The sequence below is a fragment of the Pseudomonas uvaldensis genome, from assembly GCF_021271205.1.
Taxonomy (GTDB): Bacteria; Pseudomonadota; Gammaproteobacteria; order Pseudomonadales; family Pseudomonadaceae; genus Aquipseudomonas; species Aquipseudomonas uvaldensis.
Window position 1 is genome coordinate 1 of sequence record NZ_JAIWKS010000016.1, and the last position, 56,778, is coordinate 56,778.

General features: G+C 60.7%; 52 protein-coding genes and 4 tRNA genes (1 of these 56 only partly in view). 29 read left to right on the plus strand and 27 right to left on the minus strand.

Annotation, left to right across the window (positions count from 1 at the left end; all coding sequences use genetic code 11):
• Positions 1-96: 96 nt before the first annotated feature.
• The 6 genes from msrQ to LCU97_RS25005 form a co-directional block, all read right to left on the minus strand.
• Positions 97-717 carry a protein-methionine-sulfoxide reductase heme-binding subunit MsrQ gene (msrQ, locus tag LCU97_RS24980; protein WP_232778037.1) on the minus strand — a complete coding sequence of 207 codons (621 nt, stop codon included), beginning with the start codon at positions 715-717 and terminating at the stop codon, positions 97-99.
• Positions 717-1,733 (minus strand): protein-methionine-sulfoxide reductase catalytic subunit MsrP, encoded by a 1,017-nt coding sequence (gene msrP / locus LCU97_RS24985; protein WP_232778038.1) that lies wholly within the window; start codon positions 1,731-1,733, stop codon positions 717-719. The genes msrQ and msrP overlap by 1 nt, the downstream gene beginning before the upstream one ends.
• Before the next feature lie 75 nt (positions 1,734-1,808).
• Entirely contained in the window at positions 1,809-2,654 is an 846-nt protein-coding gene (gene pssA / locus LCU97_RS24990) for a CDP-diacylglycerol--serine O-phosphatidyltransferase (protein ID WP_232778039.1), read from the minus strand.
• A gap of 144 nt (positions 2,655-2,798) precedes the next feature.
• Entirely contained in the window at positions 2,799-3,815 is a 1,017-nt protein-coding gene (gene ilvC, locus LCU97_RS24995) for a ketol-acid reductoisomerase (RefSeq protein WP_022641000.1), read from the minus strand.
• A 45-nt stretch (positions 3,816-3,860) separates the two neighbouring features.
• Positions 3,861-4,352, minus strand: a complete 492-nt coding sequence (gene ilvN, locus LCU97_RS25000) for an acetolactate synthase small subunit (protein WP_003205610.1) — start codon at positions 4,350-4,352, stop codon at positions 3,861-3,863.
• Between the two features lie 2 nt (positions 4,353-4,354).
• On the minus strand, positions 4,355-6,079 hold the full coding sequence (locus LCU97_RS25005) for an acetolactate synthase 3 large subunit (RefSeq protein ID WP_053155330.1): 1,725 nt from the start codon (positions 6,077-6,079) through the stop codon (positions 4,355-4,357).
• A gap of 401 nt (positions 6,080-6,480) precedes the next feature.
• On the opposite strand from LCU97_RS25005, the gene LCU97_RS25010 reads away from it, so the two are divergent.
• Positions 6,481-6,906 carry a DUF4124 domain-containing protein gene (locus tag LCU97_RS25010; protein ID WP_053153456.1) on the plus strand — a complete coding sequence of 142 codons (426 nt, stop codon included), beginning with the start codon at positions 6,481-6,483 and terminating at the stop codon, positions 6,904-6,906.
• 6 nt (positions 6,907-6,912) lie between these two features.
• On the opposite strand, the gene LCU97_RS25015 is transcribed toward LCU97_RS25010, so the two are convergent.
• The 3 genes from LCU97_RS25015 to mrcB are packed head-to-tail and all read right to left on the minus strand — an operon-like array spanning position 6,913 to position 10,311.
• Positions 6,913-7,242 carry a YqcC family protein gene (locus LCU97_RS25015; RefSeq protein WP_053153459.1) on the minus strand — a complete coding sequence of 110 codons (330 nt, stop codon included), beginning with the start codon at positions 7,240-7,242 and terminating at the stop codon, positions 6,913-6,915.
• Positions 7,242-7,976: a tetratricopeptide repeat protein gene (locus tag LCU97_RS25020; protein WP_232778040.1), complete on the minus strand. Its 735-nt coding sequence runs from the start codon at positions 7,974-7,976 to the stop codon at positions 7,242-7,244. The genes LCU97_RS25015 and LCU97_RS25020 overlap by 1 nt, the downstream gene beginning before the upstream one ends.
• A gap of 16 nt (positions 7,977-7,992) precedes the next feature.
• Positions 7,993-10,311 (minus strand): penicillin-binding protein 1B, encoded by a 2,319-nt coding sequence (gene mrcB, locus LCU97_RS25025; RefSeq protein ID WP_053153464.1) that lies wholly within the window; start codon positions 10,309-10,311, stop codon positions 7,993-7,995.
• A gap of 149 nt (positions 10,312-10,460) precedes the next feature.
• Between mrcB and LCU97_RS25030 the strand changes: the two genes are divergently transcribed.
• The 3 genes from LCU97_RS25030 to LCU97_RS25040 all read left to right on the plus strand — a co-directional run bounded on the left by LCU97_RS25030 (position 10,461) and on the right by LCU97_RS25040 (position 12,940).
• Positions 10,461-12,017, plus strand: a complete 1,557-nt coding sequence (locus LCU97_RS25030) for a bifunctional aminoglycoside phosphotransferase/ATP-binding protein (RefSeq protein WP_232778041.1) — start codon at positions 10,461-10,463, stop codon at positions 12,015-12,017.
• A gap of 90 nt (positions 12,018-12,107) precedes the next feature.
• The gene (locus LCU97_RS25035; RefSeq protein ID WP_053153470.1) at positions 12,108-12,449 is read left to right on the plus strand and encodes a pentapeptide repeat-containing protein; all 342 of its coding nucleotides are present in this window, start codon (positions 12,108-12,110) and stop codon (positions 12,447-12,449) included.
• Positions 12,450-12,667: 218 nt separating this feature from the next.
• Positions 12,668-12,940: a TfoX/Sxy family protein gene (locus LCU97_RS25040; protein ID WP_053153473.1), complete on the plus strand. Its 273-nt coding sequence runs from the start codon at positions 12,668-12,670 to the stop codon at positions 12,938-12,940.
• Positions 12,941-13,176: 236 nt separating this feature from the next.
• On the opposite strand, the gene LCU97_RS25045 is transcribed toward LCU97_RS25040, so the two are convergent.
• From LCU97_RS25045 to LCU97_RS25060, 4 genes are read right to left on the minus strand one after another with little or no spacing between them, the layout of a single operon-like run.
• The gene (locus LCU97_RS25045) at positions 13,177-14,016 is read right to left on the minus strand and encodes a ChaN family lipoprotein (RefSeq protein WP_232778042.1); all 840 of its coding nucleotides are present in this window, start codon (positions 14,014-14,016) and stop codon (positions 13,177-13,179) included.
• A gap of 22 nt (positions 14,017-14,038) precedes the next feature.
• Positions 14,039-14,806, minus strand: coding sequence for a heme ABC transporter ATP-binding protein (locus LCU97_RS25050; RefSeq protein ID WP_053153478.1), 768 nt, complete (start codon positions 14,804-14,806; stop codon positions 14,039-14,041).
• Positions 14,806-15,789, minus strand: coding sequence for a FecCD family ABC transporter permease (locus LCU97_RS25055; RefSeq protein WP_232778067.1), 984 nt, complete (start codon positions 15,787-15,789; stop codon positions 14,806-14,808). Before LCU97_RS25055 ends, LCU97_RS25050 begins: the two co-directional genes overlap by 1 nt.
• Positions 15,790-15,839: 50 nt before the next feature.
• Positions 15,840-16,718, minus strand: coding sequence for a heme/hemin ABC transporter substrate-binding protein (locus LCU97_RS25060; protein WP_232778043.1), 879 nt, complete (start codon positions 16,716-16,718; stop codon positions 15,840-15,842).
• A gap of 189 nt (positions 16,719-16,907) precedes the next feature.
• Here LCU97_RS25060 and LCU97_RS25065 point away from each other — a divergent pair, with 189 nt between their 5' ends.
• A complete protein-coding gene (locus LCU97_RS25065) occupies positions 16,908-17,225 on the plus strand; it encodes a Rieske (2Fe-2S) protein (protein ID WP_053153487.1) in 318 nt (105 codons plus the stop codon).
• Here LCU97_RS25065 and sfsA read toward each other — a convergent pair.
• Positions 17,181-17,936 carry a DNA/RNA nuclease SfsA gene (gene sfsA, locus LCU97_RS25070; protein ID WP_053153490.1) on the minus strand — a complete coding sequence of 252 codons (756 nt, stop codon included), beginning with the start codon at positions 17,934-17,936 and terminating at the stop codon, positions 17,181-17,183. The genes LCU97_RS25065 and sfsA overlap by 45 nt on opposite strands.
• Positions 17,936-19,108 (minus strand): pyridoxal phosphate-dependent aminotransferase, encoded by a 1,173-nt coding sequence (locus LCU97_RS25075; protein ID WP_232778044.1) that lies wholly within the window; start codon positions 19,106-19,108, stop codon positions 17,936-17,938. Before LCU97_RS25075 ends, sfsA begins: the two co-directional genes overlap by 1 nt.
• 338 nt (positions 19,109-19,446) lie before the next feature.
• Here LCU97_RS25075 and dksA point away from each other — a divergent pair, with 338 nt between their 5' ends.
• The 15 genes from dksA (at position 19,447) to LCU97_RS25150 (ending at position 39,236) form a co-directional block, all read left to right on the plus strand.
• A complete protein-coding gene (gene dksA, locus LCU97_RS25080) occupies positions 19,447-19,890 on the plus strand; it encodes an RNA polymerase-binding protein DksA (RefSeq protein ID WP_047698275.1) in 444 nt (147 codons plus the stop codon).
• Between the two features lie 214 nt (positions 19,891-20,104).
• Positions 20,105-20,995: a tRNA glutamyl-Q(34) synthetase GluQRS gene (gluQRS, locus tag LCU97_RS25085; protein ID WP_053153497.1), complete on the plus strand. Its 891-nt coding sequence runs from the start codon at positions 20,105-20,107 to the stop codon at positions 20,993-20,995.
• 78 nt (positions 20,996-21,073) lie between these two features.
• Positions 21,074-21,250, plus strand: coding sequence for a hypothetical protein (locus LCU97_RS25090; RefSeq protein WP_003176118.1), 177 nt, complete (start codon positions 21,074-21,076; stop codon positions 21,248-21,250).
• The gene (locus LCU97_RS25095; RefSeq protein ID WP_232778045.1) at positions 21,234-24,188 is read left to right on the plus strand and encodes a sensor histidine kinase; all 2,955 of its coding nucleotides are present in this window, start codon (positions 21,234-21,236) and stop codon (positions 24,186-24,188) included. The genes LCU97_RS25090 and LCU97_RS25095 overlap by 17 nt, the downstream gene beginning before the upstream one ends.
• Before the next feature lie 22 nt (positions 24,189-24,210).
• Positions 24,211-25,647, plus strand: coding sequence for a sigma-54-dependent transcriptional regulator (locus LCU97_RS25100; RefSeq protein WP_053153503.1), 1,437 nt, complete (start codon positions 24,211-24,213; stop codon positions 25,645-25,647).
• 746 nt (positions 25,648-26,393) lie between these two features.
• Positions 26,394-27,782 (plus strand): polynucleotide adenylyltransferase PcnB, encoded by a 1,389-nt coding sequence (locus tag LCU97_RS25105; RefSeq protein WP_232778046.1) that lies wholly within the window; start codon positions 26,394-26,396, stop codon positions 27,780-27,782.
• A 3-nt stretch (positions 27,783-27,785) separates the two neighbouring features.
• A complete protein-coding gene (gene folK, locus LCU97_RS25110) occupies positions 27,786-28,268 on the plus strand; it encodes a 2-amino-4-hydroxy-6-hydroxymethyldihydropteridine diphosphokinase (RefSeq protein ID WP_232778047.1) in 483 nt (160 codons plus the stop codon).
• Positions 28,269-28,507: 239 nt separating this feature from the next.
• A complete protein-coding gene (gene panB / locus LCU97_RS25115) occupies positions 28,508-29,308 on the plus strand; it encodes a 3-methyl-2-oxobutanoate hydroxymethyltransferase (RefSeq protein WP_053153512.1) in 801 nt (266 codons plus the stop codon).
• Entirely contained in the window at positions 29,305-30,165 is an 861-nt protein-coding gene (panC, locus tag LCU97_RS25120) for a pantoate--beta-alanine ligase (RefSeq protein ID WP_232778048.1), read from the plus strand. The genes panB and panC overlap by 4 nt, the downstream gene beginning before the upstream one ends.
• A 137-nt stretch (positions 30,166-30,302) precedes the next feature.
• On the plus strand, positions 30,303-30,683 hold the full coding sequence (panD, locus tag LCU97_RS25125) for an aspartate 1-decarboxylase (protein WP_053153519.1): 381 nt from the start codon (positions 30,303-30,305) through the stop codon (positions 30,681-30,683).
• Positions 30,684-30,938: 255 nt separating this feature from the next.
• On the plus strand, positions 30,939-32,603 hold the full coding sequence (gene pgi / locus LCU97_RS25130; RefSeq protein ID WP_232778049.1) for a glucose-6-phosphate isomerase: 1,665 nt from the start codon (positions 30,939-30,941) through the stop codon (positions 32,601-32,603).
• Positions 32,604-32,819: 216 nt separating this feature from the next.
• Positions 32,820-34,757, plus strand: a complete 1,938-nt coding sequence (gene acs / locus LCU97_RS25135; protein ID WP_053153525.1) for an acetate--CoA ligase — start codon at positions 32,820-32,822, stop codon at positions 34,755-34,757.
• Positions 34,758-34,872: 115 nt separating this feature from the next.
• A complete protein-coding gene (locus LCU97_RS25140; protein ID WP_232778050.1) occupies positions 34,873-35,889 on the plus strand; it encodes a class I SAM-dependent rRNA methyltransferase in 1,017 nt (338 codons plus the stop codon).
• A 118-nt stretch (positions 35,890-36,007) separates the two neighbouring features.
• Positions 36,008-38,938 (plus strand): DUF748 domain-containing protein, encoded by a 2,931-nt coding sequence (locus LCU97_RS25145; RefSeq protein WP_232778051.1) that lies wholly within the window; start codon positions 36,008-36,010, stop codon positions 38,936-38,938.
• A gap of 1 nt (position 38,939) precedes the next feature.
• Positions 38,940-39,236, plus strand: coding sequence for a DUF2845 domain-containing protein (locus LCU97_RS25150; RefSeq protein WP_053153534.1), 297 nt, complete (start codon positions 38,940-38,942; stop codon positions 39,234-39,236).
• Between the two features lie 211 nt (positions 39,237-39,447).
• Here LCU97_RS25150 and LCU97_RS25155 read toward each other — a convergent pair whose 3' ends face one another.
• Positions 39,448-39,804 carry a BON domain-containing protein gene (locus LCU97_RS25155; RefSeq protein ID WP_053153537.1) on the minus strand — a complete coding sequence of 119 codons (357 nt, stop codon included), beginning with the start codon at positions 39,802-39,804 and terminating at the stop codon, positions 39,448-39,450.
• A 286-nt stretch (positions 39,805-40,090) separates the two neighbouring features.
• A complete protein-coding gene (locus tag LCU97_RS25160; RefSeq protein WP_053153540.1) occupies positions 40,091-40,513 on the minus strand; it encodes a pilin in 423 nt (140 codons plus the stop codon).
• Between the two features lie 223 nt (positions 40,514-40,736).
• Between LCU97_RS25160 and pilB the strand changes: the two genes are divergently transcribed.
• From pilB to yacG, 5 genes are read left to right on the plus strand one after another with little or no spacing between them, the layout of a single operon-like run.
• Positions 40,737-42,437 (plus strand): type IV-A pilus assembly ATPase PilB, encoded by a 1,701-nt coding sequence (pilB, locus tag LCU97_RS25165; protein ID WP_053153543.1) that lies wholly within the window; start codon positions 40,737-40,739, stop codon positions 42,435-42,437.
• A 2-nt stretch (positions 42,438-42,439) separates the two neighbouring features.
• Positions 42,440-43,657 (plus strand): type II secretion system F family protein, encoded by a 1,218-nt coding sequence (locus LCU97_RS25170; protein WP_053153546.1) that lies wholly within the window; start codon positions 42,440-42,442, stop codon positions 43,655-43,657.
• A 1-nt stretch (position 43,658) separates the two neighbouring features.
• Positions 43,659-44,528 carry a prepilin peptidase gene (locus LCU97_RS25175; RefSeq protein WP_232778052.1) on the plus strand — a complete coding sequence of 290 codons (870 nt, stop codon included), beginning with the start codon at positions 43,659-43,661 and terminating at the stop codon, positions 44,526-44,528.
• On the plus strand, positions 44,528-45,151 hold the full coding sequence (coaE, locus tag LCU97_RS25180) for a dephospho-CoA kinase (protein WP_053153551.1): 624 nt from the start codon (positions 44,528-44,530) through the stop codon (positions 45,149-45,151). The genes LCU97_RS25175 and coaE overlap by 1 nt, the downstream gene beginning before the upstream one ends.
• On the plus strand, positions 45,148-45,354 hold the full coding sequence (gene yacG, locus LCU97_RS25185; protein WP_053153554.1) for a DNA gyrase inhibitor YacG: 207 nt from the start codon (positions 45,148-45,150) through the stop codon (positions 45,352-45,354). The genes coaE and yacG overlap by 4 nt, the downstream gene beginning before the upstream one ends.
• On the opposite strand, the gene LCU97_RS25190 is transcribed toward yacG, so the two are convergent.
• The gene (locus LCU97_RS25190) at positions 45,351-45,566 is read right to left on the minus strand and encodes a hypothetical protein (RefSeq protein WP_232778053.1); all 216 of its coding nucleotides are present in this window, start codon (positions 45,564-45,566) and stop codon (positions 45,351-45,353) included. The genes yacG and LCU97_RS25190 overlap by 4 nt on opposite strands.
• A 63-nt stretch (positions 45,567-45,629) precedes the next feature.
• A complete protein-coding gene (locus tag LCU97_RS25195) occupies positions 45,630-46,316 on the minus strand; it encodes an energy-coupling factor ABC transporter permease (protein ID WP_232778054.1) in 687 nt (228 codons plus the stop codon).
• 126 nt (positions 46,317-46,442) lie between these two features.
• Here LCU97_RS25195 and LCU97_RS25200 point away from each other — a divergent pair, with 126 nt between their 5' ends.
• The 3 genes from LCU97_RS25200 (at position 46,443) to LCU97_RS25210 (ending at position 48,705) form a co-directional block, all read left to right on the plus strand.
• Positions 46,443-47,069 (plus strand): DUF1780 domain-containing protein, encoded by a 627-nt coding sequence (locus tag LCU97_RS25200; protein WP_003185538.1) that lies wholly within the window; start codon positions 46,443-46,445, stop codon positions 47,067-47,069.
• A 68-nt stretch (positions 47,070-47,137) separates the two neighbouring features.
• Positions 47,138-47,311: a DUF3094 family protein gene (locus LCU97_RS25205; RefSeq protein WP_053153560.1), complete on the plus strand. Its 174-nt coding sequence runs from the start codon at positions 47,138-47,140 to the stop codon at positions 47,309-47,311.
• A 95-nt stretch (positions 47,312-47,406) separates the two neighbouring features.
• Complete coding sequence (locus LCU97_RS25210) at positions 47,407-48,705, plus strand: NAD(P)/FAD-dependent oxidoreductase (RefSeq protein ID WP_232778055.1); 1,299 nt, start codon at positions 47,407-47,409, stop codon at positions 48,703-48,705.
• Between the two features lie 137 nt (positions 48,706-48,842).
• Here the strand turns inward: LCU97_RS25210 and LCU97_RS26990 are convergent, their stop codons facing one another.
• The 8 genes from LCU97_RS26990 to rluD form a co-directional block, all read right to left on the minus strand.
• Entirely contained in the window at positions 48,843-50,468 is a 1,626-nt protein-coding gene (locus LCU97_RS26990) for a methyl-accepting chemotaxis protein (protein ID WP_053153566.1), read from the minus strand.
• A gap of 146 nt (positions 50,469-50,614) precedes the next feature.
• Positions 50,615-50,691 (minus strand) — tRNA-Pro (locus LCU97_RS25220).
• 94 nt (positions 50,692-50,785) lie between these two features.
• Positions 50,786-50,861: transfer RNA gene (locus LCU97_RS25225), tRNA-Lys, on the minus strand.
• A gap of 5 nt (positions 50,862-50,866) precedes the next feature.
• Positions 50,867-50,943: transfer RNA gene (locus LCU97_RS25230), tRNA-Pro, on the minus strand.
• A 7-nt stretch (positions 50,944-50,950) separates the two neighbouring features.
• Positions 50,951-51,026: transfer RNA gene (locus LCU97_RS25235), tRNA-Asn, on the minus strand.
• A 307-nt stretch (positions 51,027-51,333) separates the two neighbouring features.
• A complete protein-coding gene (gene clpB / locus LCU97_RS25240; RefSeq protein ID WP_053153569.1) occupies positions 51,334-53,898 on the minus strand; it encodes an ATP-dependent chaperone ClpB in 2,565 nt (854 codons plus the stop codon).
• 131 nt (positions 53,899-54,029) lie between these two features.
• Complete coding sequence (gene pgeF, locus LCU97_RS25245; protein WP_232778056.1) at positions 54,030-54,755, minus strand: peptidoglycan editing factor PgeF; 726 nt, start codon at positions 54,753-54,755, stop codon at positions 54,030-54,032.
• Complete coding sequence (gene rluD / locus LCU97_RS25250) at positions 54,752-55,714, minus strand: 23S rRNA pseudouridine(1911/1915/1917) synthase RluD (protein ID WP_053153575.1); 963 nt, start codon at positions 55,712-55,714, stop codon at positions 54,752-54,754. The genes pgeF and rluD overlap by 4 nt, the downstream gene beginning before the upstream one ends.
• A gap of 151 nt (positions 55,715-55,865) precedes the next feature.
• Between rluD and LCU97_RS25255 the strand changes: the two genes are divergently transcribed.
• Positions 55,866-56,778 carry the 5' portion of an outer membrane protein assembly factor BamD gene (locus LCU97_RS25255; protein WP_053153578.1) on the plus strand. The gene runs 104 nt beyond the window's last position, so only the first 913 of its 1,017 coding nucleotides appear in the window; it begins with the start codon at positions 55,866-55,868; its stop codon lies off the right edge, out of view.

Here is a 56,778-nt window from a genome sequence, read left to right on the forward strand (position 1 = left end):
CCTACTTAACTCATTGAATTTCAAGGAGTTTTCCGTTTCGACTGCGCCGGAAGTGGGGCGAATTATAGAGACTCAGAATCTGCCGTCAACCCTTAATTATGCTTTTGTTGAAAAAGGAACCTTGCGCCCCATTAGACGCGGGATCCGACGCATCACCGGCGGAACTCTCAGCACGAGCAGCGAGACGCCTATGCCAGCATAGAGGCTCCACTCCTGAAGGTCCGCCCGTACGATCCACAGCATATGCAGCAACCCAAGCCCCAGGATTGGATAGACCAAACGATGCAACTTTTTCCAGCGTGCGCCCAATCGCCGTTGACTATAGCGGTTGGACGTAAGCGCCAAGGGCAACAAACCGAGAAAGCCAAGCACACCGACGATGATGTAAGGCCGCTTGCTCAACTCGATCCCCAACTGCGACCAGTCGAAACCCAGGATGAAAGCCAGATAGCTGGACAGGTGCAACACCACATAGGCAAAGCACCACAAGCCAAGTTGACGCCGGACCGAGATCCACCCTGCCCACCTCGTCAACTTCTGCAGCGGCGTCATGCTCAAGGTAAGCAGCAAAAGAATAAGCGCCCCCAAACCAAGCCTGTCCACCAACACCTTGCCAGGGTCAGGCCCCAACGCATTGGTCAGCGCCTGATAAAGCCAGAACAGCGGCCAGACGGCCGCTGCCACGAAAACGCCGATTCGCCAAAGTGGAAAACGCATCAGTAGTCCTTCCTCAAGTCCATCCCCGCATAAAGAGAAGCGACCTCGTCCTGATAACCGTTGAACATCAAGGTATCGCGCACGTTGGGACTGAATAGCCCGCTCGGCAAACGACGTTCATGGGCTTGCGTCCAGCGCGGATGATCCACTGTCGGATTGACGTTGGCATAGAAGCCGTACTCATCTGGCGCGATGCTTTGCCATGTCGTTTTGGGCTGTTCGCTGACCAGGCTGATGCGCACAATGGATTTCACACTTTTGAAACCGTATTTCCATGGCACCACCAACCGCAATGGCGCGCCGTTCTGGTTCGGCAACTCGCGTCCATACATACCAACCGCGAGGATGGCCAGCGGATTCATTGCCTCGTCCAGCCGCAGCCCCTCGACATAGGGCCAGTCGATCAAGGCAAAGCCCGAACGCTGCCCGGGCATGACCTTGGGATCCTGCAATGTTTCAAAACGTATGTACCTGGCCTTGGAGGTCGGCTCAACCTGCTTGAGCAAGGCCGAGATGGGGAAACCGATCCAGGGAATGACCATCGACCACGCCTCGACACAGCGCAAGCGATAAATCCGCTCCTCCAGTTGGTAAGGTTTCATGAAGTCTTCCAGAGCATAACGCCCCGGCTTACCCACCTCGCCGTCCACCACAACGCTCCAGGGCTCGGTTTTCAAGGAGCCCGCATTGGCAGCCGGATCCCCCTTGTCGGTCCCGAACTCATAGAAGTTGTTGTAATGGGTCGCGTCCTTGAACGGCGTCACCGACTCATCTTTGACGACGACCGCCCCCCACTGGATAGAGGGCAGTTTATCGGCGAACCAGGACGGCGCCTTGCCGGGCTGTACATCGGGATAACGTGCGGCGTCGGCAGCATATGCCCAGCGTGGCAGGCCACCCATGGCAAGGCCAGCCACCATGGTTGCCCCCAACATTTGACGACGGGACAGATAGTGGGATTCAGGGGTGACATCCGATTCACGGCAATCGGACGACTTGGGGATCTTGATCAACATGACGACTCCGCAGCATTGGAGGGCAGATGTACCAATAGACTGCGGAGTATGGGGGAAATTACATTAAGGCAACGTTTAGCGTCGGCGAAGGCGCAGCAGGTACTGCACCGGCCCGGAAGCGGCATACGCGAGAAACACCAACAGCAGAATCCGTGGCGGATCACTGAAAACCACCGCGAAGACCAGTACCACCGCCAGAATCGCAACGAATGGCACGCGCCCCTTCAGATCCAGCTCCTTGAAACTGTTGTACTTGATGTTGCTGACCATCAGCATACCGGCTGCTGCTACGAGCAACGCCACCAGGAAGGACATTTTCGACCCCTGGATGCCATAGTCGCTGAACGCCCAGACAACCCCAGCCACAACACCTGCCGCAGCCGGACTGGCCAGGCCGATGAAATAGCGTTTGTCAGCCTTGCCAACCTGGGTATTGAAACGCGCCAGACGCAACGCGGCGCCCGCCACATAAATGAAGGCGACCATCCAGCCAACCTTGCCCATGTCTCCCAGCGCCCAACCAAACGCCAGCAATGCCGGGGCCACGCCAAAGGCAACCATGTCGGACAGCGAATCATACTCGGCGCCGAACGCGCTCTGGGTATTGGTCATGCGCGCCACCCGCCCGTCCAGGCCGTCGAGCACCATAGCCACAAAGATAGCAATGGCGGCAAAGGCAAAATAACGACTCGCCCCGGCACTGTCGCCAGCGCTCAATGCAGCCTGGGCGCTCATGGAACTGATGATGGAATAAAAACCGGCGAACAGGTTTGCGGTGGTGAACAGATTCGGCAGCAGATAAATGCCACGATGCCGGACCTTGCGGCCTTCAGCGTCATGACCTTCTTCGACGTGCTCATCGATGGGCAGCATGCTTTCGGCGTCAGAAGCCTGGTTTGGCTCGTCGGGACGTTCGCTCATGGACAGTACCTTGCAACGGTGTGAAAAAATTCGACAGGTGTCTGGGACGACGGTTCGGCCGCAAACGATGCAGCTTTATACCAGAAGCCGTCGCTCAAACGAAAAAACGCGGCCGAGGCCGCGTTTTCCGATCAAGCTCGCGACTCAGTTCTTGGTTTTGTCGACGATCTTGTTGGCGCTGATCCAAGGCATCATCGAGCGCAGTTGCTCGCCGATGATTTCGATACCGTGGGCAGCGTTGTTGCGACGCTTGGCAGTCATCGAAGGATAGCCGGTGGCGCCTTCGCTGATGAACATCTTGGCGTACTCGCCGTCCTGAATACGTTTCAGGGCGTTGCGCATGGCCTGGCGGGACTCGGCGTTGATCACTTCCGGACCGGTCACGTACTCGCCGTACTCGGCGTTGTTGGAGATCGAGTAGTTCATGTTCGCGATGCCGCCTTCGTACATGAGGTCAACGATCAGCTTCAGCTCGTGCAGGCACTCGAAGTAGGCCATTTCTGGAGCATAGCCCGCTTCCACCAGGGTTTCGAAACCGGCCTTGACCAGCTCGACGGTACCGCCGCACAGAACGGCTTGCTCACCGAACAGGTCGGTTTCAGTCTCGTCCTTGAAGGTGGTTTCGATGATGCCGGTACGACCACCGCCGACGCCGGCAGCGTAGGACAGGGCCACGTTCTTGGCGTTGCCCGAAGCGTCCTGGTAGATAGCGATCAGGTCAGGAATACCACCGCCCTTGACGAACTCGGAACGTACGGTGTGGCCCGGAGCTTTCGGCGCGATCATGATCACGTCGAGGTCCGCACGTGGCACAACCTGGTTGTAGTGGATCGAGAAGCCGTGGGAAAAGGCCAGGGTAGCGCCCTTCTTGATGTTCGGTTCGATTTCGTTCTTGTACAGCGCGCCCTGGAACTCGTCCGGGGTCAGGATCATGACGAGGTCGGCGGCGGCAACGGCAGTCGCCACGTCAGCCACTTTCAGGCCATGGGCTTCTGCCTTGGCGACGGTAGCCGAACCTTTGCGCAGACCGACGGTTACGTCGACGCCGGAGTCTTTCAGGTTGCACGCCTGGGCGTGACCCTGGGAACCGTAACCGATGATGGCGACTTTCTTGCCCTGGATGATCGACAGGTCGCAATCTTTATCGTAGAAAACTTTCATGAATTTCCTCTCTATCCGGCCGTTCAGGCCATTCGCTAATTTGGTTTAGATGCTCAGCACTTTGTCGCCACGGGCAATCCCGGTGACGCCACTGCGTACGGTTTCCAGAATCGAGGCAGTGCCAATCGACTGAATGAAGCTGTCGAGCTTGTCGCTGGTACCGGTCAACTGAACGGTATAGACGCTGGCGCTGACATCGACGATCTGCCCACGATAAATATCGGTGGTGCGTTTGATCTCGGCGCGCTGCGCGCCGGTGGCCTTGACCTTGACCAGCATCAGTTCGCGCTCGATGTGAGCACTTTCCGACAGGTCCACGAGCTTGACCACCTCGATCAGCTTGTTCAGGTTCTTGGTGATCTGCTCGATGATTTCATCGTGGCCCACGGTGGTCAGCGTCAGACGCGACAGGGTCGGGTCCTCGGTTGGCGCCACGGTCAGGCTTTCGATGTTGTAGTTGCGCTGCGAGAACAGGCCCACTACACGAGACAGAGCACCCGGTTCGTTTTCCAGAAGCAGGGAAATAATATGTCGCATGATTAGGTACGCTCCGTCTTGCTCAGCCACATATCGCGCATGGAACCGTCTTTGATCTGCATCGGATAGACGTGTTCGCTGGTGTCCACCTGGATATCGAGGAACACCAGGCGGTCCTTCATGGCGAAGGCTTCTTCAAGCCCGGACTTCAAGTCCTTCAGGTCGGTGATGCGGATCCCCACGTGACCATAGGCTTCGACCAATTTGACGAAGTCCGGCAGCGATTCCATGTAGGAATGCGAGTGACGGCTGCCGTAGCTCATGTCCTGCCATTGACGAACCATACCCAGCACGCCGTTGTTCAGGTTGACGATCTTCACCGGCAAACCGTACTGCATACAGGTGGACAGCTCCTGGATATTCATCTGGATACTGCCTTCGCCCGTGACGCAGGCGACGTCGCTATCCGGGAAGCTCAGCTTCACGCCCATGGCCGCCGGAAAACCGAAGCCCATGGTGCCCAGGCCGCCGGAGTTGATCCAGCGGTTGGGTTTGTTGAACTTGTAGTACTGCGCGGCGAACATCTGGTGCTGGCCCACGTCGGAGGTCACGAAGGCGTCGCCCCTGGTCACTTCGCACAGGGTCTCGATCACGGTCTGCGGCTTGATCACGCTGCCATCGCCCTTGTCATAAGGGAACAGGCCACGGTCGCCACGCCATTCGTCAACCTGCTTCCACCAGCTGGCAACGGCCTCCTTGTTCGGGGTCTCGCCGATTTCCTTGAGGATGGCGACCATTTCGGTCAATACGCTTTCCACTGGCCCAACGATCGGCACGTCTGCCTTGATGGTCTTGGAAATGGACGCCGGGTCGATGTCGATATGGATGATCTTCGCGTTCGGGCAGAATTTCGCCGGACCGTTGATGACCCGGTCGTCAAAACGCGCGCCAACGGCCAGGATCACATCCGCATGGTGCATCGCCAGGTTGGCGGTGTAGCTGCCATGCATGCCGAGCATGCCAATGAACTGACGATCGGTGCCCGGGAATGCACCCAGGCCCATCAGCGTATTGGTAACCGGCAGGTTAAGCATCTTCGCCAGTTCGGTCAGCGGCGCGGAGCCACCACCGAGGATCACGCCGCCACCGGAATACAGCACGGGACGTTTGGCCGCCAGCAGCATTTCGGCCGCCTTGCGGATTTGCCCGGAGTGGCCGCGTACGGCCGGGCTGTAGGAACGCAGCTTGGCTTTTTTAGGGAAGACGTATTCGAATTTCTCGGCCGGGTTGGTCATGTCTTTCGGGACATCGACCACCACCGGGCCCGGACGACCGGACTCGGCCAGATAGAAAGCCTTCTTCATGACTTCCGGGATTTCCGAAGCGTGCTTGATCATGAAACTGTGCTTCACGATCGGCCGGGAGATACCGATCATGTCGGTTTCCTGGAACGCATCGGTACCGACCATGGTGCTGGGCACCTGACCGGAGATGATCACCATCGGAATGGAGTCCATGTAGGCAGTAGCGATACCGGTGATGGCGTTCGTGGCGCCAGGGCCGGAAGTCACCAGTACCACGCCGGCCTTGCCGGTGGCACGGGCATAGCCGTCAGCCATGTGGGTTGCCGCTTGCTCGTGACGAACCAGGACGTGGGTCACTTCCGGTTCTTTGAACAGGGCATCGTAGACATGAAGAAGAGCACCACCCGGGTACCCGTAGATATATTTGACGCCTTCGTCACGCAGGAAGCGGACGAGCATCTCACCGCCAGATAAAAGCTCCACGTTGTTCACCTCTAAAACGCCAGAATACCGACCCTCAGGAAAGGGGACGGGTCTTAATAGGTTTACTTCTCGGCAGAGCATGAGCGACGGTGGTCGCCGACTACGTCAGCACTGACTGAGCAAGTATTGGGATCGTCCCAAGTGTTGCGGGCCTTTCCCACCCAGCGCGAGGTAACGCGTTGCGGGTGTAACAGGTCGACGCGGATATGCGCCTCATGATCTGCCGAGTGGGTCTGCTTCTGGCAGTCCCTCTACAGCGGACTTTGGATTCTTCTGTTTCGCCTTCTGCAAGTCAAGTCGTCTATGTGCTTTATTCAAGTAAGCGCATGAGAACGCAAGAAAAAACCTTTAAACGGCAACTGTGTTAGCTTCAATTGCGCAACCCAAGACAAGGAAACAGCATGCGAACGTTATTGTTGACCGCCGGCCTGCTGGTCGGCATGAGCCCGATGTGCATGGCCGGCCAGGTCTACAAGTGGGTGGACGCCCAAGGTGTCACTCACTTCGGCTCTCAGCCCCCTCAAGGCACGGAAGCCACCACCGTGATCAAATCCGCTGCGCCGCCCGCTGGCAAACCGCCAGCGCCCCCTTCCGGCGGCACCATTGGCGATCAGAAGGCCATCGACCAGGACGTGAAGAAACAGGTCGCCGAGCAGGAAGCCCAGCTCAAGGTCTTCTGCGAACAGGCCCGGACCAATCTGGCGCAGCTGCAGAACAATCCCAGGCTGCGCGAAGAGGTGGAAGGGGAAATGCGCCGCCTTACGGACGAAGAACGGAGCCAGCGTATCGACGAAACGCGCAAGCAGATCGAAGAACACTGCCAGTGATGGCGATCAGCTGACCTCTGCGATCAATTGGTCGAACTGCGCCAGCAACCGCTGCAGTTCGATGCCCTGCCCTGGCCGCTGGGCATAGACCATCTCGGCCATGGCCAGGATGCCCGAGGCATTGGGCAATGGCAGGTCGTTTTCCAGGATGGCTTTCATGCGAGGCAGGAAAATCCACTGCAGCCACTGCTCGAAATCCAGGGTGTCGACCGCGAACGGCTCGACGCTGGCCAGCGCTTCGTCCGAAGGCGAAACGCTGCTCCACCACCCCTGAACCCGTAGCTCTCGCTCGATCAGCAGCAACTGATCGGCGATCCGAGGGAAGCGAACGTCCATCAGAGCGAAACCTTGGCCTTCTGACGGGCCAGCGCCGCGCCAGCGGAATCGCCCTGCTTCTCGCGAGCCTGGGCGATCAATTCCCACAGGCTGGCCTGAAGTGCCGGACGGCCACTGGTGAATGTCAGGCCACGACGGGCCAGTTGCTCGGCTTGTGGCGCATCGCCCTGGGCCAGACGCACCTGGGCCAGGCGATAAAGAACCTGGGGTTCACGAGGCGCAACGCGTTGCGCACGCTCCAGGCTCGACGAAGCACCGTTGAGGTCGCCACCGGCCTGTTGTTGCTGGGCCGTGGTCAGGAGGGCCAATACCGGTCCGTCCAGTTGTTCATCCGCGGACAAACCGCCGCTGCTGGACGGAGCAATGCTGCCGGGCGTCGACGGCATGCTGTAGCTGCCCTGGTCGATTGGCGAACCACTGACAGGTCCGGGTGTAATCGGACCCGACGTGACCGGCCCCGGCGTGATCGGCTGGCTACTGATCGGAGCCGAAGTGGCGGCGCCGCCACCCGGTACCATGACCACGACGCCGGAATCCCCCTGAGGAATCGCCTGGGCCTGCCCCTGCACCGGGCGTTTTATCGTCGTCTGCCGGAAACCGCCACTGGCGGAGACTCGCTCGCTATTGGAAACCGCCGTGCCGGCATCCACCACCGGAATCGAACCACGTTGTACGGTGGAGCAACCACTGAGCAAAGCCACGGCAGTCAACGCTGGAATCAACCACTTATTCACTTGAAACCCTCTTTGCTTAATTCATCCAGTCCTTGACCCAATCCATCACCGATTCGGCGGGATTCGTACTGCCACAGGCGGCACCGGGTGGCGGTTCGCTGCCGCGAATATACGGCATCTGCACCGCTCCCGGACAATTGGCGTCAGAGCCCTGTCCGGTACGGGAATCTACCCAGGCCTGAACGATGTTGTCCGGTTGCGGCATGTCCAGCGGCAACGGGTCGGCCTTGCGCATGAAACTGGTCCAGACTTGCAACGCGCCGGTGGCACCGGTGAATGGCGTCTTGCCGTTGTCATCACGGCCAAGCCAGACCACAGCCAGCAGGTCCTGGCTGAAACCTGCGAACCAGCTATCGCGCGAGTCATTACTGGTACCGGTCTTGCCTGCCAACGACAGAGTCCGGGGCAACACGTTATAAACCGAACTGCCGGTGCCTTCACGCATGACACGTTGCATGGCGTTCTGGATCAGATAAATGGAAGCCGGATCGAAGCGCTGCTGGATCTGGAACGGGTAACGCTTGAGTGGCTCGCCGTCCGCGGTAAGCACGCTGCGAATGCCGCGCATCGGCGTATTGAAGCCGCCGTTGGCCAGCGTCTGGTACATGGCCGCCACTTCAATTGGCGTGAGGCCGCCGGCGCCCAGCAACATTGATGGGAAGGCCGGCAGTTCGCGATTGACACCCAGGCGAGCCAGGGTCTTGAGCACGTTCGGCACACCGACTTCCATTCCCAGGCGCGCGGTCGACAGGTTGTAGGAATGCGCCAGCCCCTGGTACAGAAACACCGTGCCATGAGTACGGCGGTCATAGTTTTGCGGTTTCCAGACCTGGCCGTCTGCCCCTTTTACCGAGAACGCCTCGTCGGACAGCCAACTGGTCAAGGTGTACTGGCTCGGTTTTTCCAGAGCCGTGAGGTATACCGCCGGCTTGATCAGCGAACCAATCGGACGCACCGCATCCAGCGCCCGGTTGAATCCGGCAAAGCTGGCCTGGCGACTGCCGATCATGGCCTGCACCTCCCCCGTTTCGGGGTTGGTCACTACCATCGCGGCCTCGACCTCGTCCGCGCCCTTGCGGCCACCCAATCGCTTGAAGGTATCTTCGACCGACGCTTCGGCCTTCATCTGCAGGATCGGGTCGAAACTGGTGAAGATACGCAGGCCTTCTTCGGTCAGGTCTTCATCGCGGTAGTCCTCACGCAACTGACGTTTGACCAGATCAAGGAAACCGGGAAACGAGCTATCCGCCAGGCTGCCGCGCTTGGTCACGCCCAATGGCATTTTCTTGGCCGCCTCGACTTGCTCGGCCGTCGCCACGCCCTGTTGCTGCAACAGATCGAGCACCAGGTTGCGCCGTTCCAGGGCACGCTCGGGGTTGCGGCGCGGGTTATAGGAAGAAGGTCCCTTGACCATGCCCACCAGCAATGCCACCTGGTGCAGCTTGAGCTCGGACAGGGGCTGGCTGAAGAAGAACTGGCTGGCGAGACCGAAACCGTGCACCGCCCGCTGGCCATCCTGGCCGATGAACACCTCATTGAGGTACGCCTCGAGGATCTCCTGCTTGTCGTAATGCAACTCCAACAGCAACGCCATCATGGCTTCAGTGAGCTTGCGAGTGAGGCTGCGCTCGTTGGTCAGGTAGAAATTCTTGACCAGCTGTTGGGTCAGGGTACTGCCGCCCTGGCGCATGTGGCCTGACGATGTGTTGACCCAGACAGCCCGGGCAATCGACTTGGGCGAAACGCCAAAGTGGTGATAGAAATCGCGGTCCTCTACGGCGATCAGCGTGTCGATCAGGAACGGTGGCACCTGGTCGAGCTTGATCAGGATCCGGTCTTCCAGATTCTTGGGGTACAGGCCACCAATCAGCAGGGGCTCGAGGCGCACCACCGAGAGATTCGCATTCTTGGCGCCGGTCAGCGCAGCCACATAATCGCCGGAAAAACGCACGCGCACCGATTGCGCCTGCTCCATGCCTTCATAGAACTGGAAGCCACGGGTATTGAGATCGACGGTATTGCCGTTGACGGAGGCCGCGCCCGGCCCGTTGGCCACGCTCTCGCGGCGGTAGCCCAAGGCATCGAGCTCGGTGAGGAAATCGTCACGGCTCAGTTTCTGGCCGACGAACAGCTCCAGGGGGCGTGCATAGACCTTGGCCGGAATCATCCAGCGTTTGCCGGAGAATTTTTCCTGGACAATGGCATCGAGGTAGACGGCAAAACCGACGAGCACGACAAGGCCCACCAGGCTCAGTTTAAGGGCCCAGCCCAACCAGGGCCGCAGGCGGCTGGCGGGTGGTTTCTTTGGGGTACGGGGGGATCGGGTACGAGTCATGGCGGCGGATTATACGCACTTTGCGACGGTTCAACATGAGCCTGCAAAACGGCCTGACAGAACGGAGCGTCCAGCCTCTGCGGTTTGCGTTAGCGCCGCTTGCAGCCATAATGACGGCCTTGAATTTTCCAGACTCTGAAGGATCGCCTGTGAGCCAGTCCCTGATCGCTGCCCTGCAAAACCCGGCCCTCTTCCCCCACCCCGTCGAAGGGTTCCAGGTCATCGAAACCCACATTTCCTGGGTCTTGCTCACCGGCCCTTACGCCTACAAATTCAAAAAGCCGGTCAACTTCGGTTTCCTCGACTTCACCGACCTCGAGGCCCGCAAGCATTTCTGCGGTGAAGAACTACGCCTGAACCAGCGCCTGACCCAGGATCTTTATCTGGAAGTGCTGCCGGTGACCGGCAGCATCGACGCCCCACAATTGGGCGGTGATGGCCCGGCCATCGAATACGCCCTGAAGATGCGCCAGTTCCCGCAGAGCCAACTGCTCAGCACCTTGCAGGCCAATGGCGAACTGACTACGGCCCACATTGACGAGATGGCCGAGCAGATTGCCCGCTTCCACCTTTCTACGCCCAAGGTCCCCGCCGAGAACGAGGCCGGCACTCCCGACAGCGTGATGGCACCGGTTCGGCAGAACTTCGAACAGATCCGCCCGTTTCTCAGTGACAAAGCTGACCTGGCTCAGCTCGAAGCATTGCAAGCGTGGGCCGAAAGCAGCTTCGAACGCCTCAAGCCACTGTTCACCCAACGCAAGGCCGAAGGTTTCATCCGTGAATGCCACGGTGACATCCACCTGGGCAACGCCACCGTGATCGACGGCAAAGTGGTGATTTTCGACTGCATCGAATTCAACGAGCCGTTCCGCTTCACCGACGTTTACGCCGACACAGGGTTCCTGGCCATGGACCTGGAGGACCGCGGCCTCAAATCATTGGCCCGGCGCTTCGTCAGCCAGTACCTGGAGCTGACCGGCGATTACCAGGGCCTGGAACTGCTGAACTTCTATAAGGCCTACCGTGCCCTGGTCCGAGCCAAGATCGCGCTGTTCAGCATGCCGGCCGAAGCCGACCCTGTGCAGCGAGCCACTACCCTGCGCCAATACCGCAACTATGCCAACCTGGCCGAAAGCTACAGCACCATTCCTTCACCGTTCCTGGCCATTACCCATGGTGTTTCGGCGGTGGGCAAAAGCCATGTCGCGATGCGCCTGGTGGAGGCGCTGGGCGCGATTCGCCTGCGTTCGGATGTAGAGCGCAAGCGTCTGTTCGGCGAGCAACAGGTGCCGAACGACCCACAGGCCGGCATTTATAGCAGCAACGCCAGCAGCGCCACGTATGCACGCCTGCATGAAATCGCCGGCGCCATCCTGCGCGCAGGGTTTGCGGTGGTCATCGATGCCACCTACCTCAAACATGACCAGCGCGACGCGGCCGCGAAAATCGCCGAAGCGACAGGCGCCCCGTTCCTGATTCTGGCCTGTGAAGCACCGCAAGCGGTCATCGAAAGCCGCCTGGCGCAGCGTCAGGCAGACCGTAAAGACCCGTCCGACGCAAACCTGGCCGTGATCGCCACCCAACAGGCCAGCCGCGAGCCTCTGACGCCGGAGGAAATCCTGTGCAGCAAGCCGGTCCAGACCAATGAAAGCGAGACACTCGACGAGGTCGTCGCGCAGATTCGCCAGCGCCTCCCTGGCCTGTAAACCACTATCAGGCCGTGAAGCGACGCCCGGCTTCACGGCCAACAACTGGTGGCACTATACTGGCGTCATAAAACCAACAGGTGCTATGACATGAGCCATCCCAAGCTTCTCAATACCCCGCTTTATGCCTTGCTGCGCAAAGACGACATCGCGGGCTTCAACAGCGAACGCCCCCAAGGCCCGGTCGACATGCGTGGCGGCGACTTTCGTGGCCTGGATCTGCGGGAGCTGAACGTGGACGACGTCGACTTTACTGACGCGTACTTCCGCTCCGCCGACTTGCGCGGCGTCGATTTTCGCAAATCCAAACTGGAAGGCGCGAGTCTGGCCCACGCGCAGATATCCGGCGCTTATTTCCCGCCGGAACTGTCCGCCGACGAGATCCTCATGTCGATGAACTTCGGCACCCGGTTGCGTTACCGCACCCGCTGATGGCCCCGCTGATGGCGTAAGTACGACTGAGCACCACTGTCTCCAGCGCCCCCGCTCGCGCTGGACACAGGCATGCCGATGCGTGCCGCGCCATGTCGTGCGTTGTGCCTTAGAAGCTTTTGCGACGATTGCGACCAAAGAATCACGCTTTTCCTACTGAGCGCTACACTCCTGAAAAGCTTGCCCACTGCAACAGTCGGCCGTCGCAAGGAGGCTCGATGAATGATGAATTGCAACATCTGAAAAACCTGGGCAAGACATCGGCCCAGTGGCTACACGCCGTAGGCATCCACAGTGCTTCCGATCTGCGTCGGCTCGGAGCGGTCGACGCCTACCGCGCCGTGCGTACTCGTGGATTCCGGGCATCGAAAGTATTGTTATACGCCATCGAAGGCGCCTTGATGGATGTGCACTGGAACGACATCCCCGCCGAACGCAAGGAAGCCCTGAATCAACAGTTGGATGCCATTTCCACGCGCAACAAAGCCTGACAACACCCGTTACCTGACGATGCGTGACAACCGCCTTGGAGTATTTCAAGGTTTCGTTAAAAGAAAGTTTGACTTGGTAATGAGAATCGCTATGATTACCACATCCGGTCGCGAGACTGGCCGATATTTGAACAGCCCTTGGTTCGGACTCTCAGATATCTCCTCATCAGGCTAATCACGGTTATTCGACCCGGCTTTTGCCGGGTCTTTTTTTGCCCGCAGGACCGGCGCTCACCCTACCCCCCACGCATCTGAGCGCAATAATCCACCGCTGGCTTGGCTGGCGTGTACCACACGTAATCCGCCATGGCCGACGTTACCTCGCTGCCCTCCTCCGCCAGCATCAGGACTCGTGGCGCTTCTGACGCACCGAGATCCAATGTGTGCAGCGGCACGCCAACGTCCTTGCGTCCATGCCAGGCGCCAGCCAATAACAAGGCGGGCTTCGGCGCCTCCAGCAATCGCTCGGCCATACGCCGGTCACGCTGTTGCTGGACAGCCAGCATGGCCGGCATTTTCGACGCTGGCAGCAGACCGCAATGCGAGTCCCTGATCTGCCCCAGCAGTTGATCCTTCACGGTCGCCGCATTGGAGCGAGCCCCCGTGAGGCCCGATGACTGCCGGTAAAATCGCTGGATCTCGACGGTATCCAGGTTGGCAGCCAGGAGCGGATAGGGTTGTACCAGGGCAAATGTGATAACCGGCCCATACAGGGTCCAGTCCCAACCCGGCGACCAACCCAGCGCGGCAGGCAGATCCTGCGGCAAGACCGGCAACCGGCGGACCGCGTCGACCCGAGGTTGCTGCTCCGGCGTCAGCATTTCCAGCAACAGACTGCCTTGGCTCCGTTGCTCTTCCAGGGCCTGGAGCAACCACAATTGCAAGGCGTGATGATCCTGATTGTCGTGTTGTTCGCCCACGATCAGCCGCGGAGCCTTTGCCAACTGCTCGACCAGCGCCTGGGGCGTGACGGCCCTGCCGGTGTGCAAATCGCGAATACGCCCGGTGATCGGGGGCGGCGAGAAGCTCTGGCAAGCGGTCAGTAGGCTCAGGAACAAGATCAGGATCAGGCGCACAGCGTCATCCTCATTGAGCCCTTCAACGGGCGATGATCAATGGGTGTCCGCGCTCCGGATGGGGTTGCACCAGCACTTCAAGACCGAACACCGCCTTGAGCGGTTCCGGGCGCAGCACGTGTTGCGGTGTGTCCAGCGCCACCGGCCGGCCGGACGCAAGCAGCAACAGGCGATCACAGTAGCGTGCCGCCAGGTTCAGGTCATGCAGAATCACCAGCACGGCGCCGCCTCGATCTGCAAAATCACGCACCGCTTGCAGGATCGTATGTTGATGCAACGGATCGAGCATTGAAGTCGGTTCGTCCAGTAGCAAAGTCTGTCCTGCTTCCCCCGGCCATAATTGCGCAAGTACCCGCGCCAAGTGAACTCTCTGACGCTCGCCCCCCGACAACGCCAGGTAACTGCGACCCTGCAGATGCGCAGCGTCTGCGGCTTGCAGGGCCGAGGCCACGATTTGCTCATCTCGCGCACGACCGCTTTGATGCGGCAGACGCCCCATGCCGACGACTTCTTCCACGCGAAACGCAAAATCCAGGGTCGAGGATTGTGGCAACACCGCGAGGCGACGGGCGCGTTGGGCGCCGTCCCACTGGGCCAGCGGCCTCTCATCGAGCCATACCTGTCCCTGGGTTGGGCGCAACTCACCACACAGGCCCGCCAGCAAGGTGCTTTTGCCGGCACCATTGGGTCCAAGCACACCGAGCACTTCGCCGGAATTGAGCGCCAGATCAACGTCCGCCAGCACCGTTTTCCGACCACGGTGAATGTGCAGGCTCTGCGCTCGCAACATCAGGCACGCCCTCGCAGCAATAAATAAAGAAAGAACGGCGCTCCGATGAACGCCGTGACAATGCCGATCGGCAGCTCCGCCGGGGCCAGTGCCAGCCGCGCCACCAGATCGGCGAACAGCAGCAGGCTTCCCCCCGCCAGCACGGAGGCTGGCAGCAGGACGCGGTGGTCGGGACCGGCCATCAGCCTTACCAGGTGGGGCACCACCAGCCCGACAAAGCCGATCATGCCCGCCGCCGCTACCGCAGCGCCGACGCCCAGGGCGGTGCAAAACACCAGTTCACGCTTGAGCTGTTCGACATCGACACCCAAGTGCGCGGCCTCGGACTCACCCAGCAACAGCGCGTTGAGGGCCCGGGCCCGCCGTGGCAGCCACAGCGACACACCAGCGCTGACCAGCAGCAACGGCCATAAGCGCGCATAACTGGCACCGTTGAGACTGCCCAGGTTCCAGAACGTCAGCGTGCGCAGGGTTGCGTCATCTGCCAGATAGGTGAACAGCCCGACCGCGGCCCCGGACAATGCAGTGAGGGCTATACCGGCCAGGAGCATGGTGGCGACATGGGTCTGACCGTTGCGTCGTCCCAGGCGATAGACCAATGCCGTGACCCCGAGCCCACCAAGGAATGCACACAGCGACAGCAGGTAAGGGCCGAACCCTTCGGGCAGCCCGCCCAACGCGGTCCCGCCGACGATGGCGAACGCCGCGCCCAGTGCAGCGCCGCTGGAAACGCCCACCAGGCCCGGGTCCGCCAGCGGGTTGCGGAACAGGCCTTGCATCGCCACGCCGGACAACGCCAACACGCCGCCTGTCGCCAGGCCCAACAGCGTGCGCGGCAAACGTATCTGGCCAAGGATCAGTTCGGCCTGTTCCAGATTGTCGGCGGCCACCGGCAAGCCCGACAGGCGTAACGCCGCGCGTGCAGTATCGAGCAAAGGCAGGCTCACCGGGCCCAGGGCCAGGGACAACCAGATCGCCAACAGACACAGCAGCCCCAGGCCGATAAACAACGTGCGCGGCTTGACCAAGGGCGTCATGGCGCACTGACCGTCTCATTCGGGTAAAACCGGGCCGTCAGGGCCGCCAGGCTTTGGGGCAAGCGAGGCCCCAGACCGCCCACCAGCAAGGTTGGATCAAGTTCCACGACACGCCCGTCCCGGGCGGCTCTGGTCGAGGCCAGAATCGGGTTTTCCTTGAACAGTGCCGCACGGGCCGCTTTGCCACTCAAGGCGCGGTCGGCGAATACCAGCACTTCGGGATCCAGTCCGGCCAGGGCTTCCATGGAAAAAGGTTTGTAACCGCTGTGGGACGCCAGATTGCGGCCACCGGCCTGTTGCAGCAGCCAATCGGCGGCCGTGTCTTTGCCTGCGATCAGCGGCTTGCCGCCCGCGTTCCCCAGCACCAGCAACACGCCGGGCGCCTGTCGCTTCAACTGGGCTTGCGCCACTCGCGCCTTTTGCCGGACGAGCTGCTGTTGGAAATGCTCGAACAACTGCGCGGCCTTCGCGTCAGCCCCCAGCAAGCGGCCCAGGTGCGCTAGATTGTCTTGAAGCGTTGATAAGTCGGGCGTGGCCGAGAACAGTTCCACCTGTACCCCGGCACTGCGAATCTGCGATAACACCGGCGGCGGCCCCATTTCTTCAGTGCCCACCAGGATCTGTGGACGCAGGCTCAGCACACCTTCCGCCGACAGTTGTCGCTGATAGCCGATACTGGGCAAGGCCCGAAGGGATTCAGGATGCTGGCTGGTGGAGTCAACCCCTACCAGCTTCGATTCCCCACCCAGGGCGCTGACCCACTCCGACAATGCCCCACCGGCACTGACCCAGCGTTGCGGCAATTCGGTCGAGCCGGCCTCCTGGCTGGCCAGCAATGCGACACAAAGTGCGACAACGCGGATATTCAGGCGCATCAGGCAGCTTCCTCATACGATGTTGTTCACAGGAGCGGGCATTGACCCGCCATGCCAAGTATCCTCGACGACCTGCGAAGGAGGCGCCATTTGATAATTGTTTTCATTTGACCGTCAAGCGTGGACATTCAGAACCTATATGCAAGCTGGCTCCCTACAGCCTGCTGCGTCGGGCTATTGAGGATCTACATGAAATTTCTGTGTACCAATACAGATTTGCCTGACAACGGCAGTCGTGGTTTCGACATCGAGGGGCGCAAGGTGCTGGCCGTGCGTCGTGCGGGTCAGGTGTATGCCTATCTCAACCGCTGCCCTCATCGCGGCGTGCCGCTGGAATGGCAACCGGACCAGTTCCTCGACGCCAGCGCCAGCCTGATCCAATGCGCAACCCATGGCGCGCTGTTCCTCATCGAAAGCGGCGAGTGCGTGGCCGGCCCCTGTTCCGGTCAGTTCCTGGCCGCCCTAGAGAGCCGGGAGGACGAGCGAGGCATCTGGGTTGAGCTGTAGCGGCTCAAGCAGAACCGGCAGCGCGCGGTCCACCCACATCTGCTGGGGCGTCAACGTGACACCATAGGCCAGCACTTCCACGCCTGCCGCCACCGCCTCGCGTAACGCGGCCGCATAGAACGGATCGATTTCCTCGGCGGGACGCACGGCGTCGATGCCACTCAGGTTGACGCAATACAGCTGTACCGCACGCACGCCTTGTCGAGCCAGACAGGCCAGCTCCCTCAGGTGCCTGGCGCCGCGCTGGGTCACGGCATCGGGAAACGCGGCGACATTCGTCCCCTCGAAGCCCAGCGTGACGCTCTTGACCTCGACCCAGGCCGAGCCGTGATCGTAATCCAGGCGAAAATCGATACGGCTGTTCTCCACACCATAGGCCACCTCACGCTTCAAGCCGGTGAAGCCGTTCAGCTCAGTGATCACCCCGGCGCGCAACGCCTCTTCGATCAAGGTATTGGCCCGCGCCGTATTGATGCAGGCCAGCCGTCCGTGAGGCGTCTCGCCTATTTCCCAAGTGCCGGGCAGCTTGCGCTTGGGGTCGCTGGAGCGACTGAACCAGACGCGCGCGCCTTCGGCCATGCAATTGAGCATCGAACCCGTGTTCGGGCAGTGAATGGTCAGGTGCTCGCCATCGACGGTTTCGATATCGGCGAGAAAACGCTTGTAGCGCCGGATCAGTCGACCTGCTTCCAACTCAGGAGAAAATCGCATCAGCCTTGCCAGCTCCGCAGCCCGCGGGCAATGCGCTCCACCGCTTCCTGGAGCCGTGGCAGGCTCTGGGTATAGGCGAAACGCACATGATGCCCGGCCTGATGACGCCCGAAGTCCAGCCCTGGCGTGAACGCCACGTGTTCGGTTTCCAGGAAATGCTGGCAGAAGGCAAACGCATCGCCGCCGAACGCACGGATATCAGCGTACAGATAAAACGCACCTTGCGGCTCGACCGCAATGCCGAAACCCAGCTCACGCAAGGCCGGCAGCAGGAAGTCGCGGCGCAATGCGAACTCGGCCCGACGCTGCTCGAAAATCTCGATAGTGGCCGGCTCGAAGCAGGCCAGCGCCGCATGCTGAGCCATGCTGGGTGCACTGATGTAAAGGTTCTGCGCCAGCTTTTCCAGCTCACCGACCGCAGCCGAAGGGGCCACCAGCCAGCCCAGCCGCCAACCGGTCATGCCGAAATACTTGGAAAAACTGTTCAGGACAAAGGCCTCGTCATCGACTTCCAGCACGCTGGCGGCATCGGTGCCGTAGGTCAGGCCGTGGTAGATCTCGTCCACCACCAGATGGCCATTGTGCCCCTTGATGGCCGTGGACAGCCCGGCGAGCTCGTCCCGGGTGAGGATCGTCCCGGTAGGGTTGGCCGGCGAAGCCACCAATGCGCCAACGCTACCCTGGTCCCAGTGACGGTTCACCAGGTCCGGTGTCAGCTGGTAACGCACCTCCGGGCCTACCGGCACCAGCTGCGCCGCGCCCTCCACCAACCGCAGGAAGTGACGATTGCAAGGGTAACCAGGGTCGGCCAACAGCCAGTGCTTGCCCGGATCCACCAACAAGGCACTGGCCAGCAACAACGCACCGGACCCGCCCGGAGTGACCAGGATGCGCCGGGGATCGATCTCGACCCCATAGCGCTGCCCATAGAACCGGGCGATGGCCTCGCGCAGCTCGGGAATTCCGCGGGCTGCGGTGTAGCGGGTCTTGCCCGCCGCCAGCGCGGCCTGACCGGCTTGGATGATCGGCGCAGCCGTGGTGAAGTCCGGCTCGCCGATCTCCAAGTGGATGACATCGTGTCCGGCGGCCTGCAGCTCGTTGGCGCGGGCCAGCAGCGCCATGACATGGAAAGGTTCGATGGCGCGGCTGCGCGCACTGTAGGGCTGGGCCATGGGCCTTCCTTCGCGTAAAAAGAACCGATTCTACCCAACTCGTAAACGCGTGCGGGAACGAGCATCGATTCAAAAGGGTCTGAGCCGTTGGATTGCAGGAAATGACTCCGGCGATTGACCCAGGCTTGACTAGAATCAAGCATTGAGCAGGATGACAGTTCCACCGGAGCGAACCCGAGCGTGCCTCACAAAGCCCCGCCCGCCGCAGGCTCGACAACCGGGAGTAGCGCGGCCCGATTCGATCTGGTAAGTTCGCCCGCTTGCAGCCGCAGGGCCGGCAGGTGTCGGTGATGGAGCAATCCTGCGTAGTGGATTACAAGAGTAGAGGCGGTCCATTCATGCCCACCCAAGCAAAGCAGAATCAAAACCAGTCGCTCAGCGGGTTTGAGCCTTATGTCCCCAAAGAGGGCGAAGAGTACATGGGCGCCCCCATGCGCGCTCACTTCACCAAGATCCTGAACAAGTGGAAGCAGGACTTGATGCAGGAAGTCGACCGCACCGTGGACCATATGAAAGACGAAGCGGCCAACTTCCCCGATCCGGCCGACCGTGCCAGCCAGGAAGAAGAATTCAGCCTCGAACTGCGTGCCCGTGACCGTGAACGCAAGTTGATCAAGAAGATCGACAAGACGTTGCAACTGATCGAAGACGAAGAATACGGCTGGTGCGAATCCTGCGGCATCGAAATCGGTATCCGCCGACTGGAAGCCCGACCGACCGCCGACCTGTGCATCGACTGCAAGACACTGGCGGAAATCAAGGAAAAACAAGTCGGCAAATAATCGCCGGGCTGTAATAAAAAACGGAGCGTCCACACGCTCCGTTTTTTGTTTGCGAAACTGTCCCCCTGTAGGAGCGAGCCTGCTCGCGATAGCGCCAGATCAGCCACCATTGATGTGACAGGCATACCGCCATCGCGAGCAGGCTCGCTCCCACAGGGGATATGCTTCGTCAGCAAGACCTATATTCTTACTAAGATTCAGCAATCCACCCCCCATGACCGTTACCTCCTCCTACATCGGCCGCTTCGCCCCCACCCCCAGCGGCCACCTGCATTTCGGCTCGCTGGTCGCTGCGCTGGCTTCGTACCTGGATGCCCGGTCCGTGGGTGGACGCTGGCTGTTGCGCATGGAAGACCTCGACCCGCCAAGGGAAGAGCCTGGCGCGCAGGCGGCGATTCTCAAGGCCCTGGAGGCCTACGGTTTCGAATGGGACGGCGAGATGGTTCGCCAGAGCGATCGTCATGACGCCTACAATCAGGTCATCAACCGGCTGTTCAGCCAGGGCCTGGCCTATGCCTGTACTTGCTCGCGCAAACAGCTGGAGGCCTACCACGGCGTTTATCCGGGGCTGTGCCGCAACGCCGGACACGATATGCAGGGCGCTGCCATCCGTCTGCGTGTGCCCGAACTCGAGTACCATTTCACCGACCGGGTACAGGGCCCATTCCGCCAGCACCTGGGTCGCGAGGTTGGCGACTTCGTGATCCGTCGTCGCGACGGGCTCCATGCCTATCAACTGGCCGTGGTGCTGGACGACGCCTGGCAAGGGGTGACCGATATCGTGCGTGGCGCCGACCTGCTGGACTCCACCCCGCGCCAGCTTTACCTGCAGGAGCTGCTCGGCTTGCCGCAACCACGTTATTTGCACGTGCCGCTGATCACTCAACCGGATGGGCATAAGCTCGGCAAGTCCTACCGTTCGCCGCCGCTGGACGCCGACCAGGCGACCCCGCTTCTGCTACGGGCGTTGCGGGCGCTGGGCCAGCGGCCGGGGCCCGAGCTGGTCGATACCAGCCCCCGTGAACTGTTGGATTGGGGCATCCGGCACTGGGATGTAGCCAGCATTCCACGCACACTGACCCTGCCCGAAGCGCAAATACGCTGACGGCCCTTGCAGCTTGGCGCCCATCCGTTACCATCGCCGCACGTTTTTCGGGCACGCGCTTAAAAAAGAGAGGCCGGGATGTACATCTATCGCTTGGTCCTGCTCCTGGTAGTGGGGATTTATCTGTTCTCCCCAGCCATCATGGATTGGTGGATCGACGCCACGGGTGCCTGGTATCGGCCTTATCTGCTCTGGCTGATCCTGATCGTCGTGACCTTCATCCTGCAGAGCCAAAAAGATGCCGATGAGCTTTAGCCTGACCCAGATGATCCTGATCAGCGCCGTCTACCTGGCGGTACTGTTCGGCGTGGCCTGGATCAGCGAGCGGGGCATGATCCCACGGGCGATCATTCGCCATCCGCTGACCTACACCCTGTCGCTGGGCGTTTACGCCAGCGCGTGGGCGTTCTACGGTACGGTCGGCCTGGCCTACCAGTACGGCTATGGTTTCCTGTCCAGTTACCTCGGTGTGTCAGGAGCATTCCTGCTGGCGCCGGTGCTGCTGTACCCGATCCTGAAAATCACCCGTACCTACCAGCTCTCTTCGCTGGCCGACCTGTTCGCCTTTCGTTTCCGCAGCACTTGGGCCGGGGCGCTGACTACGATCTTCATGCTGGTGGGCGTGCTGCCATTGCTGGCCTTGCAGATGCAGGCAGTGGCCGACTCCATCAGCATCCTGACCCATGAGCCAGTGCAACACCGGGTGGCGCTGAGTTTCTGCGTCCTGATCATCCTGTTCACCATCTTCTTCGGCTCCCGGCACATCGCCACCCGGGAGAAACACGAAGGTCTGGTATTCGCCATCGCTTTCGAATCGGTGATCAAACTGATCGCCATCGGTGGCGTTGGCCTCTATGCGCTGTACGGTGTCTTCAATGGCCCGCAACAGCTCGAACTTTGGCTGCTGCAAAACCAGACCGCCCTCGCCGCCCTGCACACGCCACTGCAAGAAGGCCCATGGCGCACCCTGCTGCTGGTGTTCTTCGCCTCGGCGATCGTGATGCCGCACATGTATCACATGACCTTTACCGAAAACCTTAATCCGCGTTCGCTGGTCAGCGCGAGCTGGGGCCTGCCGCTGTTCCTGCTGCTGATGAGCCTGGCGGTGCCTTTGATCCTGTGGGCCGGGTTGAAATTGGGCGCCAGTACCAACCCGGAGTACTTCACCCTGGGCATCGGCATAGCCGCCAACAGTCCGGCCCTCGCCTTGCTGGCCTACATCGGCGGCCTGTCGGCGGCCAGCGGCCTGATCATCGTGACCACCCTGGCGCTGTCGGGGATGGCCCTCAACCATCTGGTGCTGCCGCTTTACCAGCCGCCGGCCGAAGGCAATATCTACCGCTGGCTGAAATGGACCCGGCGGGCGCTGATCGTGGCGATCATCATGGCCGGCTACGGGTTCTACCTGATGTTGGGGGACGGACAGGACCTGGCTAACCTGGGCATCGTCGCCTTCGTCGCCACCCTGCAATTCCTGCCGGGGGTGCTGTCGGTGCTGTATTGGCCGACCGCCAACCGCCGCGGCTTTATCGCCGGTCTGTTGGCGGGCATCCTGGTCTGGCTGGTCGCCATGCTATTGCCGTTGCTGGGCAATCTGGAGGGTTTCTACATCCCTCTGCTGAACATGATCTACGTGCTCGACGACACCAGTTGGCACATGGCGGCCATCGCCTCGCTGGCGGCTAACGTGTTGATGTTCACCCTGATCTCCCTGTTCACCAACGCCAGCAGCGAAGAAGCCAGCGCCGCCGAAGCCTGCGCGGTGGACAATGTGCGTCGTCCGCAACGTCGCGAACTGCACGCCGCTTCGCCCCAGGAGTTCGCCACGCAATTGGCCAAGCCCCTGGGCGCCAAGGCCGCGCAAAAGGAAGTCGAACAGGCCCTGCGCGACCTCTACCTGCCTTTCGATGAACGCCGCCCGTACGCCCTGCGCCGCCTGCGCGACCGCATCGAAGCCAACCTGTCCGGCCTGATGGGCCCCAGCGTGGCCCAGGACATGGTCGAGACATTCCTGCCCTACAAGGCGGGCGGCGAAAACTATGTCACAGAAGATATCCACTTCATCGAAAGCCGCCTCGAAGACTACCACTCCCGCCTCACCGGCCTGGCCGCCGAACTGGACGCCCTGCGCCGTTATCATCGCCAGACCCTGCAAGAGCTGCCAATGGGCGTGTGTTCTCTGGCCAAGGACCAGGAAATCCTGATGTGGAACAAGGCCATGGAGGAGCTGACCGGGATCGCCGCCCAGCGCGTGGTCGGTTCACGCCTCAGTACCCTGGGCGAACCCTGGAGAGGCTTGCTGCAAGGCTTCATCGACCTGCCGGACGAGCACCTGCACAAGCAACACCTGGCCCTGGACGGCCAGACCCGCTGGCTCAACCTGCACAAGGCGGCGATCGATGAGCCGTTGGCGCCGGGTAACAGCGGCCTGGTGCTGCTGGTGGAAGACCTGACCGACACCCAGATGCTCGAAGACAAGCTGGTCCACTCCGAACGCCTGGCAAGCATCGGCCGGCTGGCCGCCGGGGTGGCCCACGAAATCGGCAACCCGATTACCGGCATCGCCTGCCTGGCGCAGAACCTGCGCGAAGAGCGCGAGGACGATAGCGAACTGACGGAAATCAGCAGCCAGATCCTTGAGCAGACCCGCCGAGTGTCGCGCATTGTCCAGTCCCTGATGAGTTTCGCCCATGCCGGCGGGCACCAGCACAACGACGAACCCGTGTGCCTGGCCGAAGTTGCCCAGGATGCCATTGGCCTGCTGGCCCTGAACCGGCGCAATTTCGAAGTGCAGTTCTTCAACCTGTGCGACCCGGATCACTGGGTCGACGGCGACCCCCAGCGACTCGCCCAAGTGCTGATCAACCTGTTGTCCAATGCCCGCGACGCTTCACCCGCGGGCAGTGCGGTACGAGTCAAGAGCGAAGCCAGCGAACACACGATCGATCTGATCGTCGAAGACGAAGGCAGTGGCATCCCACAGAACATCATGGATCGGTTGTTCGAACCTTTCTTCACCACCAAGGATCCTGGCGAAGGCACCGGACTGGGCCTTGCACTGGTCTATTCCATCGTTGAAGAGCATTATGGACAAATCACCATCGACAGCCCGGCCGATGTTCAAAGCCAGCGCGGCACCCGTATCCGGGTCACCCTGCCGCGCCATGTCGAAGCGACGTCCGCTGTGAACTGAGACCGTCGAGAGAATCGAATCAATGCCGCACATTTTGATCGTCGAAGACGAAACCATTATCCGCTCCGCCTTGCGCCGCCTGCTGGAGCGCAACCAGTACCAGGTCAGCGAAGCCGGTTCCGTGCAGGAAGCACAAGAGCGTTTCAGCATCCCAACGTTTGACCTCATCGTCAGCGACCTGCGTCTGCCCGGTGCTCCCGGTACCGAGCTGATCAAGCTTGGCCAGGGCACGCCCGTGCTGATCATGACCAGCTACGCCAGCCTGCGCTCGGCGGTCGACTCCATGAAAATGGGCGCGGTGGACTACATTGCCAAGCCGTTCGACCACGACGAAATGCTCCAGGCCGTGGCTCGCATCCTGCGTGACCGACAGACGGCAGCGAGCAATCCGTCGGAGCCGACGAACGGTAAAGGCGCAGCCTCCGCGAAAGCCGGCACCGGCAATGCCAATGGCGAAATCGGCATCATCGGCTCCTGCCCTCCCATGCAGGACCTCTACGTCAAGATCCGCAAAGTGGCACCGACCGACTCCAACGTCCTGATCCAGGGGGAGTCCGGTACCGGTAAGGAACTGGTCGCCCGCGCCCTGCACAACCTGTCTCGCCGGGCCAAGGCCCCGATGATTTCGGTGAACTGCGCGGCGATCCCGGAAAGCCTGATCGAGTCCGAGCTGTTCGGGCATGAGAAAGGCGCGTTCACCGGAGCCAGCGCCGGACGCGCCGGATTGGTGGAAGCAGCGGATGGCGGCACGCTGTTCCTTGACGAAATCGGCGAGCTGCCGCTGGAAGCCCAGGCACGGTTGCTGCGGGTTCTCCAGGAAGGCGAAATCCGCCGGGTCGGCTCAGTCCAGTCGCAAAAAGTCGACGTACGCCTGATCGCAGCGACCCACCGGGACCTCAAGAGCCTGGCAAAGATTGGCCAGTTCCGTGAGGACCTGTATTACCGGCTGCACGTCATCGCGCTGAAATTACCGGCCTTGCGTGAACGAGGCGCGGACGTCAACGAAATCGCCAATGCCTTCCTTGCCCGCCAGAGCGCACGGGTCAACCGCACCGACCTGAAGTTCGCCCCGGACGCCGAACAGGCCATTCGTCATTACGCCTGGCCGGGCAACGTACGAGAACTGGAAAACGCAGTGGAGCGGGCAGTGATCCTGTGCGAAAGCCCGGAAATCTCCGCCGACCTGCTGGGTATCGACATCGAGCTCAGCGATATGGACGATGAAGAATTCATTGGCCTGGCCCCTCAACAGGGCGGTGCTGCCAACAACACCAGCCACGAGCCGACCGAGGACCTGTCCCTGGAAGACTACTTCCAGCACTTCGTCCTGGAACACCAGGACCACATGACCGAGACCGAACTGGCTCGCAAGCTCGGGGTAAGCCGCAAGTGCCTGTGGGAGCGCCGCCAGCGCCTGGGGATTCCGCGGCGCAAGACCGGGGTGGCCAGCGAGAGCTGACATTTGAGAATTGTGGGAGCGATCTCCCACAGAGGGATCACTGTCGTACCGTATCAATGTGAAAAAACTGTTACCCCAGCTTTTTCACGTAACAGAAGCCGGGGTTTACGGTAACGAAACCCCGGCTTTTTTTCGCCCAGGAAAAATGGCTATAACCATAGAACCCCCGGTTTCGCTGGGCCTCGCAAAAGTTGGCACGCCCCCTGCTATAGCTTTGGTACAAGAACAATAACAAGCAATGCACAAGACAATAAAAATAAGACGAATCGACTCACGCACAATAAAAACAAGACGGCGAGAGGCGCAGCTAACTGATTCTTTTGGAGAGGCGTTGTATTTGGGGCTTGCCCCACGACCAGGCCGAGAACAATAAAAACTGTCTCAAGACAGGCGCCTGAACTGGTTGGATCGACTGATCACTGCAACACAGCGACCAAAGCAATCCGTTTGCTCTTGGCTCCCGATTGGGAGGGTCACGACGGGAAACCTCGTGGCGCGGGCACTCACAAAAACAAGAAGCCCAAAACCATAATAAAAACAGAGCACGCAACTAATTCTGGGGGAGCTTCGGCTCCCCTTGTGGTTTCTGACATTCCCCTTCCCTCCAGCCTACAAGCCTTGTCGCTTGAAGCTTGCAGCTCAAAACTGCGGTGTCCTACACCATCCCCTGACTAAATGCTAGAATCCCCGCCCATCATGCGGCCATTCTCCGTTTTGGCCGAACATTCCTTCAAACAGTGCATCCCATGCTGAAGAAGCTGTTCCAGTCATTTCGTTCTCCCTTGCGTCGTACGCAACACATTCGCAGCACGCCTGAAGTGCTCAACAGCGGCCAGCACTCATTGCAAAAGGCCCAGTTCAGCCGTTATGCGGTGAACATCGTCGAACGCCTGCAGAACGCCGGCTACCAGGCTTACCTGGTGGGCGGATGCGTGCGCGACATGCTACTCAACATCACCCCCAAGGATTTCGACGTCGCCACCAGCGCCACGCCGGAACAGGTTCGAGCCGAATTCCGGAACGCACGGATCATTGGTCGACGCTTCAAACTGGTTCATATCCATTTCGGTCGTGAAATCATCGAGGTGGCGACTTTTCGCGCCAACCACCCGCAAAACGAGGATGAAGAAGACAGCAACCAGTCTTCTCGCAACGAGAGCGGGCGCATCCTGCGGGATAACGTCTATGGCACCCTGGAAGAAGACGCGCAACGCCGCGATTTCACCATTAACGCCCTGTATTACGATCCGGTCAGCGAGCGCATCCTCGACTACGCCAACGGCGTGCACGATATCCGCAATCGTCTGATCCGCCTGATTGGCGATCCCAAGCAGCGCTACCAGGAAGACCCGGTACGCATGCTGCGGGCCGTGCGTTTCGCCGCCAAGCTGGATTTCGGCATCGAAAAACACAGCGCCACGCCAATTCGCGACCTGGCGCCGACGCTGCGGGACATTCCCTCGGCGCGCCTGTTCGAGGAAGTGCTCAAGCTGTTCCTGTCGGGCAATGCGGCGGACACCTTCGAAATGCTGGTGGACCTGCAACTGTTCGACCCGCTGTTCCCGGCCAGCGCCGAGGCGCTGGAGCACAACCCGACCTACACCCATACCCTCATCAGTGAAGCGCTGATCAATACTGATTTGCGTATCAAGCAGAATAAACCGGTGACCCCGGCCTTCCTGTTCGCCGCGCTGCTCTGGCCCGCGCTGCCGACTCGGGTGTTGCGCCTTCAGGAGCGCGGCATGCCGCCGATCCCGGCCATGCAGGAAGCTGCACACGAACTGATCAGCGAACAATGCCAGCGCATCGCGATCCCAAAGCGTTTCACGATGCCGATCCGAGAAATCTGGGACATGCAGGAACGCCTGCCACGGCGTAGCGGCAAGCGGGCCGACCTGCTGCTGGACAACCCGCGTTTCCGCGCCGGCTACGACTTCCTGTTGCTGCGCGAAAGTGCCGGTGAACAGACCGATGGCCTGGGCGAATGGTGGACGGATTACCAGGACGCCAATGACAGCGAGCGTCGGGAGATGATCCGCCAACTCAGCGGCAAGGACGACGGTGCCAGCGGTCCGCGCAAACGCCGGCGTAGTAGCGGTGCCAAGCGTAAACAGGTCGGCGCGTCGGGCGAATAATCCATGGAACGCGTCTACATCGGCATGGGCAGCAACCTGGCCGAACCCGCCGAACAACTGCGCAGTGCCCTCCAGGCGCTGGCGCAATTGCCCGACACCCAGCTGGCTGGCGTTTCGGCGTTCTATCAAAGCGACTCGCTGCTGCCCGGCCAACCGCGCTACACCAACGCGGTGGCCGCGCTGGACAGTCGTCTGGCGCCGCTGGCGCTGCTCGATGCGCTGCAAGCCATCGAAACCGGCCAGGGACGCGAACGCCTGGAACGCTGGGGCCCGCGCACCCTGGACCTGGACATTCTGCTGTTTGGCGATCGGCTGATCGACGAGCCTCGCCTGAAAGTCCCCCACTACCACATGCAGGCCCGGGCCTTCGTGCTGTACCCTCTGGCCGAGCTGGCCCCCGTCGACCTGCGCCTGGCCGATGGGCGCCTGCTCGAAGACCTGCTCGCAGCTTGCCCATTCGTCGGCCTGGAACGCTTGCCTGGCTGACAATACCCTCCCAAGGATCGGTACCCAACGGTCAGATTCGATACGTTCCCCCACGCTGAAACGCATCAGTAACCCCGGTAACACCCGCCGGTAACACATCCAATTGACTTCCCCGGTGCTCCTCACGACTATAGGCGTCCCGTTGCCGCCAACGCGGCATTCAAGGGCGCAATCCAGGCCTTACAAGCACCACGCATAGAGGGTGCGCCTGAATACGAGCGTCCAATGAGGACTTTTTCATGCCAGCTATTACCCTGACCACGCTGCAAGGTCTCAAGCAAAAAGGTGAAAAAATCACCATGCTGACCTGTTATGACGCAACCTTCGCCCACGCCTGCAACGAGGCCGGCGTCGAAGTGCTACTGGTGGGCGATTCCCTCGGCATGGTGCTGCAAGGCCATGACAGCACGCTGCCGGCAACCACCGCCGACATGGCCTATCACGTGGCCTGCGTCAAACGCGGTAACACCGATGCGCTGATCCTCGCCGATCTTCCGTTCATGGCCTACGCCACCCTCGAACAGACCATGACCAACAGCGCCCTGCTGATGCAGGCTGGCGCCCATATGGTGAAAATCGAAGGCGCGCTGTGGCTGGCCGAGTCGATCCGGCTGCTGGCCGAACGAGGCATTCCGGTGTGCGCACACCTGGGCCTGACGCCGCAGTCGGTGAACGTTCTCGGTGGCTACAAGGTCCAGGGGCGCAACGAAAACCAGGCGCGGCAGATGCGCGCCGATGCGATCGCGCTGGAACAGGCCGGCGCGGCGATGTTGTTGCTCGAATGCGTACCCAGCGAGCTGGCTGAAGAAATCACCCAGGCGGTCAAGATACCGGTCATCGGGATCGGAGCCGGCAGTGCCACCGACGGCCAGGTGTTGGTGCTGCACGACATGCTCGGGCTGTCGATCACCGGCCGCGTCCCCAAGTTCGTGAAAAACTTCATGGCCGGACAAACCAGCATCCAGGCAGCCTTGAGCGCCTACGTGGCAGAAGTCAAAGCCGCGACCTTCCCAGGCGCCGAACACGGATTCTCTGCATGAACACCGTCAAGACCGTACGTGAACTGCGGGCCGCCGTGGCCCGTGCCCGCAACGAAGGCAAGCGCATCGCCTTCGTACCGACCATGGGTAATCTGCACAGCGGCCACATGGCGTTGGTGACCAAAGCAGCGCAACGGGCCGATTTCGTGGTGACGAGCATTTTCGTTAACCCGCTGCAATTCGGAGCGGGCGAAGATCTGGACAAATACCCCCGCACCTTGGCGGCGGACCAGGAAAAGCTACTGCAGGCTGGCTGCCACTTGCTGTTTGCCCCCAGCGTTGAAGAGATGTATCCCGACGGCATGGCCGGACAGACCCGGGTCAGCGTTCCGCAATTGTCCGAAGGCCTGTGCGGTGCCAGCCGTCCGGGCCATTTCGAAGGCGTGGCGACCGTGGTCAGCAAGCTGTTCAACATGGTCCAGCCTGACCTGGCGGTATTCGGCCAGAAGGACTTCCAGCAACTGGCGGTGATCCGGGCGCTGGTCCACGACCTGAACATGCCGATCCAGATCATCGGCGAGCCGACCGTCCGGGCCGAAGACGGCCTGGCGCTTTCATCGCGCAACGGTTTCCTCAGCCCCGAACAACGCGCCGTGGCCCCAGCGGTCTACCGCAGCCTGAGCCACATCGCCGAGGCGATCCGCCAGGGGCAGCGGGATTTCCCGGCGTTGATCGCCGAGCAGCTCAAGCAACTCGAAGCCGCCGGCCTGCGCCCCGACTACCTGGAAGTGCGCCATGCCCGGACCTTGCGCCCGGCCACGGTCGAAGACCGCGACCTGGTGATCCTGGTCGCTGCCTTCCTGGGCACGACTCGGCTGATCGACAACCTGCATCTGGATCTCGACGCGCACGCCTGAACATCCTCCTGTGGAAACAAACTGTGGGAGGAAGCTGTGCTCCCACAGGTTCGCCCATAGGGCGCTGCGGTGTTATTGCCGCTCCTGCAGCCTTCGGGCACACTGCCCGCCGTTTGGACCCGACCAGAGGAAAACCCATGCACGCCATCATGCTCAAGGCCAAGCTGCACCGCGCCGAAGTCACTCACGCCGTGCTCGATTACGAGGGCTCCTGTGCCATCGATGGTGAATGGCTGGACCTGTCCGGCATCCGCGAATACGAGCAGATCCAGATCTACAACGTGGACAACGGCGAGCGCTTCACTACCTATGCCATTCGTGGCGAAGATGGCTCGCGGATGATTTCGGTCAACGGCGCCGCGGCGCACAAGGCCAAGGTGGGCGACCGTGTCATCATTTGCGCCTACGCCCATTACAGCGAAGCCGAACTGGTGAATTTCAAACCCCGCATGCTGTACATGGCGCCAGGCAATGAACTGAGCCACACCAGCAATGCCATCCCGGTCCAGGTTGCTTGATTTCCCTAATGCTCCCACATGAAGTGTCCAGTGATAGGATTCTGAGCCCCGTCTGTCGGACCTGTCCCGAGCCCGTTGTATAAAAAAGTACCGGGAAACGGTCAGACAAAGTCAAGACAGATCGCAACGCGAGGTTTACTGTAGTCGCCCTGCGCCCAGTGATCGTGTCGACGCAGTCGTCCGGACGCCCGCCTCGGGCCATGCCGGAGTTTTTAGTGTACAAAAGGTCGTTCAAGTAAAAGGAAACCCGCAGCGATGGCGTATTACCGAAACCCTCATGACGTGACCGCTCTGCCCGCCTGGCAAGCGCTGAATGACCACCGCAAAGCCATGCAGGATTTCAGCATGCGCGAAGCGTTCAACGTCGATCCGCAGCGTTTCAACCAATTCACCCTGTCGAGCTGTGGCCTGTTTCTCGACTATTCGAAAAACCTGATCAACGCCCAGACTCGCGACCTGCTGGTCAACCTGGCCAACGAAGTCGACCTCAAGGGAGCGATCAAGGCGCTATTCGAAGGCGAAATCGTCAACGCCTCGGAAAACCGCCCGGCCTTGCACACCGCCCTGCGGCGACCGGTAGGCGACAAATTGCTGGTAAACGGCGTCAACGTGATGCCGGACGTGCATAAGGTCTTGAACCAGATCACCGACCTGGTGGGCCGCATTCACGACGGGCTGTGGCGGGGCTACACCGAGAAGCCGATCACCGACGTAGTGAACATCGGCATCGGTGGCTCTTTCCTCGGCCCGGAACTGGTGTCCGAAGCACTGTTGTCCTACGCGCAAAAAGGCGTTCGCTGCCACTACCTGGCGAACATCGACGGCAGCGAATTCCATGAGCTGACCATGAAGCTGCGCGCCGAGACCACGCTGTTCATCGTCTCGTCGAAATCCTTCAATACCCTCGAAACCCTGAAGAACGCCCAGGCCGCCCGTGCCTGGTACCTCGCCCAGGGCGGCTCCGAAGCCGAGCTGTATCGCCACTTCATTGCCGTATCGAGCAACAATGCGGCGGCCGTGGCGTTCGGCATCCGTGAAGAGAACATCTTCCCGATGTGGGACTGGGTCGGTGGTCGTTACTCGCTGTGGTCGGCCATCGGTTTGCCTATCGCCCTGGCCATCGGCATGTCGAACTTCAAGGAACTGCTGTCCGGCGCCTATTCCATGGACCAGCATTTCCAGAGTGCGCCGTTCGAGCAGAACATGCCGGTGCTGCTGGCGTTGCTCGGCGTTTGGTACGGCAATTTCTGGGGCGCGCAGAGCCACGCGATCCTGCCGTACGATCATTACCTGCGTAACATCACCAAGCACTTGCAGCAATTGGACATGGAATCCAATGGCAAGAGCGTGCGCCAGGACGGTACCCCGGCATCGACCGACACGGGCCCGGTCATCTGGGGCGGCGTCGGTTGCAACGGCCAGCACGCTTACCATCAGTTGCTGCACCAGGGCACCCAATTGATCCCGGCCGACTTCATCGTCCCCGTGGTCAGTTTCAACCCGGTGGCCGACCACCATCAGTGGTTGTACGCCAACTGCCTGTCCCAGAGCCAGGCACTGATGCTCGGCAAGACCCGCGCCGAGGCCGAGGCCGAATTGCGCGACAAGGGCGCCAGCGAAGAAGACGTGCGCAAACTGGCCTCCCACAAGGTCATTCCGGGCAACCGGCCGAGCAACACCCTCGTGGTCGAACGCATCAGCCCTCGCCGTCTGGGCGCACTGGTGGCGCTGTATGAACACAAAGTGTTCGTGCAAAGCGTGGTCTGGGGCATCAATGCCTTCGACCAGTGGGGCGTGGAGCTGGGCAAGGAGCTGGGCAAAGGTGTCTATAACCGCCTGGTGGGCAGCGAAGAGAGCCCGGCCGAAGATGCCTCGACCCAGGGCCTGATCAACTACTTCCGCGGGCGTCATCGCGGCTGATCCCAGGTTTGCATTACCCTTGTGGGAGAGGGTCTTGTGGGAGCAAAGCTTGCTCGCGATAGCCTTATCAACCTGCGTGTTGAATGTGACGGCGTCATCGCGAGCAAGCTTCGCTCCCACCGGGCTCGCTCCCACAGTCATTTGTGCATGGCTTGAACCCTCCGGCGAGTGGGCGCATCTTTATGACTTGTCGCAAAACAAGAATAAGGAACCGCCATGCTCGATATCAGCCAGTTCCCCCAAGCCGATGCCGTCCGCCGGGCTGCGCAACTGAGTCAGGACGAATACAAGCGGCTCTACAAGGAATCCATCGAACACCCCAGCACCTTCTGGGCCGAACAGGCCACCCGCTTCCTCGACTGGATAACGCCTTGGCAAACCGTCCAGCGCTATGACCTCAAGACCGGGGATGCCACCTGGTTCGCCGGGGGCAAGCTGAACGTCAGCGCCAATTGCATCGACCGCCATCTCGAAAAACGCGCCGACCAGACAGCAATCATCTGGGAAGGCGACAATCCCGCCGAATCGGCGGAAATCTCTTACCGAAAACTCCATCATCATGTGTGCCGCCTGGCCAACGTGCTGAAAAGTCGTGGGGTCAAGAAAGGCGACCGGGTTTGTATCTACATGCCAATGATTCCGGAAGCGGCCTATGCGATGCTCGCTTGCTCTCGCATCGGCGCGGTGCATTCGGTGGTGTTCGGTGGCTTTTCGCCGGACTCGCTGCGCGATCGGATTCTCGATGCCGATTGCCGCACAGTGATCACCGCCGACGAAGGTGTGCGGGGAGGACGGTCCATACCGCTCAAGCGCAATGTCGACCAGGCACTGGAAAGCTGCCCCGACGTCAGCACCGTCCTGGTGGTCGAGCGCACCCAGGCCGAGATCAGTTGGGTCGAAGGCCGTGACCTCTGGTATCACCAGGCCATGCACGACGCCAGCGACGACTGCCCGCCCGAACCGATGGATGCCGAGGATCCGCTGTTCATTCTCTACACCTCCGGCAGCACCGGAAAACCCAAGGGCGTATTGCACACCACCGGCGGCTATCTGCTGCAGGCCGCAATGACCTTCAAGTACGTACTGGACTACCGCGACAACGAGGTGTTCTGGTGCACCGCCGACGTCGGTTGGGTCACCGGCCACAGTTACATCGTCTACGGCCCGTTGGCCAACGGTGCCACCACGCTGATCTTCGAAGGTGTACCGAGCCATCCCGACAGTTCGCGCTTCTGGCGGGTGATCGACAAGCATCAGGTCAATATTTTCTACACCGCACCTACCGCCCTGCGCGCGCTGATGCGCGAAGGCATCGAGCCACTACAGAAAACCTCCCGCAAGAGCCTGCGACTGCTCGGCAGTGTCGGCGAGCCGATCAATCCGGAAGCCTGGGAATGGTATTTCAACAAGGTCGGCGAGCAACGCTGCCCGATTGTCGATACCTGGTGGCAGACCGAAACCGGCGGCATCATGCTCAGCCCGCTGGTGAGCCAGCAACAGCTCAAACCGGGCTGCGCCACCCGGCCGATGTTCGGCGTACAACCGGTACTGCTGGATGAAGCGGGCAAGGAAATCAGCGGTCCCGGCAGTGGCGTACTGGCGATCAAATCCAGCTGGCCCGGTCAGATCCGTAGCGTCTACAGGGACCATCAGCGCATGGTCGATACTTACTTCAAGCCCTATCCCGGCTATTACTTCACCGGCGACGGCGCCCGTCGCGACGAGAACGGCGATTACTGGATCACCGGGCGCATCGATGACGTGATCAACGTCTCCGGACATCGCATTGGTACCGCCGAGGTGGAAAGCGCCCTGGTCCTGCACGACAGCATCGCCGAGGCAGCGGTCGTCGGCTATCCCCATGACCTCAAGGGCCAGGGCATATACGCCTTCGTCACGCCCATGAACGGGGTCGAGGCCAACGAGGAGCTGAAGAAGGAACTGCTGGCCCATGTCAGCAAGGAAATCGGCAGTTTCGCCAAGCCGGAACTGATCCAATGGGCGCCGGCGCTGCCCAAGACCCGGTCAGGCAAGATCATGCGACGCATCCTGCGCAAGATCGCCTGCAACGAACTGGACAGCCTCGGCGATACCTCGACTCTGGCCGATCCGAGTGTGGTGGAGGGGCTGATCGACAAGCGCTTGAATCGCTGAACGCTCAACGGCGACTCTCCTCACCTTGTGGGAGCGAGCCTGCTCGCTCCCACAAGGACCATACCCGTCATTACTGCTAAACTCCCGCGCCTCATTTCTCTAAGGCGCGCTTGGCATGTCTTCCTTGAATCAGGCGCTGCGCGCCGCCCTCGACCAGCGTCATGACCTGCTCGGCCAGTTGCAGCAGCAAGGCACCGATTGCTACCGGCTGTTCCATGGCAGCCAGGAAGGCGCACCGGGCCTGACCGTCGATCGCTACGGCCCGCAGCTGTTGGTGCAGAGTTTTCATGAGTCACTGGGACGCGATGCCTTGTTGCACATGCACGACATCGTCAACCAACACCTGGGCCTGGACACGCTGCTGGTCTACAACGACCGCGCCCGGGGCAATTCACGGATAGACCGCCAGGACGCCGTCTACCAGGCTGACGAGGCCGCCCTGCAAGACCTCGTCGGCCACGAATGGGGTCTTAATTATCGCGTTCGCGGGCGCCATGCCGGACAAGACCCGTTGCTGTTCCTGGATCTGCGCAACGCCCGTGGCTGGGTCAAGGCACACAGCCGGAACAAAAGCGTGCTGAACCTGTTCGCCTACACCTGCGGGGTTGGCCTGAGCGCCGCGGCCGGTGGCGCGCGGGAGGTATGCAATCTTGACTTCGCCGAAGGCAACCTCGCCGTGGGTCGGGAGAACGGCCTGCTCAATCCGGATTTACCGCCCATGGAGTTCGTGCAATCCGATTACTTCCCGGCGATCCGCCAGTTGGCCGGCCTGCCCATCAGCCAGCGACGCGGACAGAAATTACCGAGCTATGTGCGCCTGGAACCTCGCCAGTACGACCTGGTACTGCTGGATCCACCGGCCTGGGCCAAGAGTGCTTTCGGTACCGTCGACCTGTTGCGTGACTACCAGAGCCTGCTCAAGCCGGCGCTGCTGACCACCGCTGACGATGGCGTGCTGATCTGTTGCAACAACCTGGCGAAAGTCTCCATGGATGACTGGCGCGAACAGGTGCTGCGCTGCGCGAGCAAAGCCGGCCGACCTGTGCGGGAATGGAGCGTGCTGACGCCCGGCGACGATTTTCCCTCCAGGGACGGGAATCCGCCGCTCAAGACACTGGTCCTTCAGTTCTAAGCCAACCTCCGCAGACCTACGGAAAAAACGGACAAATCCGATAAATCTCAGTGGTTTCGGAACCGTAAACGCATGCCATACTCCAAGGCACTCCGATTCACACCAGACGAAGCCACACATGTCCAAAGGATTGAAGCGCGCTTTCGCCGCACTGCTTATCGCACTGGCCCTCTACAGCCTGCTGGGGTTTCTGATATTGCCGGGCATCGCCTTGCGGATCGCCAACCAGCAACTGGCCAGCCATGCCACGGTGCCGGCCCAGCTCCAGCGCATCGAACTCAATCCATTCAGCCTTGAAATCACCTTGTGGGGGCTGAATGTGGGCGAACCGGGCAAGGAGCAGGTCGGCTTCGAACGGCTGTACGCCAACCTGCAAGTCGACAGCCTGTGGTCCGGCGCCCTGCACCTGGCCGACATCGAGCTCGACAAGCCCAAGACCGAGATTGTGTTCGCCAAGGATGGGCAACTGAACCTGCTGGGCCTGTTCAAATTACCGCCCAGCGAGCCTGCTCCGGCGAACCCGGACGCCAAGCCGTTTCCCCTGCGGGTCGATAGGATCAAGCTCGCCACCGGATATGTGCATTTCCAGGACCTGCGCCCCAGCGAGCCCATCGAGTTCCTTTACGACGCGCTTGATTTCGAACTGAAGAACCTCAGCACTCTGCCCGACGACAGCGCCGACATGACCCTGGTTGCCGCCGGGCCCGAAGGCGGGAAAATCGACTGGACCGGCAATTTCAGCCTTTCGCCAATCGCCTCCGAGGGCAAGCTCAAGGTCACCGATGGTCAGATGAAATTCTGGTGGCCCTATGTACGCGATGCGGTCCCCCTGGTGTTGGAAAACGGCATCGTCAACCTGAGCACCGACTACAAACTCAACCTGGCCAAGGGCACCGAACTGCTCTTGAGCAACGCTGCCGTCAGCGTCGCGCCCTTCGCCATCAAGTCTCCCGATGGTCGTCCACTGGCCAGGCTCGAACGCCTGGATGTCAGCGAAACCACGGTGGACCTGGCCAAACAGCAAGTGCTGGTGGGCAAAGTCCGCAGCCAGAAACTGGAAACCTGGGCGGCCCGGGAGGCGGACGGTCAACTGGATTGGCAGAAATTGTTCGCCAGCCAGCCGGCGAAGCCCCAGGTCAAGGTGGAACCGGCATCGGCGCCGGCAGCCGCCGACTCCCCCAAACCCGAACCCGCTCCGCCGAGCAAACCATGGCAGGTCCTGTTGAAGGACGTGCAATTGCGCGACTACCAGGTGCACCTGGCCGATCGCCAGGCCCAACCCGCCGTGGCGCTGGACGTCGGCCCGCTGAACCTCGACCTGCAGAACTACGACACCCTCAACGGTTCGCCCTTCACCCTCAAGCTGGACACCGGCCTGGGTAAACAAGGCAAGATCCTGGCTGACGGCGAAGTCAACCTGAACCCGGTCAGCGCCAGACTCAAGGTCAAGACCCAGGATATCGACTTGCGCGTCGCCCAAGCCTACATCAATCCTTTCATTCGGCTGGAGCTGCGCTCCGGGATGCTCGGCAGCGACCTGGCGGTAGATCTCAAGGGCATCGACCCGCTGGCGTTCGCGGTCACCGGTCGCGCCCAGGTCGACCAATTGCACACGCTCGATACTCTCAAGACCCGTGACTTCGTCAAATGGCAAAGCGTGGTCGTCGAGGGCCTCAACTACCAGCATGGCGACAGCCTCTCCATCGACAAGGTCAACCTGTTCCAACCCTACGCGCGCTTCATGATCAACGACGATCGCACCACCAACGTCGATGATCTGCTGATCCCGCAACCGCCCGACAGCGCGAAGAACACGGCGGCCAAACCGGCGTCCCAAGGGAAGCCGCTGGGTATCCACATCGGTGCGATTGCCATCAATGACGGCTCGGCCAACTTCGCCGACTTCAGCCTGACGCCAAATTTCGCCACCGCCATCCAACAGCTCAACGGCCAGATCGGCACCATCGACAGCCGCCAGGCCAAACCGGCCAGCGTAGACGTCAAGGGCAAGGTCGACCGCTATGCCCCGGTCATCATCAAGGGGGCGCTCAATCCGTTCGACCCCATGGCCAGCCTCGATATCGCCACCAGCTTCAAGCGGGTCGAGCTGACAACCCTGACGCCCTACTCCGGCAAATTCGCCGGGTATCGCATCCGCAAGGGCCGGCTCAATCTCGATTTGCATTACCGCATCACCCAGGGCCAGCTCCAGGCCGAGAACAAGGTGGTGGTCGAGCAATTGCAATTGGGCGAAAAGGTCGACAGCCCGGACGCCGTCAGCCTGCCGTTGAAGCTGGCCGTCGCCCTGTTGAAGGATTCCGAAGGCAGGATTTCCATCGAGTTGCCCGTGTCCGGCAACCTCAACGATCCGCAGTTCAGCGTAATGCCGATCGTCTGGCAGACCCTGCGCAATCTCGTGGTGCGGGCGGCCCAGGCACCGTTCAAGCTCATCGGCGGGTTGGTGGCCGGTGGTGGCTCCGAGGACCTGGGCAGCGTGGCGTTCGCACCGGGCTCCAGCGAGCTGAGCAAGGAAAACGAGGGTGTGCTGCTCAAGCTGTCCGAAGCGCTTGGTAAACGTCCGGAACTGCGCCTGGAGATCGAAGGCACCGCCGCCGAGAGCAGCGATGGTCCATTGCTGGCCTCCCAGCGCCTGGAGCGTGAGTACCAGTACAACTACTACAAGATGCTGCAACGTCGGGGCGATAAAGTTCCGGCCAAAGCGTCGTTACTGGAAGTTCCGGAAGACGAAAAGGCTCCGCTGCTGGAAGGCATCTACCGCACCCGCCTCAAGACACAACCGCCGGTCGAATGGTCGCAACTGGATAAAAAAGCCCGTATCGAAAAACTGCGCGAAGGGGTAATCAAATTCTGGAGCGGCAGCGAGGTATTGCTGCGCGAACTGGGCCAGGAACGGGCGAGCAGCATCAAGGACTTCCTGGTGGACAAAGGCAAACTGGCCGACGACCGTGTCTATTTTATCGACGCCAGCCTCGGCCAGGCCGAAAGCGATGGGCGCGTGATCACTCCCATGCACCTGGACGCCGAATAAGATGAAACGCTCTTGCTGGCTCTCCCTGGGTTTGTTGCTGGTTGCGAGCCAGGCACCGGCGGCCGACACGTTGCGCTGCGGCAGCCAGTTGATCAGCGTCGGCGACCGCTCCAGCGAAGTGCTGCAAAAATGCGGAGAACCGGCGGCTCGGGATGACCTGGGCTATAAGCGCAGTGTCAATCGGCGGGAAGAGTACCCGGTGGAAGAATGGACTTATGGGCCCAACAGCGGCATGTACCAATACCTGCGCTTCGAGGGTAATCGATTGGTACAGATCACCAGCAAGCGTGGGCGCTGAACCGCAACCGCTTCATGGCAAACAAGGTTGATGTCTGTTCCACCGCAGTCTTTGAATAGCCTATGCAGAATAGAACAGGCCCCCGGCAACGCCGGGGGCCTGTGGACGGCCACCTCCCTGTGGCCTTTCGCATGAACTCCAAAGCAACGGCAAACGTATGACTCAGCCCGTTTGCCGTGCCTTCTCCCGGTCCAGGCGAGAAGTCTTGGCGTTATTCGGCCTTCAGACCATCAGCCGATACGTCTTGCACGCCTTTGATTTTCTTGGCAATCGCCACGGCGGTTTCCTTCTGAGCCTTCGTTACAGCGACGTCCGAAGACAGAGATACAACGCCTTTGTTGGTTTCAACCTTGATATCGGTGCCTGGAATGCCTTTTTCAGTGACCAGGTCCGCTTTGACCTTGGTGGTGATCCAGGTGTCTTTGGTTTCTTCCTTGGCTTTCGTAACTTCGCCAGCAGCCAGCATCATTGGAGCCTGCGTCGCTTGAACGTTCTGGGCAAATGCGGCGTTAGCCATGGTCAGGGTCAGTGCGGTAGCAGCAGCGGCAGTGATAGCGAACTTCTTCATACGAGTAACTCCTGTTTTTCTCAGAAACTGCCGGGAAATGCAGTCCGGCAGGGCTGTCAGGAGTAGTGCGAAGGGTGTGCCAGTTTTTTATTTCAAAAAAAATCTATAAAAATCAACAATTTAAGCGAAACGGTATTTTACGGAATCATGCAAAATGCATGACCCGTCGATTTTGTACATGCAACATGCGGGTTTCGGCCATGGCTTAAGCCACTGAATTGCAGAGCATTTTCCTACAACAAAAAACCCCGCTAAAAGCGGGGCCGGTCAGACCAACCTTTATGCCTCAACCACCTGCAGCGGCACCGGTGCAGCCCTTGGGAGCGTATTCCTGCTCAGCCGTGGTGGCGCATGTCCATACCCCGGTTCCCGAACGACTCAGCGTAATCGTCTTGCCCACCACCGGACCCGGCGCATTGAGGATGGTGCAGCCAATGGTGCCAACCCCTGTAGAGGCAACACCCGAGGCAGTGGTGGTGCAGTTACTGGTCGTTGCCGTCCCGCCAACAAGTTCGAGGGTCGGGTTGGTACCCGAATTGATCGTGTCCTCGAACGGCACCTTCAACGCAGTGATCTCCGCCAGGCCCGCCGTCACCTTGGCCCGCGCCTGGTATTTGGAATATTGCGGCAACGCAAAGGTCGCCAGGATGCCGATGATCGCCACGACGATCAGCAGCTCGATCAGGGTAAAGCCACTCTGCTTGTTCATAGACATCTCCATACATGAGGTGGAGTCTCATGGTTGGGGCAGCCGTTGCAGGGCACATGCCAACCGTCCGGAGCCATGCCCACCGGGGGTTCGGGGCCACAGAAGCCTTGCGCCCCATCCCTACAACCGCACTATCTGACATTTTTTGTCACCCCAACCCGCTGGTTTGGTGTTGATGCTTGACTAGGCTATAAGTCATGAACTGTCTGCGTCCGGGATCCCCATGAATGACATCGCCCTCAGCGGCCTGACCAAGCAACTGGTGCTGGCCGAACTGCTCACCGAACAAAGTGCGCAACAGGCGCATCAACAGGCCCAACGCAATCGCATGCCCCTGGTCAGTTATCTGGTGCAGAACAAACTGGTCCAGAGTCGCCAGGTTGCGGAGATCGCCTCAGAACACTTCGGCGTCGCCCTGCTGGACCTCAACAGCCTCGACAAGGAGGCCCAGCCTACGGGCCTGGTCAGCGAGAAACTGGTTCGCCAGCACCATGCGCTGCCGCTGTGGCGACGGGGCAACAAACTGTTCGTGGGCATTTCCGACCCCACCAACCACCAGGCTATCAATGACATTCAGTTCAGTACCGGCCTGACCACCGAAGCCATCCTGGTGGAGGACGACAAACTCAGCGATGCCATCGAAAAGTTCTTCGAATCCAGTACCACAGGCCTGGAAGGCATGGGCGATGTAGACCTCGATGGCCTGGACATCGAGTCGGGCGATGACCACAAGCAGGACGCCATCGCCGGCCTGGACGCCGACGATGCGCCGGTGGTGCGCTTCGTCAACAAGATGCTGCTGGATGCGATCAAGGGCGGCTCTTCCGACCTGCATTTCGAGCCTTATGAAAAATCCTACCGTGTGCGGGTCCGCACCGATGGCATGTTGCGCGAAGTCGCCCGACCGCCGATCCAGTTGGCGACCCGCATCGCCGCGCGCCTGAAGGTCATGGCCAACCTGGATATTTCCGAACGGCGCAAGCCTCAGGACGGGCGGCTGAAAATGCGCTTGTCGAAAACCAAATCCATCGATTTCCGGGTCAACACCCTGCCCACGCTCTGGGGCGAAAAAGTGGTGATTCGGATTCTCGACCCCTCCAGTGCGCAGATGGGCATCGACGCCCTGGGCTACGAACCGGACCAGAAAGAGCTGTACCTGGCGGCCCTCAAACAACCGCAAGGGCTGATCCTGGTAACCGGGCCGACCGGCTCGGGCAAGACCGTCTCGCTCTACACGGGGTTGAATATCCTCAATACCGTGGACATCAACATTTCCACAGCCGAAGATCCGGTGGAAATCAACATGGAAGGGATCAACCAGGTCAACGTGAACCCACGCCAGGGCCTGGACTTCGCCCAGGCGCTGCGCTCGTTCCTGCGCCAGGACCCGGATGTGATCATGGTCGGTGAGATCCGCGACCTCGAAACAGCCGAAATTGCCATCAAGGCGGCCCAGACCGGGCACATGGTGTTGTCGACGCTGCACACCAACAGCGCTGCCGAAACCTTGATCCGTTTGCAGAACATGGGCATTCCCGGCTTCAACATCGCCACGGCGGTCCACCTGATCATCGCCCAGCGGCTGGCGCGCAAGCTGTGCAGCCATTGCAAGAAGGCCATCGAGATTCCCGAAGAGACGTTGCTCAAGGAAGGTTTTCCCCGGGAACGCATCGGCTCGTTCACGATCTATGAGCCGGTCGGTTGCGAACAGTGCAACAACGGCTACAAGGGACGCGTGGGGATTTATGAAGTGGTCAAAAACACACCCGAGCTGCAACGGCTGATCATGGCCGAGGGCAACTCGCTGGAAATCGACCTGCAAATGCGCAAGGACGGCTTCAACGACCTGCGCGCCTCCGGGCTGCTCAAAGTGATGCAAGGAGTGACCAGCCTCGAAGAAATCAACCGGGTCACCAAGGATTGAGCATGGCGGTCAAGGCAGTCAAAACCGATACCTATACGTGGGAAGGCAAGGACCGCAAGGGCACGAAAATGTCCGGCGAGCTGGCCGGCCAGAGCCCGGCACTGGTCAAGGCACAATTGCGCAAGCAAGGCATCAATCCGGAAAAGGTGCGCAAGAAGTCCGCCTCGATATTCGGCAAGGGCAAGCGCATCAAGCCGCTGGATATCGCCCTCTTCACCCGCCAGATGGCCACGATGCTCAAGGCCGGCGTGCCGCTGTTGCAGGCGTTCGACATCATTGGCGAAGGCTTCGACAACGCCAACATGCGCAAGCTGGTGGATGAGGTGAAACAGGAAGTCGCCGCCGGCAACAGCTTCGCCGCGTCGTTGCGCAAATGCCCGCAGTATTTCGATGAGTTGTATTGCAACCTGGTGGACGCCGGTGAACAGGCCGGCGCACTGGACACGCTGCTGGACCGGGTTGCCACCTACAAGGAAAAGAGCGAAGCCCTCAAGGCCAAGATCAAGAAAGCCATGACGTATCCGACGGCCGTCATCCTCGTCGCGGCGGTGGTCACGGGCATTCTGCTGGTCAAGGTGGTGCCACAATTCGAGTCGGTGTTCGCCGGGTTCGGCGCCGAACTGCCGGCGTTCACGGTCATGGTCATCGGCCTCTCGGAGTTCATGCAGCAATGGTGGTGGCTGCTGCTGGGTGGCCTGGTGGGCGGCTTTTTTGGCGTGAAGTACGCGCTCAAGCGCTCCCAGGGGTTTCGTGACTGGCGCGATAAATGGCTGCTCAAGCTACCGCTGGTAGGTGCCCTGATGTACAAATCCGCGGTGGCCCGCTACGCCCGCACGCTGTCCACGACTTTCGCGGCCGGCGTGCCGCTGGTGGAAGCCCTGGACTCGGTTTCCGGCGCCACCGGCAATGTAGTGTTCAAACGTGCCGTGCAGCGCATCCGCCAGGATGTCTCAACCGGCATGCAACTGAATTTCTCCATGCGCGCCTCAGGCATCTTTCCGAACCTGGCGATCCAGATGACTGCCATCGGCGAGGAATCCGGCGCGCTGGACGACATGCTCGACAAAGTGGCGAGCTTTTATGAGGCCGAAGTGGACAATCTGGTGGACAACCTCACCAGCCTGATGGAACCCTTCATCATGGTGATCCTGGGGGTGGTGGTCGGCGGCCTGGTGGTCGCGATGTACTTGCCCATCTTTCAACTCGGCTCTGCGATCTGACATGCCCCTGACCGAATTCTTCGTGCTGTATCCCTTGGCCTTCGTGCTGGCGGCGCTACTGCTCGGGCTGATTGTCGGCAGCTTTCTCAACGTCCTGGTGTGGCGCCTGCCCAAGATGCTCAGCCGCGAGTGGCGGCTGCAAGCCCACGACTTGCTCGGCCTGCCCGCCGAAACGCCCGGCCCGGCCTACAACCTGGTGTTGCCTCACTCCCAATGCCCCCATTGCGGACACCGCATTCGAGCCTGGGAAAATATTCCGCTGCTGAGCTACGTGGCGCTGCGCGGGCGTTGTTCCAGCTGTGCAGCCCCCATTGGCAAGCGTTACCCATTGACCGAACTGGCCTGCGGCGCATTGTCGGCGTTTGTCGCCTGGCATTTCGGCTTCGGCTGGCAGGCCGCGATGGTGATGGTCCTGACCTGGGGCCTGCTGGGCATGAGCCTGATCGATGCCGAGCATCAATTACTGCCCGACACGCTGGTACTGCCGTTGTTGTGGCTGGGCCTGATCGTCAACAGCTTCGGTGTATTCGTTTCGTTGAACGAGGCGATGTGGGGCGCGGTGGCCGGTTACCTGGCGCTGTGGTCGGTGTTCTGGGTATTCAAGCTGATCACCGGCAAGGAAGGCATGGGCTATGGCGATTTCAAGCTGCTGGCGATGCTGGGGGCCTGGGGCGGCTGGCAAATCCTGCCTCTGACGCTGTTATTGTCTTCCCTGGTGGGTGCCGTCGTCGGCATTGTCATGCTGCGCATGCGGGATGCGCCGACATCGACTCAGATCCCCTTCGGACCTTATCTGGCGATTGCCGGCTGGATTGCCTTGCTCTGGGGTGGTCAAATAACGGACTTTTATTGGCAGTCTGTCGGTTTTTAATGAACACCTCTTTGGAAAAACCCTGGATCCTCGGCCTGACCGGCGGCATCGGCAGTGGCAAAAGCGCGGCGGCGCAGCACTTCATCGACTTGGGTGTACACGTCGTCGACGCCGATCACGCAGCACGCTGGGTCGTCGAACCAGGGCGCCCGGCGCTGGCGGAAATCACGAGGCATTTCGGCCCCGGCGTGTTGCAGACCGGCGGCGCCCTCGACCGTGGGGCGCTGCGCACACTGATCTTTGAAAATGCCGAAGAACGGCGCTGGCTCGAAGCCTTGCTGCACCCGTTGATAGCCGATGAGATCGCGCACCACTTGGCCTTGGCACAATCGCCGTATGCGATTCTGGTATCGCCGCTGCTGATCGAGTCGGGACAATACGCCATGACCCAGCGGATCCTGGTGATCGATGCCCCGGAACAGCTGCAGATCGAACGCACCTTGCAGCGCGACCAGACCAGCGAACAGCAGGTCCAGGCCATCCTCAAGGCGCAGTCTACCCGTCAGGATCGCCTGAGCCATGCAGACGACGTGGTGGTCAACGACCGCGACCTCGCGTGGCTGCACGCCGAGGTCGAACGCCTGCATCACTTTTACCTTACCTTGCGTGGAGGCCAGTCATGAGCCAGACCCCAATCGTCAATTGCCCAACCTGCGGCGCACCTGTGGAATGGAGCCCGGAGAGCAAATTCCGGCCATTCTGTTCCGATCGCTGCAAACTGATCGACCTGGGCGCCTGGGCATCGGAAGAGCACAAAATCCCGGTCAGCCCGGATGCCGAGGATGAACTGTTCAGCGAGGACTTCAATCCTCGCTCGCACCACTAAGGCCGCATAAAACTGTAATCCTGTTCATCGTCGAGGTTCTCCGCCAGGAAACTCAACTCATCGGCCAGGTCTTCAACGCTGCGCACTGTCTTGCTCTGTTGCACGATTGCACTGAGCAAGGCACGCAGGCTCAAGCCTGGATCGAAGCCGATCTCCATCGCCGCGTCGTGACTGCGCCTGATCTCTTGTCTCGCCCATTCATAAACACTCATGGCTGTGCTCCTGGAAATTTTCCAGAGCATGAAGCGCCACTGTCTGCCCGGCCTTGATGTGAATCAAGGCTTGTCGTCATCCTTCCAGGGCGCCGACAGATAGCGCGTGCGGTTGAACGTCTCGAGCCATTCGGGACTGAATACCACCAGGGCGCTGACCACCATGCCGTTGATGAAGGCCTCGGGAAAAATGATCAGCCAGAGGTAGCCGACGAAATCGCCCAACCAGTACGGCATGGCGAATACCCCGTCGTACCACAGCAAGCCGAGCCCCAGCAGCAGGCACAGCAACGCCGACAGAGCAGCGGCAAGAAACCCCGAACAAAAGATGTACACGAACAGATTACGCGGCTGGGCACGCTCCACCAGGATCGCACAGCACTCGGTGACCCATACCGGTAACAGGACCAGCAACACGCCGTTGACACCCATCGCCGCCATGTCCTGGCGCCCCAGCAGCACCAGCGCAAGCTGTGCAGAAAGCCCGCCGAGGATTGCCAGCGGCCAGTCCAGCAACAGCGTTACCGCCGTCATGCCGATGAAGTGATACGAGACGCCGGTCTCGAAATCCCGTCGCACCAGCCATAACATGAACAACGACAGCACCGTGCCGAACAGCAGGTGCTGACGACGGCTGTCGGTGAACAGCTCGACCCAGGGCGCCCGCCACACCGCCCAGGCGAGCATCGGCACATAAATCAGCCAGCCAACCGCCAGTGTCTGTGGTGAGAGCAGTTCAGCTCCGATCATGGACTACACCTTTCGCCTGCCCTCGCGTCACTTGAGGGTTCAATCCGGCAGTCTACACCCCACCTCCCCTCCATTAATCAACGCAACGCTTTCAGCTTGTCGCAATTGAACGCTAAGCTTGGGCTCATGGATGATTCCGATTACTTACGCCTGCTGACCATCGCGGCCGAGCAAGCCAACGCCTTTCTCTCCAATGCACGCAAATGGGAGCGTGAGCGTTGGGTCTGCCAGCGGCTGTTGCAGGGGCTGAACGTGCCCTATCGCGCCGATGAGTTCGCCCCCGCGGGGGAGCCGCCGGACGTATTGTTCCGTGATGCGAACTTCGAGGTGTTTTTCGTCCTCGACGAAGGTCGTCGCCTCAATGATGAATGGCGCGACGAACTGCAACGCCGCCGCAGTGCCTTTTCCCTCAGCCAATTGGTACGCCGCGAGGCCAAGCCCAGGCGGATCCCGGCCAACGAGTTCCTATTGAGACTGGCGCCGACCTTGCGCAAGAAAGCCCACAACTACACAGAGCGGGGCATGGACCTGGGGGAGCTGGACATCATCGCGTTTGCCAGTCTCAAGCGTGAAGTGCTGGACCTCAACAGCCACTTCCCGCCCCCAACCGAATACCTGCGCCAGGGCTGGCGCTCGCTGTCGCTGGTGGGGCCGACCTTCGCCCGGGTACTGTTCGCCCATCCCGACGCGCCGGATTTCCTGCGAGGCAACCTGGGTCGCAGCATCGTGTTCGATGTCGGGATCAGCTTGTGAAGTCTCATGCCCGGATACATTGCCTGTAACGTCTGTACACTTCGTAACGTCTACCTGACGAGGCCTTTATGACGAGCCGCCTGAACCCCGAAGACCAGAAGCATGTCGAAGAGTACCTGCAACTGTCCCAGCACCGAGTCGAGCGCCGGCCTTTCCGGCCGTGGTTGCTCCTGGTGGTGGTATTGGCCGTGACCATCGGCCTGGGTCTGTTGAGCCGACTGATCAGTTACCTGACGCTTTGAGCAGGTATCGTGCCTCACAACAGTGTTGTGAGGCACGACACCTATGCTCGCGAGGGTAACGGCACCGATTTCCTTTAGCCTTGCGAGATATCCCCATGACTCACCGTATCGTTATCGTTGGCGGCGGCGCCGGCGGCCTGGAGTTGGCTACCCGCCTGGGTAAGACCCTGGGCAAGCGCGGCACGGCCAGCGTGATGCTGGTCGACGCGAACCTGACCCACATCTGGAAACCGCTGCTGCACGAAGTGGCCGCCGGCTCTCTCAACTCCTCCGAAGACGAACTCAATTACGTCGCCCAGGCGAAATGGAACCACTTCAAGTTCCAGCTTGGACGCATGAGCGCCCTGGACCGGGAGCGCAAGCGCATCCAACTGGCCGCCACGTATGACGAGGCTGGCCTGGAACTGTTGCCGGCCCGGGAATTGAGCTACGACACCCTGGTGATTGCAGTCGGCAGCACCACCAATGACTTCGGCACCGAGGGCGCGGCGCAGCACTGCCTGTTCCTCGATACCCGCAAGCAGGCCGAACGCTTCCACCAGCAGTTACTCAACCATTACCTGCGCGCCCACGCCGGCCAGACAAACACCGAGGAGCGGATCAGCGTTGCCATCGTCGGTGCCGGGGCCACCGGCGTCGAACTGGCGGCCGAGCTGCACAATGCGGCCCATGAGCTGGCGGCCTATGGCCTGGACCGGATCAAGCCGGAAAACATGCACATCACCCTGATCGAGGCCGGGCCAAGGGTGCTACCGGCATTGCCCGAGCGCATCGGCGGCCCGGTGCACAAGACCCTGGAAAAACTGGGGGTCAACGTGATGACCAATGCCGCCGTCGGCCGGGTCACCGCCGACAGCCTGATCACTGTCGATGGCAACGTGATCGACGCGAGCCTGAAAGTCTGGGCCGCCGGGATTCGCGCCCCGGAATTTCTCAAGGACATCGACGGACTGGAAACCAACCGGATCAATCAGCTATTGGTACTGCCGACCCTACAGACCACCCGCGACGAGAACATCTTCGCCTTCGGCGATTGCGCGGCCTGCCCGCAACCGGGCTCCGACCGCAACGTACCGCCCCGTGCCCAGGCTGCGCACCAACAGGCCTCACTGCTGGCCAAGTCTCTGAAACTGCGGATCGAAGGCAAGGCGCTGCCGCACTACAAGTACACCGATTACGGTTCGTTGATTTCCCTGTCACGGTTTTCGGCGGTGGGTAACCTGATGGGCAACCTCACCGGCAGCGTAATGCTCGAAGGCTGGCTGGCGCGGATGTTCTACGTGTCGCTGTACCGCATGCACCAGATGGCGCTGTACGGCATGTTTCGCACGGCCATGCTGATGCTGGGCAGCAAGATCGGGCGCGGGACCGAGCCTCGGCTCAAGTTGCACTGAGCCTGACACGCCGCTTTAGTGAGCAAGCCCGCTCCCACAGTGGAATGCAATCCCTGTGGGAGCGAGCCTGCTCGCGATGACGGCGGTACAGTCAACATCCAGGCTCGACCAGAATCACTACCCGAGCCTGCCATCAATCAAACCTGAAACCGCTGCACCATTGTGCGCAGCGAGTTCGCCAGTTGCGACAGCTCATGGCTGGAGGCACTGGTCTGGTCAGCGCCCGTGGCCGAGCGCACGGACAGATCACGAATATTCACCAGATTGCGATCCACTTCGCGGGCCACCTGTGCCTGTTCTTCCGCGGCACTGGCGATCACCAGGTTGCGCTCGTGAATCTCATTGACCGACGCCGTGATGGTCTGCAACGCCTCCCCTGCCCGTTCCGCCATCGCCAGGGTGCTGGCTGCGCGAGAGGAGCTGGCCTGCATGGAGTCCAGGGCCTGGGTGGCACCGGTGCGCATGCCCTGAACCATCTGCTCGATTTCCTGGGTCGATTGCTGCGTGCGATAAGCCAACGCCCGGACTTCGTCCGCCACCACCGCAAAACCGCGACCGCTTTCGCCAGCCCGTGCGGCCTCAATGGCCGCGTTGAGCGCGAGCAGGTTGGTCTGCTCGGCGATGGCCCGGATCACGTCCAGGACCTTGCCGATATCCTGCGACTGGTTCGCCAGGGACTGCACCAGGCCACCGGTCACTTCGACATCGTTGGCGAGGGCGCCAATCGCGTCGACCGTGTCGCTGACCCGCTGCTGCCCAAGGGACGCCGATTCGCTGGACTGGCGCGTGGCATCGGAAGTGGACACCGCGTTGCGCGCCACCTCTTCGACAGCAGTGGTCATTTCGGTGACAGCGGTGGCGGCCTGTTCGATTTCGTTGTTCTGCTGTTGCAGGCTCTGAGTACTGTCGAGGGTGACCACGTTCAGCTCATCGGCCGCCGTTGCCAGCTGCGTCGCCGAGCCACTGATGCTTTGCAACGTATCACGCAGGTTTTGTTGCATGGTCGCCAGCGCCTTGAGCAAGCGGCTCACCTCATCGTTGCCATGGGTTTCGATCGGCCGGGTCAGGTCCCCTTTGGCCACGCTCTCTGCGGCATTCAGTGCCTCGCCCAAGGGCTTGACGATGCTGCGCGTCAGCAGCATCGCCAAGGCCACCGTCGCCAGCGCAGCCAGCACAATGAACAGGGTGACGATCATGCGGGAATTGGCGTAGTGCTCCTGGGACTTCTGGCTCTCGATGGAGACTTGTTTGGAGAACAGCTCCGCCAGATCGTTGAGCTGCTTGCCGGAACCGTCCACGACGGTCTTCATGTCCACCAGCAGCAGCTTGATCAGTTCATCCCGACGCCCCTGCTCGGCGAGGGTGAAGGATTGCGCGATGCCCGCACGGTAGGCGGCAAACGTCTGCTTGAACTGGTCATAGAGCGCTTTGCCTTCAGGCGTCACGACGAGCCGTTCGTAACTGGCGATCTTTTCGCTCAGCTCCTTGTCGCGGGTGTCCATTTGTCCCCGGTAGACCGAAGTGTTCTTCGGATCCTGGTCAAGGGCCATGCGCAGGGAAATGGTGCGAATGCGCAGCATCAATTCACGTATCTCGTCACCGCCGCGAATGCTCGGCAACCACTGGGTTTCAACCGCGACCTCACTGTCGCGGATGCTCGACATCTGCCCCAACGCAAACACCCCGAGCAGCGCCACCAACAGGGCGATCAAGGCAAAACCCAACGCGGCACGGCGGGCGATATTCATCTGACGAAGAAACATAGTGGAATGCCTTTTTTATTGTTGGCGTGAAGTGGGGTCGAATCCCTGTCGGCGGTTTATCGGCTGGTTGTACGACAACTTGAAGCATTGCGCTTTTTCGCAGGCAAAAAAAATCCCCGTATCTTTCGATACGGGGATTTTCTATATGGTCGGGGTAAGGGGATTCGAACTCCTGACATCCTGCTCCCAAAGCAGGCGCGCTACCGGACTGCGCTATACCCCGGTAAAAAAAAGGCGACCTTCGCAAGTCGCCTTCCTCGATCAGCGCTTTTGGCCTCTGATCTTGAGATTCGATTCCAGCGAACTGGTTTCAAAAATGGTGGGTCGTGTAGGATTCGAACCTACGACCAATTGGTTAAAAGCCAACTGCTCTACCAACTGAGCTAACGACCCAAATATGGTCGGGGTAAGGGGATTCGAACTCCTGACATCCTGCTCCCAAAGCAGGCGCGCTACCGGACTGCGCTATACCCCGATTGAAATGGCTCCGTGACCAGGACTCGAACCTGGGACCCAATGATTAACAGTCATTTGCTCTACCGACTGAGCTATCACGGAACTGATATTTCAAGTTGCAACATTGAAGCCTGTCGAATCTCGCTTCAACCTCTTCTACTCGTCTGCATCGCTGCGTTCGTGTGTCTGAGGCGCGCTATTCTACAATCTTCAAAACCGCTGTCAACCCCCTAAATTGCTTTCAAGACAATGATTTGCAACTTGTTTTGGATTCCTTCCCGATGAGAAGTAACCCGTGGGTGACTGACTGCGGGGCGCACTTTACAAGCCTTTTCCTTTGAGTTCAACGGCCTGATGAAAAAAATGGCCTCGCAATGCGAGGCCATTCGATCAAAGCACCTGCAGGCTGTCAGTTGAAGACGATTTCGTCGTTCTCTACTGTGCCAGTCACGGTTTCACCGGGCATGAAGCGCCCGGACAAAATCAACTGAGCCAACGGGTTCTCGATCCAGCGTTGAATCGCACGCTTGAGCGGTCTTGCGCCATACACCGGGTCGTAACCCACGGCAATCAGCTTGTCCAAGGCTTCGTCGCTCAATTGCAACTTCAGCTCGCGCTCGGTGAGGCGGCTGCGCAGACGGCCCAACTGGATTTCGGTGATGCCGGCGATCTGATCACGGGCCAGCGGTTCGAAGATCACCACTTCGTCGACCCGGTTGATGAATTCCGGGCGGAAGTGCGTGGAGATCGCGTCCATCACCGCGGCACGCTGCGCCTCGCGATCTCCCACCAGCTCCTGGATCTGGGCCGAGCCCAGGTTGGAGGTCATCACGATCACGGTATTGCGGAAGTCAACCGTACGCCCGTGACTGTCGGTCAGGCGTCCGTCTTCCAGCACCTGCAACAGGATGTTGAATACATCCGGATGCGCCTTCTCGACCTCATCGAGCAGGATCACCGAGTACGGTTTACGCCGCACGGCCTCAGTCAGGTAGCCGCCCTCTTCATAACCGACGTAGCCCGGTGGGGCACCGATCAGCCGCGCCACGGAATGCTTCTCCATGAACTCGGACATGTCGATGCGCACCATGGCTTCTTCGGTGTCGAAGAGGAATTCGGCCAGCGCTTTGCACAATTCGGTTTTACCGACACCGGTCGGGCCGAGGAACATGAACGAACCGCTTGGACGGTTAGGGTCCGAAAGCCCCGCACGGGACCGACGCACGGCATTGGACACGGCCACGACGGCTTCTTCCTGACCGATCACACGCTGGTGCAGCAGGGTTTCCATCTTCAGCAGTTTGTCGCGCTCGCCTTCGAGCATTTTCGACACCGGAATGCCCGTCCACTTGGACACCACTTCGGCAATTTCTTCCTCGGTCACCTTGCTGCGCAGCAACTGGTTTTCACTCTTGCCGTGCTGATCGACCATTTGCAGGCTGCGCTCCAGGTCCGGGATCACCCCGTACTGCAGCTCGGCCATGCGGTTGAGGTCGCCTTTACGACGAGCCGCCTCCAATTCCTGGCGCGATTGCTCGATCTTCTGCTGAATCTGCGCAGAACCCTGGACTTCGGCTTTTTCCGAGTTCCAGACTTCCTCCAGATCGGAATATTCGCGCTCGTGACGGACGATCTCTTCCTGCAGTTTCTCCAGACGCTTCTTCGCCGCTTCGTCGCTTTCTTTCTTCAAGGCCTGGGATTCGACCTTGAGCTGAATCAGGCGCCGCTCCAAGCGATCCAGCACCTCCGGCTTGGAGTCGATCTCCATGCGGATACGGCTGGCCGCCTCATCGATCAGGTCGATGGCCTTGTCCGGCAACTGGCGGTCGGTGATGTAACGATGGCTGAGCTTGGCCGCAGCGATAATCGCGCCATCGGTGATCGCCACCTTATGATGCACCTCATAGCGCTCCTTCAGGCCGCGCAGGATGGCGATGGTATCTTCCTCGCTCGGCTCGTCCACCAGCACTTTCTGGAAGCGCCGTTCAAGGGCCGCGTCCTTCTCGATGTATTGGCGGTACTCGTTGAGGGTGGTCGCGCCGACGCAATGCAACTCACCACGGGCCAGCGCGGGCTTGAGCATGTTGCCGGCATCCATCGAACCTTCGCCCTTGCCGGCACCGACCATGGTGTGCAGTTCGTCGATGAACAGGATGATCTGCCCTTCCTGCTTGGACAGCTCGTTGAGCAGGGCCTTGAGCCGTTCTTCGAACTCGCCACGGTACTTGGCACCGGCAATCAGCGCCCCCATGTCCAGGGACAACAGGCGCTTGCCCTTGAGGCCGTCCGGCACCTCACCGTTGATGATGCGCTGGGCCAGGCCTTCGGCGATGGCGGTCTTGCCGACGCCGGGTTCACCGATCAGCACCGGGTTGTTCTTGGTGCGACGCTGCAACACCTGGACCGTACGGCGGATTTCGTCGTCGCGGCCGATGACCGGGTCAAGCTTGCCCTCCTCGGCGCGCTTGGTCAGATCGACGGTGTATTTGTCCAGCGCCTGTCGGGACTCCTCGTGGTTGGCGTCGTTTACCGCTTCGCCGCCACGCAGGTTGTTGATGGCATTTTCCAGGGCTTTCTTGCTCACACCCTGGCCAAGCAACAATTTGCCGAGCTTGCTGTTCTCGTCCATGGCGGCGAGCAGCACCAGTTCGCTGGAAATGAACTGATCGCCCTTCTGTTGGGCCAGACGGTCGGCCTGGTTGAGCAGCCGCGCCAGATCCTGGGACATATTCACGTCGCCGGTGGGGTTCTGGATCTTGGGCAAGTGGTCGAGTTCTTTCGCCAGCTCTTTGCGCAGGCTGTTGACGTCAAAGCCCACCTGCATCAGCAGCGGCTTGATGGAACCGCCCTGTTGTTCGAGCATGGCCTGCATCAGATGCGCCGGTTCGATACCGGGATGGTCCATGCCGACAGCCAATGACTGGGCGTCGGACAAGGCCAATTGCAGTTTGCTGGTTAAACGGTCAATACGCATAGGGTCACCTTCCTTTAAAGCAGGCCGGACCTGAAAACCATCCTGAATGAAGAAACCTGCCAGATACCGTTATAGATGTGGTCGATTCTGGAAGTTTCAAGCAACGCGCTATTGATGTAGATCAGCAGAGTCTAGCGTTCGATCCAGACCAGGGAGGCGAAGCGACCGGTGCGCGGATTGCGACGGTAGGAAAAGAAACGCGGGTCGTTCACGGTGCACAGCCCGCCGCCGTAGACCGCCGTGACGCCCCGAGCTTTCAGCCGCAGACGTGCCAGCTCATAGATATCAGCCAGGAACTTGCCGGCATTGGGACTGGGTACGAAGGCTTTTGCGGCCTCGGGCAGTGCGGCGGTGAAAACTTCTCGCACCTCGGGCCCGACCTCGAAGGCTTGCGGGCCAATGGCCGGACCGAGCCAGGCCAGCACTTCACCCGGAGAAACTTCAAGGCTATCGAGCGTGGCTTCCAGTACGCCGTTCGCCAGCCCGCGCCAGCCAGCATGGGCCGCCGCGACGCGGGTGCCGGCACGGTTGCAGAAGAGCACGGGCAGGCAGTCCGCAGTCATCGCTGTGCAGGCGATACCCGGCGTAGCGGTCCAACTGGCGTCAGCGATAAGCACCTGCGCCGGATCAGCCTCGACCACATTGATTCCATGAACCTGCTGCAACCAGGCCGGGCGAATGGCGAATCGGTCGGTGAGACGACGACGGTTCTCGGCAACGGCCAGCGGGTCGTCGTCCACATGGTTGCCAAGGTTGAGGCTGTCGAACGGCGCCAGACTGACGCCGCCCCCGCGGGTAGTGACGCAGGCCTTTACCCGGGTCGGCGCAGGCCAGTCGGGTATCAGCCAGTCACTCATCCGACGAACGCCTCGCGATCCTGCTTGAGCAGCGTCAGCAGCCAGACGAAGTCATCCGGCAGCGGCGACTCCCAGCTCATGCGCTTGCCGGTGGTCGGATGGTCCAGCTCCAGGAAGCGTGCATGCAGCGCCTGGCGCGGGAAATTCTTCAGGGATTCAACCATCGTCACGCTGGCCGCCGGCGGGATGCGGAAACGACCGCCATAGGCTGGGTCGCCCACCAGCGGGAAATTGATGTGGGCCATGTGCACGCGGATCTGGTGGGTACGACCGGTTTCCAGCTTGACCCGCACATGGGTGTGGGAGCGGAAGCGTTCCAGCACGCGATAATGGCTGACCGCCGGCTTGCCGCCTTCCATCACCGCCATGCGCTGGCGTTGCTGGCCATGACGACCGATGGGGGCATTGATCTTGCCACCCGCGGTGACCACGCCGATCACGATGCATTCATAGATACGACTGACGCTGCGACTTTGCAGCTGCGCGACCAGCTGTGTCTGCGCCTGGATGGTCTTGGCCACCACCATGAGGCCGGTGGTGTCCTTGTCCAGACGATGAACGATGCCGGCGCGCGGGACATTGATGATGTCCGGTACGTGATGCAGCAAGGCATTGAGCAGGGTGCCATCGGCATGGCCCGCCGCCGGGTGCACCACCAGGCCCGCCGGCTTGTTGATCACCAGGATATCGTCGTCTTCATAGACGATGTCCAGGGCAATGTCCTGCGCGACCCATTCACCCTGGGCCTCCTGCTCGGCGGTCAGTTCGAGGACGGCGCCGCCATGGACGATGTCGCGCGGGCGCACGACCGCCCCATCCACTGTCAGGCGGCCGTCCTTGATCCAGGCGGAAAGGCGCGAGCGCGAATGCTCGGCAAAGAGTTGGGCGGCGACTTGATCGAGGCGTTGGCCGCCCAATTCGGACGGCACCTCTGCGCGAAGTTCTATTTTATCGGACATGCTCGGACTGGGCGTCGGCACAGCCTTTGGTTTCGGCTGCGCGCTTGTGGTTAAATACGGCGTCTTTTGCCCCGAGGCTTTTCAACGGGGCGCTCATCATAACAGGACGGCCCCGCCCAAGACAGCGGCCGTCATAGGGACGCAAGCCGCCATGCAAGTGAAACACCTGCTGCTGATCGCCATCCTCGCATTGACTGCTGCTTGCTCGTCGAAGGAAGTCGTAGACGAAAACCTGAGCGAAGTCGAACTGTACCAACAGGCGCAGAACGACCTGGACAACAACAGCTACACCAGCGCCACCGCCAAGCTCAAGGCCCTGGAGTCGCGGTATCCGTTCGGTCGCTACGCCGATCAGGCCCAGCTGGAGCTGATTTACGCCAATTACAAGAACGCCGAGCCGGAAGCTGCGAAATCCGCCGCCGAGCGCTTCATTCGTCTGCACCCGCAGCACCCGAACGTCGATTACGCTTACTACCTCAAGGGCCTGACCTCCTTCGACCAGGACGTCGGCCTGCTGGCACGCTTCCTGCCGCTGGACATGACCAAGCGTGACCCGGGCGCCGCGCGCGACTCCTACAACGAGTTCGCCCAGCTGACCAGCCGCTTCCCCAACAGCCGCTACTCGCCGGATGCCAAGCAGCGCATGATCTACCTGCGCAACCTGCTGGCCTCCTACGAAATCCACGTGGCCGACTACTACCTGACCCGTCAGGCCTATGTCGCCGCCGCCAACCGTGGCCGCTACGTGGTGGAAAACTTCCAGGAAACCCCATCGGTCGGCGACGGCCTGGCGGTGATGACCGAAGCCTACCAGCGCCTGCACCTGGACGACCTGGCGGCCTCCAGCCTGGAGACCCTCAAGCTGAACTACCCCGATCACCCCTCCCTGGTCGATGGCCAGTTCACCCCACGGGTCGACGAAGCCGACAACCGGTCGTGGCTGAGCAAGGCGACCCTGGGCCTGATCGAATCCCGTCCACCTCTGCCGCCGGGCGAAACCCGCGCCAACCAGGACGTGCAGCGCCAGTTCCAGGACGCCAAGGAAGCCATCCCGAACGAACTCA

What these genes read in the sequence shown, in the direction of transcription:
- panC (WP_232778048.1), top strand. Translation starts at nt 29,305, where the DNA reads ATGAACACCGTCAAGACCGTACGTGAACTGCGGGCCGCCGTGGCCCGT.
- pssA (WP_232778039.1), bottom strand. Translation starts at nt 2,654, where the DNA reads ATGAGCGAACGTCCCGACGAGCCAAACCAGGCTTCTGACGCCGAAAGC.
- panD (WP_053153519.1), top strand. Translation starts at nt 30,303, where the DNA reads ATGCACGCCATCATGCTCAAGGCCAAGCTGCACCGCGCCGAAGTCACT.
- LCU97_RS25210 (WP_232778055.1), top strand. Translation starts at nt 47,407, where the DNA reads ATGACTCACCGTATCGTTATCGTTGGCGGCGGCGCCGGCGGCCTGGAG.
- LCU97_RS25040 (WP_053153473.1), top strand. Translation starts at nt 12,668, where the DNA reads ATGAATGATGAATTGCAACATCTGAAAAACCTGGGCAAGACATCGGCC.
- coaE (WP_053153551.1), top strand. Translation starts at nt 44,528, where the DNA reads ATGAACACCTCTTTGGAAAAACCCTGGATCCTCGGCCTGACCGGCGGC.
- pgeF (WP_232778056.1), bottom strand. Translation starts at nt 54,755, where the DNA reads ATGAGTGACTGGCTGATACCCGACTGGCCTGCGCCGACCCGGGTAAAG.
- LCU97_RS25200 (WP_003185538.1), top strand. Translation starts at nt 46,443, where the DNA reads ATGGATGATTCCGATTACTTACGCCTGCTGACCATCGCGGCCGAGCAA.
- LCU97_RS25205 (WP_053153560.1), top strand. Translation starts at nt 47,138, where the DNA reads ATGACGAGCCGCCTGAACCCCGAAGACCAGAAGCATGTCGAAGAGTAC.
- sfsA (WP_053153490.1), bottom strand. Translation starts at nt 17,936, where the DNA reads ATGCGATTTTCTCCTGAGTTGGAAGCAGGTCGACTGATCCGGCGCTAC.
- LCU97_RS25090 (WP_003176118.1), top strand. Translation starts at nt 21,074, where the DNA reads ATGTACATCTATCGCTTGGTCCTGCTCCTGGTAGTGGGGATTTATCTG.
- ilvN (WP_003205610.1), bottom strand. Translation starts at nt 4,352, where the DNA reads ATGCGACATATTATTTCCCTGCTTCTGGAAAACGAACCGGGTGCTCTG.
- ilvC (WP_022641000.1), bottom strand. Translation starts at nt 3,815, where the DNA reads ATGAAAGTTTTCTACGATAAAGATTGCGACCTGTCGATCATCCAGGGC.
- pilB (WP_053153543.1), top strand. Translation starts at nt 40,737, where the DNA reads ATGAATGACATCGCCCTCAGCGGCCTGACCAAGCAACTGGTGCTGGCC.
- LCU97_RS25065 (WP_053153487.1), top strand. Translation starts at nt 16,908, where the DNA reads ATGAAATTTCTGTGTACCAATACAGATTTGCCTGACAACGGCAGTCGT.
- panB (WP_053153512.1), top strand. Translation starts at nt 28,508, where the DNA reads ATGCCAGCTATTACCCTGACCACGCTGCAAGGTCTCAAGCAAAAAGGT.
- dksA (WP_047698275.1), top strand. Translation starts at nt 19,447, where the DNA reads ATGCCCACCCAAGCAAAGCAGAATCAAAACCAGTCGCTCAGCGGGTTT.
- LCU97_RS25175 (WP_232778052.1), top strand. Translation starts at nt 43,659, where the DNA reads ATGCCCCTGACCGAATTCTTCGTGCTGTATCCCTTGGCCTTCGTGCTG.
- LCU97_RS26990 (WP_053153566.1), bottom strand. Translation starts at nt 50,468, where the DNA reads ATGTTTCTTCGTCAGATGAATATCGCCCGCCGTGCCGCGTTGGGTTTT.
- clpB (WP_053153569.1), bottom strand. Translation starts at nt 53,898, where the DNA reads ATGCGTATTGACCGTTTAACCAGCAAACTGCAATTGGCCTTGTCCGAC.
- LCU97_RS25060 (WP_232778043.1), bottom strand. Translation starts at nt 16,718, where the DNA reads ATGCGCCTGAATATCCGCGTTGTCGCACTTTGTGTCGCATTGCTGGCC.
- LCU97_RS25160 (WP_053153540.1), bottom strand. Translation starts at nt 40,513, where the DNA reads ATGAACAAGCAGAGTGGCTTTACCCTGATCGAGCTGCTGATCGTCGTG.
- msrQ (WP_232778037.1), bottom strand. Translation starts at nt 717, where the DNA reads ATGCGTTTTCCACTTTGGCGAATCGGCGTTTTCGTGGCAGCGGCCGTC.
- yacG (WP_053153554.1), top strand. Translation starts at nt 45,148, where the DNA reads ATGAGCCAGACCCCAATCGTCAATTGCCCAACCTGCGGCGCACCTGTG.
- LCU97_RS25050 (WP_053153478.1), bottom strand. Translation starts at nt 14,806, where the DNA reads ATGTTGCGAGCGCAGAGCCTGCACATTCACCGTGGTCGGAAAACGGTG.
- LCU97_RS25015 (WP_053153459.1), bottom strand. Translation starts at nt 7,242, where the DNA reads ATGGACGTTCGCTTCCCTCGGATCGCCGATCAGTTGCTGCTGATCGAG.
- folK (WP_232778047.1), top strand. Translation starts at nt 27,786, where the DNA reads ATGGAACGCGTCTACATCGGCATGGGCAGCAACCTGGCCGAACCCGCC.
- msrP (WP_232778038.1), bottom strand. Translation starts at nt 1,733, where the DNA reads ATGTTGATCAAGATCCCCAAGTCGTCCGATTGCCGTGAATCGGATGTC.
- LCU97_RS25190 (WP_232778053.1), bottom strand. Translation starts at nt 45,566, where the DNA reads ATGAGTGTTTATGAATGGGCGAGACAAGAGATCAGGCGCAGTCACGAC.
- rluD (WP_053153575.1), bottom strand. Translation starts at nt 55,714, where the DNA reads ATGTCCGATAAAATAGAACTTCGCGCAGAGGTGCCGTCCGAATTGGGC.
- gluQRS (WP_053153497.1), top strand. Translation starts at nt 20,105, where the DNA reads ATGACCGTTACCTCCTCCTACATCGGCCGCTTCGCCCCCACCCCCAGC.
- LCU97_RS25075 (WP_232778044.1), bottom strand. Translation starts at nt 19,108, where the DNA reads ATGGCCCAGCCCTACAGTGCGCGCAGCCGCGCCATCGAACCTTTCCAT.
- LCU97_RS25195 (WP_232778054.1), bottom strand. Translation starts at nt 46,316, where the DNA reads ATGATCGGAGCTGAACTGCTCTCACCACAGACACTGGCGGTTGGCTGG.
- LCU97_RS25140 (WP_232778050.1), top strand. Translation starts at nt 34,873, where the DNA reads ATGTCTTCCTTGAATCAGGCGCTGCGCGCCGCCCTCGACCAGCGTCAT.
- LCU97_RS25150 (WP_053153534.1), top strand. Translation starts at nt 38,940, where the DNA reads ATGAAACGCTCTTGCTGGCTCTCCCTGGGTTTGTTGCTGGTTGCGAGC.
- LCU97_RS25145 (WP_232778051.1), top strand. Translation starts at nt 36,008, where the DNA reads ATGTCCAAAGGATTGAAGCGCGCTTTCGCCGCACTGCTTATCGCACTG.
- LCU97_RS25170 (WP_053153546.1), top strand. Translation starts at nt 42,440, where the DNA reads ATGGCGGTCAAGGCAGTCAAAACCGATACCTATACGTGGGAAGGCAAG.
- LCU97_RS25035 (WP_053153470.1), top strand. Translation starts at nt 12,108, where the DNA reads ATGAGCCATCCCAAGCTTCTCAATACCCCGCTTTATGCCTTGCTGCGC.
- LCU97_RS25105 (WP_232778046.1), top strand. Translation starts at nt 26,394, where the DNA reads ATGCTGAAGAAGCTGTTCCAGTCATTTCGTTCTCCCTTGCGTCGTACG.
- pgi (WP_232778049.1), top strand. Translation starts at nt 30,939, where the DNA reads ATGGCGTATTACCGAAACCCTCATGACGTGACCGCTCTGCCCGCCTGG.
- LCU97_RS25155 (WP_053153537.1), bottom strand. Translation starts at nt 39,804, where the DNA reads ATGAAGAAGTTCGCTATCACTGCCGCTGCTGCTACCGCACTGACCCTG.
- LCU97_RS25010 (WP_053153456.1), top strand. Translation starts at nt 6,481, where the DNA reads ATGCGAACGTTATTGTTGACCGCCGGCCTGCTGGTCGGCATGAGCCCG.
- LCU97_RS25100 (WP_053153503.1), top strand. Translation starts at nt 24,211, where the DNA reads ATGCCGCACATTTTGATCGTCGAAGACGAAACCATTATCCGCTCCGCC.
- LCU97_RS25095 (WP_232778045.1), top strand. Translation starts at nt 21,234, where the DNA reads ATGCCGATGAGCTTTAGCCTGACCCAGATGATCCTGATCAGCGCCGTC.
- mrcB (WP_053153464.1), bottom strand. Translation starts at nt 10,311, where the DNA reads ATGACTCGTACCCGATCCCCCCGTACCCCAAAGAAACCACCCGCCAGC.
- acs (WP_053153525.1), top strand. Translation starts at nt 32,820, where the DNA reads ATGCTCGATATCAGCCAGTTCCCCCAAGCCGATGCCGTCCGCCGGGCT.